Below are 57,671 nucleotides of genomic sequence, written 5' to 3' on the forward strand. Positions count from 1 at the left end.
TTGTACCCCTATCTTTTGCAGTCTTTGCCTTCTTTGCTCGTCAGGTACAGGTGGTATTGGCAGAGCTAGATGGCGGTGTCATCGAGGCAGCTCAAGCTAGCGGAGCTACTTTCTGGGACATCGTAGGTGTTTACCTATCGGAAGGTCTACCAGACTTGATCCGTGTGACAACTGTAACCTTGATTTCCCTTGTCGGTGAAACAGCTATGGCGGGAGCGGTCGGAGCAGGTGGTATCGGTAACGTAGCTATCGCCTATGGATTTAACCGTTTCAATCATGATGTAACAGTCCTTGCGACGCTCATCATTATCCTGATTATCTTTACAATTCAGTTCTTGGGCGACTTCTTGACCAAGAAATTAAGTCATAAATAAAAAAAGAGCTAAGTGGCTCTCAGATTGAAGAAAAAGTCAATTTTGGACAATTTTCTTCAATCTTTTTCTATTATTAGAGAAAATAAAAAACTCTTAATACTCTTCGAAAATCAATTTCAAACCACGTCAACGTCGCCTTGCCGTACTCAAGTACAGCCTGCGGCTAGTTTCCTAGTTTGCTCTTTGATTTTCATTGAGTATAAAAAGAGCATAGAACAGCAATTCTAAGAGTTTTCACTATATGGTAACCAACCTCTATAGGGGCAATTTTTAATTATGGATAGGGGTTGACTACTTTTGAAGAGCCGTGTGGCTCTTTTTATAAACTATATTTGTTATTCAAGTGGAATAAACTTTTGGAAGTATGGTATAATGAGAAAGCATATTTCGATATGACTAAGGTAGTGATCTATCTGTAGAGAATTATGAAATGATAAAGGAGTTCGGCTAGTATGAATTATTTTGAGGGGAATGAGTTTTTCCTTCTATTGTTTGTAGTTTTACTGATTGGCTTTGTTTTAAACTACTTTGGCAAGCGTAAGGATTATTATATTTTAAGTCTGTCAATTTTATTTGCAGGAGCCATCTATGGTAAGAGTAAAGCCATGGTTGTTTATTTACTGGCATTCATCATTTACCAGTATTTTCTGGTTTTCATAGCACAAAGAATGGATTCAAAACGGTTGAAGCCACTGGTTATGTTATCCATTTTACCTTTAGTAGTCAATAAAGTCTTTGCCTTAACCCAGCTACATTTGTTGGCTTTTATTGGGATTTCTTATATGTCCTTTAAAACTATCCAAATCATGCTGGAAATATCGGATGGTTTAATCAAAGAAAAAATCAGTGTAAAAGATTATCTTCAGTTTCTACTCTTTTTCCCTACAGTTAGTTCGGGACCAATCGATCGTAGCAGAAGATTTCTAAAAGAGATCAATGAAGTCATGCCTAGAAAAGACTACCTAGAGTTAGCAGGTGATGGTATTTATCGCATTGTTCTAGGCCTTCTCTACAAGGTGGTTCTATCAACCTATATTTACCAGATGCTGCTTGCTCTAAGCAATACTGGTACAGTTGTCTACTCAATCAAATATATGTATTTGTATACACTCTATCTGTTCTTTGACTTTGCGGGTTATAGTTTGATGGCTGTTGGGAGCAGTAATATTTTGGGCATTCAGACACCGATGAATTTCAATAAGCCTTTCTTGAGTATTGATATCAAGGATTTCTGGACTAGATGGCACATCACCTTGTCAACTTGGTTGAGAGATTTTGTATTTTCAAGAGTTTTGATGCAGGTTATCAGAAAAAAATGGTTTAAGAATAGATTGCACAATGCAGCCTATGCCTATATGGTCAATATGCTAGTCATGGGATTTTGGCATGGAATTAGTGTCAGCTATATCGCTTATGGATTTTACCATGGCGTTCTGATGTCTGGATTTGAAATTTATCAAAAGAAAAGCACTTTTTATAAGAAACATAAGAATAAAACTTGGTACAAACTAATGAGTTGGTTTGTGACCATGAATTTAGTTATGGTTGGTTTCTTTATCTTTTCAGGAGAACCTTATAAGATAATCAGGACAATTTTAAGTAGATAAAGAAATTTAAAGAAATCTGCTAAATCAAGGAGATTGGACAAAACAAGATGATTAAGTTAAAAGCATTTTTACTATCGCTTGTGCTCGTAATTGCGACACTTGCCCTTTTAAATGTGACATATGTCAAGAAGGTTGATGATTATTATAAAGTCAAGGACAATAGTATTCGCTACAGCACTTCTTATGAAAAGTATAAAAGTAGAGATATTCTAACAAATAATATCACACCCAACACACTAGTTCTACTGGGTTCCTCAGAGTTAGTTGCGACGGTAAAGGAAGATTACCATCCTAATAAAATTTTTAACTACAATGATTTTAATATCATGCAGATAGGAACCAGTTATTCTCAAAATATCATTCAAGCTACAACCTTGGGCTCGATTGAAGGAGCTATGAGTAAGCGAAAAGTAGCCATCGTAGAGTCTGTTCAATGGTTCGAAAAGGATGGAACCCATCAAGATGCTTTTTTAAATAAGGCTTCTCAGGAACACATTTTTCACATGCTAGATAACGAGAAAATCAGTAAGGAAACCAAAGAAAAACTGATCAATCGCATTATTGAGATTACCAAAGGGAATAAACAACAGAACGATATCTATAAAAAGTATAAAAGCTACTTTATAGAAGGAAAAGGAACCATTGTTGATAAAAAACTATTGGAGTTAGATAACACGATTTATTCCTTTAAGCTTAAACAAAAATTCTATGAAAATCATGCCAAATCAGATTATCCTTCATTAGGGGATAAAACACCGGACTATAATTGGGAGCAGCTGACAGATCAGTTTGTAGCAGAAGTTAAAAAGAAAACAGACAATAATGATTATGCTGTAGATAACAACTACTACAATACTTATTTGAAAGATCGCTATGCTTCATTAAAAGATTCTAATAAAGATTTGAGCTACCTGGAGTCACCAGAGTATTCAGATATGGAACTCTTCTTGACAGTTGCTAAGGAATTGGGAATTGAAGTTGAAGTTATTATACTCCCAGTAAATGGTAAGTGGAATGATTACACAGGTGTTTCACGAGAAATGCGTGAAGAAACTTACAAAAAAATAGAAAATGTTGCCAAAAGCCATGGTGCTACTGTGTTAAACTATGGAAATAAAGAGTATGAAGATTACTTTTTATTTGACGTGATGCACGTTGGGGTGAAAGGATGGATGGAAGTTGAAAAAGAACTTTACAAATTTGCAAATGAAACTAACTGACACACAACGTTTACTATTGTGGACCTTGTTTTTCTACACGGTTATTTTAAGCATCGTGATTTATTCTCTTGTCACAGATTTTTCAAACATCCAAGAATTTATTTACAGTGAATTTTAAATATTTCATTAAAAAAGCCCCTTGTCTCAAATAAATATTAGAGACAAGGAGCTTTTTTGTTACTGTTTATGTGTTAATTTCTTACTAAGCGCTTGTCCAATAAGGGCGCCAAGTAAAGCACCGATAAGGACGCTTGCTACAAAGAGAAGGATAGTACAAGGGTTAGGCGCGACCATGATGCGGTCAATATAGTCCTGAGATTTTCCACGAGCGACTAGAGTTGCGATATAGGCTTGAGGGGTCAACCACATGAGTAGGATGGGACCAGTAGTACCAAAGGCAAAAACTAGGAAGGAAAGAAGGTTTTTAACCTTATCTTTGTAGTGGCCAAGATGAGCGATGCCATCTGCTGCAAGACCGCAGATAATTCCTGGCAGAAAGGCTCCAGCACCATGCTTGCTCCCGAGGAAAAATAGAGAGATTACAAGTCCAATCGTAGTAATCGCTCCAAAACGAGGAACCTTTGCTAAAAGGATCATATAGACGCTACCACCCACAAGAGCAGAAAAGGCAGGGGCGTAAAACATATTTCCAGTGTGGTCGACAAGGTTTCCTAGTAGAACACCCACTCCGATACAGAGAAAGTAGACAAGGGCAGCTACAAGGGTCGTCAAGATATTCTTTTTCATAAGTTCTCCTTCGTATATCTGATGTTATTCATTGTATCATGCCTGTGGCAGATTGTAAATGCTGGTTTGGAACTAGTATTTATTAGGAAATGTGGTAAAATAGGAAAAAATAAAAGACGAGTGGTAAGAGGATGAAGAATTTAGGAAAAGTTTTTAAAGAGTTACGAGAATCAAGAAAAATTTCCTTGAGAAAAGCAACAGGTGGACGCTTTTCAGCATCCTTATTGTCGCGTTTTGAAAATGGTCAGAGTGAAATATCTGCTCCAAAGTTAATAACAGCTTTGGAGAATATTCATGCGAGTATGGAAGAATTGTTATTTTTGGCGAGAGGTTTTCATCAAGATGCCTATTCTGAATTTAGAAACAGAATAGTTGAGGCTATTGACCCTCAAGATTTGACATCCTTGCGCACTCTCTACCAGAGAGAGTATCAACAACTTCCTTTTTCAAAAGATAGACAGCAACATATTCTCAATGCTATTTTAATAAAATCCTATATGAAAGCCATTGATGAGACGGTTACATTGACCGCTGAGGAAGAAAGAGTCCTACATGATTATCTATTTTCTGTCGAAATTTGGGGACACTATGAATTGTTGTTCTTTTCTTCCTGCTCTCCGCTTTTATCAGTCCAGCTTTTTACAAAGTACTCTCGAGAAATGTTGCGGAAGTCAGATTTCTTGCAAGGAGTTGGGAAAAATCGAAATATAATGCATACCTTGCTCCTCAATGCTTTTATGGCCTGTATTGAAATTGATGATTTTACCAATGCCCTCTATTTTAAAAAACAAATTGAAAAGAACTTTTTTGAAGAAAATGAAACCTATTTTCGAATAGTCTACCTCTGGGCAGAAGGTTTGCTTGATAGTAAGCAAGGAAGAGCAGAGGAAGGGCAGAGAAAGATGGAGGACGCTATTCGTATTTTCGAGATGATTGGTTGTAGCAGATCTGCTGACTATTATAGAAGCACCATGGAGTGTTGAATATCTGCAACTAGATAAAATAACTTGAAACGATAGGACTGTGAAGATACTTATTAGCATTAGACAAATTCTATCGTTTTCGTTATCAGTTTAGTCTGTTGCATATATTCAAAAATGTCTTCTCGTAAGATTCTTGATGCTATACTAGAGCTACCATAAAAGTAGTATGTGAGAAAGAGAGGAATCTATATGAAACTATTACTAAGAAATCAAGCATACAGAGTTTTGAGTTTATCACGATTTTTCAATGCTTTTGGAGCTTCCATTTTTAATTTAGTGTTTGTGGTCTATGCCTCGACTTTGCCAGAGGCTTCTGTTGCCGTTGCCATGGCGAATGTTGTGATGATGCTTCCAACTCTTTTTACAGTTTTTGTGGGGATTCGGGCAGATTATACCAAGGACAAGGTCAAATGGATGACCTATGTCGGTTTATTTCAGGCGGTTTTATTTTTTCTAGCAGCCCTAGTTGTTCAGCAAGCTAGTTTCTTTGCCTTTTCGACCCTTTGCCTCATCAATGTCATTAGTGATGTAGCCAGTGATTTTGCGGGTGGCTTGCGAATGCCTCTCGTTAAAGAAAAGGTAGCAGAGTCAGATCTGATGGAGGCCTATTCCTTTTCTCAGTTTATTACCTACATCTCTGCGATTGGCGGCCAAGCTTTTGGAGTTTGGCTATTAGGGGTGTCAACACAGAACTTTTCGCTCGTAGCGGTAATCAATGCCATATTTTTCCTAGTGTCAGCTCTCGTTCTCTTTTTAGGAAGGGCTGAATTAGGCTTATCAACTCCACTTGTTGATAGTAAATCACTGAAAAATGAGAAACTTTCTATCAAAGATCAATTTTTAACGATTTACCGAAACTTACGCCTCGTTTTTCTTAAAAGTGGACAGAAAAACTTTGGTTTTATGCTCTTTGCTATCTTGATTATCAATGCTTTGGGTGGTGCCTTAGGTGGTATCTATAACATCTTCCTTTTAAATCATTCCTTACTGAATTTTTCCTACAAGGATGCCTTGTTTATCTTACAATTGATTACCTTATTAGCAGTTATCATCAGTAGCCTTACTGGCAATGATTATTTTGGGAAGCAATCTCTACCTAGATTGATGATGTGGGTTACATTAGGAGCCAGTCTAGTTGGTCTATCTAATTTGTTAAACCAAGTCTTGCTCGGGATGCTTTTCGTCTTTTTTACCATGTATGTTTCTGGGAAAATTTCTCCAAAGATTAGTGCTCTGCTCATGAAAAATCTTGCTCCAGAGGTTCTCTCTCGTACCAGTAATTTTTTAGGTTTGTTGTTTACTCTATCTATACCAGTGGGGACAGCCTGTTTTTCACTGGTGGCAGTATGGGATATACAGTTAACATGGGCTCTGTTTGTTGGGCTTTCCTTGCTTGCGATTCTCCTAGCTAGTCTTAATCTCAAACATGAAATTTAGGTGTTAGTCTTCTTTTCACACTGTCCCAATCCCCTCATTTATGGTAAAATAGGACTATTAAGTTATAAAGAGGATTCCCTATGAAATTACAAAAACCAAAAGGAACGCAGGATATTTTACCTGCTGAGTCTGCCAAATGGCAGTACGTTGAAGGCTTTGCGCGTGAAATCTTCAAACGCTACAACTACGCAGAAGTGCGTACTCCTATTTTTGAGCACTACGAAGTCATCAGTCGTTCTGTTGGAGACACAACTGATATCGTAACCAAGGAAATGTATGACTTTTACGACAAGGGAGACCGTCATATTACCCTCCGTCCAGAAGGAACTGCTCCAGTCGTTCGTTCTTATGTGGAAAACAAACTCTTCGCACCAGAAGTTCAAAAACCAAGTAAGTTCTACTACATGGGGCCAATGTTCCGCTATGAGCGTCCACAAGCAGGTCGTTTGCGCCAATTCCACCAGATTGGTGTGGAGTGCTTTGGCTCTAGCAATCCAGCTACCGATGTGGAAACTATCGCTATGGCAGCCCACTTCTTGAAAGAAATTGGCATACAAGGTGTTAAATTGCACCTCAACACTCTTGGAAATCCTGAGAGCCGTGCGGCTTACCGTCAGGCCTTGATTGACTACTTAACACCGCTCAAGGAAACCTTGTCTAAGGATAGCCAACGTCGCTTGGAGGAAAATCCTCTCCGTGTCTTGGACTCTAAGGAAAAAGAAGATAAGGTAGCAGTAGAGAATGCGCCTTCTATTTTGGATTTCCTTGATGAAGAAAGCCAAGCTCATTTTGATGCTGTGCGTCAGATGTTGGAGAATCTGGGTGTAGACTACATCATCGATACCAATATGGTGCGTGGTCTAGACTACTACAACCACACTATTTTCGAGTTTATCACTGAGATTGAGGGCAATGACCTGACAGTCTGTGCGGGTGGTCGTTACGATGGTTTGGTTGCTTACTTTGGTGGCCCTGAAACTGCTGGATTTGGTTTTGGACTTGGTGTAGAGCGCCTGCTTCTCATCCTTGAAAAGCAAGGTGTGGCCCTCCCTATCGAAAACGCCCTAGATGTCTATATCGCAGTCTTGGGTCAAGGGGCAAATGTCAAGGCTTTGGAATTGGTACAAGCCCTTCGCCAACAAGGTTTCAAAGCAGAGCGTGATTACCTCAATCGTAAACTCAAAGCTCAGTTCAAGTCAGCCGATGTCTTTGCGGCTAAGACCCTCATCACTCTAGGTGAGAGCGAAGTCGAAAGCGGACAAGTAACGGTCAAGAACAATCAAACCCGAGAAGAAGTGCAAGTGTCGCTTGAGACAATCAGCCAAAACTTCTCAGAAATCTTTGAAAAACTAGGGTTTTAATGATAGATAAACTGGTCAGGATTTTATTCCTGACCTTTTTCTTTTGCAAAATGACAAAAATCTTAAACTTTTTGACAAAGATAATTGTCAAAAATAAAAAGATATGTTACAATGAAATCAAGTTAAGAAATAAAGAACTAGGAGGGGGCCACATGTGGGTATGGATTTTTTTTCCTTTTCTCGTCTTGATTTATAGTAGTCAATCTAAAAAAATCAAGCGGTTAGAGAAAAGGTTAAAGGTAATCGAAAGAAAAGAGAAAGGAAATATAGATATGTCAAGATTATTGCAAGAATTAATTGGGAAAAAACCAACAATCGTTGGACAAGTGTTTGGAACAAATTTATGGGAAGTTGTGGATGTTGATGAGGAATGGGTCAAACTACGTCATGTTGATAAAAATGGGAAAGAAAAATTCAAGTTGCAACGTATTGAGGATATCCAAGCCGTTGAATTTGATGGAGAGTAGGTGTGTAACATGCAACTAAAAAACCGTCTAAAAGAGCTTCGGGCTCGCGATGGCCTGAATCAAACCGAGCTGGCCAAACTAGCTGGCGTGTCCAGGCAAACCATCAGTTTGCTAGAGCGGGATGAGTACACGCCCTCCATCGTCATTGCTCTGAAGATTGCTCAGATCTTCAATGAGCCAGTCGAGTCAGTTTTTCGCTTAGAGGAGGATGAGTGATGAACAAGTATAAAGTGATTTATTATCTCTGTATCGTTGTGTTTATCGTGAATCTTTTGGCTATGATTGGAAGCCTATTTGGTTGGTTTACAATCGTTGAAAGTAAGTATCTCTTCTGGATAAATTTAGTGCTACTATTAGTCTTTAGATGGGTAGAGAGAAAGATAAAATTCAAAGAGCTCGTAAAAGGAGAAAAGTTATGAAAGAATTTTTAGCAGGTTTTCAAGTCGATACTGAAGACAAAGCACTTGCAGGTGTTTGTGCAGGTTTAGGAAATTATTTTAACATCCAAACCAACATCGTTCGTTTGGTGACGCTCTTCTTGTTTCTCTCTTCGACGGAGATTGGTATTTTAACAGTTACAGCCTATGCTTATCTAGCAGGTTGGCTTGGCAATGAGCCCTTGGGAGATAGAGCGAAAAAAGCAAGAAATCAAGCTATTCTCTTATTTGTTGTTTGTTTGCTTTTGGTGTCGCTTGGAGCAGAAGGTTTGACAGCTATTTTTGAATCAGGTAAAGCCTTTGGTCAATGGTTGGCTGGATTAGTTTAGAGGGAGGATGAAAATGAAAAAGAAACGAATCTTATACTTCTTAGCGATTGGTGTTTTAGGCTATTTTACAGGTATGCTTGCAGGTCGTGCTTGGGCATTGGGCACAAGTTTTAATTTGAATACTCTAGTTCCATGGATTTCAGCATCTTGTTTATTGATAGCTTTGATTAGCATTTTTTTAACTATCTATTTCTTAAAAAAGAGTCGGAAATTCCATGCTTTATATCAAATGGAAATAGATGACGATGTGAATGAAACTTATTATGTACAAATGTATCGAAATCTCGAGTTTGGTACGATTGCTTTTAACATTGTGTCAGTTATGACTATATTAGCTTTATTCATCTCTATGAATGAAGTGGTGATACTCCGTACAAGTTTTATCGTTCTAGGACTTTCTGTTCCAGCTCTTATTTTAGCTGCAGTACTTCAAAAATATCTTTTCAAGACGATTTCGATTGTTCGTCAGTTTGATTTGGCATTTTTCTCTATTCCAAAGGATGTGTTAGATTATGTAAATTCTTACGATGAAGGAGAACGACAAGCTAATTTGGAACAGAGTTTTCGAATTTTATTTCAATTAAACCAATATGTTTTACCAGGTTTGTATATTTTGATTGATATCGTTTCTGTACTTACGGGAGAAATTCAGTTATTAGGTCTTTTAGCTGTAGCTGTAGTCCATATTTATATCAATATAATGCAGATACCTATGGTGAAACGTTATTTTAAATAGAAAAGATCACTTAAACTATTTAAGGTTATTGGCTAGTTTAGATAGAGGTCAGAAAATGAAAAATAATCGTAGATGGTTGAGAGTAGTAGTGTGTATGTTAAGTGCTTTTGTAGGAGCCTTTGCTTACACTCTTAGAGGTATAGCTGAACAGATTCAAATGTCACAAGTCTTACACACTGTTTATGGATTCGCTCTCGTTATTGGAGGAATTTCCTTCATCTTAGCCCTGTATTATCTTGGCAAAAGTCGAGAAGTTTATACTCTTTATCAAAGGGGGACAGAGGAAGAAGATAGTGATCAGACCTATGTAAGAGCCTATCGTTACTTAGATTATGGTTCGGTTTCTTCAAATGTTTTGATGATAGCAATGATGACCAGTGGGATCATACTGATTTCTCCGATATTTAAGAATACCTTGCTAATTCTTCCTGCTCTTATTCTATTATGCTTATACATTATTGTTGCCAATTACTTGTTGCGAACTATTTTTATCGTTCGACACTATAAACTGTCTGTTTATTACACTCCAAAAGATATTTTAGCATATCTTAACAGTTATGATGAGGGAGAAAAGCAGGCAGAGATGGAAAGTGCCTATTTAACTCTGTTTAGGTTGAATCAGATTTTACTGCCATCACTCTATTTTTTATTGATAGTATTATCAGTTGTTTTACGAGAAATACAAGTGGTTGCCTTAGTTCTTTTAGTCGTCATTCATTTTTATATAACTATCGCACAATTAAGAAAAACAAAACGTTATTTTAAATAGGAGTCTTTTATGAAAACACTTAAAAACATTGGCTGGTTTGTTCTTGCTTTCTTATCATTTTTGTTTATCTACGGTTTTATTCAGACTTTACCTCTGATTGCTCTTGGTTCAGGTGCACCTATAGTCGGTGTTCTTCCGCTTTATATTCTATTAGCAGGAGCTTTTACCTTCTTAACATACAAGTGGTATAAGACAGGAACTGTTACGATAGAAAAAACGGGCCTTAACAAATACATCTGGTTGCCTGCCTTGGTATGGGTCCTTATCATTGTTGTACAAAATTTCTTACCAAATGATCCATCTGTCAGTCAACAGACGGCAGAACAATTGACTCATAATCAACCTCTCTTCTCTTTCTTCATGATTGTTGTCTTTGCACCCCTGACAGAAGAGTTGACCTTTAGAGGTCTGTTAGCTCGTTATGTCTTCCCTCAGCAGGATAACGTCAAGCAGACAGTACTCTTTCTTCTTGTAAGTACTATCATTTTTGCCCTTGTTCATTTCCCTGGCACTCCTCAACAATTCCTAGTGTATGGTTCCCTCGGTTTGAGCTTGGGCTTGGCATATATCAGCAAAGGTGGTTTGGCATACAGCATTGCTTTACATGCTTTAAATAATTTAATCGGATTTTTAATGATTCTCATGCTATAATAGACTCAGGAGGAAGTCATGAAACGAGTGATATTATTAGCAGTGATTCAGGCAGTTGTACTCTTCTTCATTATTGGAGCGCTTGCCTATGCTTTTAAAGGGGATTTCTTTTATAACCATCTAGCAGTTATCTTTGCACCAATCGCAGGTATTATGCGATTTGCGACAGCCTATGCAACGGAGATTGTTCTCCCTAAAAAGGCTGCAGAGATTGCTGAAAAGCGAAAAAAATAAAGAAATACCAAGTAAAATAAGGTCCAGCGAATGATTTTGCTGGATTTTTTCATTTATAGCAGGATTCTTCTCAACTTTTCTGATGATTTTCATGAAGAGCCTGCGCTTTTATGGTAAAATAGTAACAGAATAAAAGAGGAGAGAAAACATGAAACGTAGTATGTATGCTGGTCGTGTTCGTGAGGAACACATCGGACAAGAAATTACCTTGAAAGGATGGGTAGCCCGTCGTCGTGACCTTGGTGGTTTGATCTTTATCGATCTTCGTGACCGTGAAGGAATCATGCAGTTGGTTATCAACCCAGAAAAAGTATCTGCAGAGGTGATGGCAACAGCTGAAAGCCTTCGTAGTGAATTTGTCATCGAGGTGACTGGTCAAGTTGCTGCACGTGAGCAAGCCAATGATAAGTTGGCGACTGGTGCAGTTGAATTGAATGTAACAGCTCTTTCTGTACTTAACACAGCCAAAACAACACCATTTGAAATCAAGGATGGCATTGAAGCGAACGATGATACGCGTCTACGTTACCGTTATCTTGACCTTCGTCGTCCAGAAATGTTGGAAAATCTTAAACTTCGTGCCAAAGTAACACATTCTATCCGCAACTACTTGGATGAGTTGGAATTTATTGATGTGGAAACGCCATTCCTTTCTAAGTCAACACCAGAGGGGGCGCGTGACTATTTGGTGCCTTCTCGTGTCAATAAGGGTCATTTCTATGCCCTTCCTCAAAGTCCGCAGATTACAAAACAGTTGTTAATGAATGCGGGATTTGACCGTTACTACCAAATCGTCAAATGTTTCCGCGATGAAGATTTACGTGGAGACCGTCAACCTGAGTTTACACAGGTCGACTTGGAAACTTCATTCCTTACTGAGCAAGAAATTCAAGATATCACAGAAGGTTTGATTGCGCGCGTGATGAAGGAAACAAAAGGCATCGAAGTAACACTGCCATTCCCTCGTATGAAGTATGATGATGCCATGGCTCTTTATGGTTCTGACAAGCCTGATACTCGTTTTGAGATGTTGCTTCAGGACTTGACAGAAGTGGTCAAAGGTGTTGACTTTAAAGTCTTTTCAGAAGCACCTGCTGTAAAAGCCATTGTGGTCAAAGGAGCTGCGGACAACTATTCACGTAAAGATATCGACAAGATGACCGAAGTAGCCAAACAGTACGGTGCCAAAGGTCTTGCTTGGGTCAAGGTTGTTGATGGAGAATTAAACGGACCAGTTGCGAAATTCTTGACTGGTATCCAAGCAGAATTGACTGCAGCACTTGGTCTTGAAGATAAGGATTTGGTTCTCTTTGTGGCTGATACGCTTGAAGTAGCCAATGCAACACTTGGTGCCCTTCGTGGACGTATTGCTAAAGAACTAGGCTTGATTGATCAGGATAAATTTAACTTCCTTTGGGTTGTTGACTGGCCAATGTTTGAATGGTCTGAAGAAGAAGGGCGTTATATGAGTGCCCACCATCCATTTACCCTTCCTCAAGCAGAAACTGCTCATGAGCTTGAAGGTGATTTGGCTAAGGTTCGTGCCATTGCCTATGATATCGTCTTGAACGGTTATGAGCTTGGTGGTGGTAGTCTTCGTATCAACCAAAAAGAACTCCAAGAACGCATGTTCAAAGCTCTTGGTTTCTCAGCTGAAGAAGCCAATGACCAGTTTGGTTTCCTTTTGGAAGCTATGGACTATGGTTTCCCACCACACGGTGGTTTGGCTATCGGTCTTGACCGTTTTGTCATGTTGCTCGCTGGAGAGGAAAATATCCGCGAAGTCATCGCCTTTCCTAAGAACAATAAGGCAACTGACCCAATGACGCAAGCACCATCAACAGTAGCTCTTAAACAACTAGAGGAACTTAATCTACAAGTAGAACAAGATGAAACAAACGAAACTAACTAAAAAGTGGTACCATTATCTTCGCCGCTTTGCTTATCGAGTAAGGATTTTGCGTGTTTTACAGAGTATCTCCCGAGAAAAATACGATGAAAAAATCTCAGCTTCTCTGGTATATGGTTTTCTATCAGCAGTAGCCGTCAATTTCTTTTTCCAACCAGGGCACGTTTATTCAAGTGGTGCGACAGGTTTAGCTCAGATTATATCTGCCCTTAGTAACCACTGGTTTGGTTTTCATTTCCCGATTTCAGTAGCCTTTTATGCCATCAATATTCCTCTCATGATTTTGGCCTGGTATCAAATTGGGCATAAGTTCACGATTTTTACCTTTATCACGGTATCCATGAGCTCGCTCTTTATCCAGTTTGTGCCTGTGGTGGTCTTAACAGAGGATCCCATCATCAATGCCCTTTTTGGGGGTGTTGTCATGGGATTGGGGATCGGCTTTGCTTTACGTCATAACATCTCCAGTGGAGGAACAGACATTGTCAGCTTAACCATTCGTAAGAAGACTGGTCGTAACGTCGGAAGTATCTCTTTCTTGGTTAATGGTACAATCATGTTGATTGCAGGAGTGACCTTTGGTTGGAAATATGCCCTTTATTCCATGATTACCATCTTTGTCTCAAGTCGTGTGACAGATGCAGTTTTCACCAAGCAAAAACGCATGCAGGCCATGATTGTTACTAGCAATCCAGATGCCGTCATTGAGAAAATCCATAATAAATTGCACCGTGGAGCAACCATGATCCATGATGCTGAAGGAACTTATAATCACCAGCGTAAGGCTGTTTTGATTACGGTTATCACTCGTGCAGAGTTCAATGATTTTAAATTAATCATGAAGCAAGTTGATCCAACAGCATTTGTTTCTGTTTCAGAAAATGTTCATATCCTAGGCCGATTTGTCGAAGTCGAAAACTAAAGATTTCAGGACATCTTCAAATTCCATTAGTGATACCTTGCTCTAGTTTACTAATAGTTATTTATAACAATGAATAGAACGAAAAAACCAACTCTTGAACATATTGTCAGAGTTGGGCTTTTTTATTTTTCAACGATTTTGTGGGCAATCAACTGGCGGTAACAAATTTGTTTGTTGTTTTTAGCATCATTGATGATCTGGAGAATAGTTTCAAAGGAAACACGACCAAGCTCCAAACTATTGATATCGACATAGGCCGCCAAGTTGAGCTTGGGATTGACTGAGTCGAAGCTGAGGACAGGGACATCCAGTTGGTGTTTTGCGATGTAATCACAGACCCCTGCAGCAAGGAGACTATCAATGGTAATAATAGCGTCAATATTTGGATTGTGTTTGAAGAGAAGTCTACTAAAGCGATAACCATTATCTTCAAGAAATTCAGTAGCAAAGTAAGTCAGATTAGTATCGAGAGGAAGTTGGTGTTGTTTTAGAGCTAGCTCGTAACCTGTCAGACGGTCTAGTGTTACGAAGAGTCGCTTAGTACCTCCGATAAAGGCAATTCGCTTGCATCCTTTTTTGATGAAATACTCTGTCGCATCAAAACCAGCTTGGACATTGTCATTATCGACAAGTGGAATGAAGGGAGATAGAGATTTACCTAAGATAAGGAAAGGAAATTGCTCGTCTACTACTAACTTAACCAAAGGGTCCTCTTCTTGGGCATAGAGGAAAATCAAACCGTCTACACGCTTACCATAGACCATCTGAGAAATAGCTTTAAGACGCTCTTTGGCATCTTTACCTGTCGCAATCTGAATGGCGTAGTGGTTTTCAGAGGCGACTTGGGCGATACCACGGAGGACAGATGGGAAGAAAGGATTTTGATAGAAGGCATCTGAGTCGTCAGGAAGCACCAAGCCAATAACTTGGGTATAACTGCTTACCAAGCTACGAGCGTTGAGGTTGGGGTGGTAATTGAGCTCCTTCATAGCCTTGCGAACGCGTTTTTTTGTTTCATCGCTAATGGTTGATTTATTTTGAATAACACGGGTTACGGTTGAAGGTGAAACACCAGCAGCCTTGGCCACGTCTTTAATCGTAACAGGCATAATAATCTCCTACTTATGGTAGTCTGGATCACGGAAATGCGTTTTGTAAAAGATAGTGACCAGGTATAGAACAAATAAAATATTTTGAACAGTAATTAAAGTGGCCATATTTTGGCCTAGGAGACCTAGAATCATAGCAAGTAAGGTTGGTAATCCTAAACAGTTCAAAATGAAATGATAGCACTCTTTGTAGCTTTTAAATGAAAAGAGACGCGATTTTTTCGTGAAGTAGAGCAAGAGGCTAGCACCTAAAGCAACAATAAAAAAATTAAGTCCAAAGAGGAAGCTAGAACCTAGCACAAGAAAGAGACTAATATAGGCGCGATTCTGTTGATACCAGTCTTTAGAAATGGCTTGTGTTAAGCTTTCCTTGCTTTGGAAGCTCTCAGTCGTTATCGCGTGATAGCGAATGCTGGTCAATTCTTTTCCTTGCTTACTGATGATGAGTTTCTCAGGTTCAAAGTTCAGAAGTAATTCCTCAGGGAAGTTTGAACTAGAAGGGTCTCCGATTTGGATAGAAGCTTGATGAGGAGATGAACCTGCATAGCTCAACTTACCATCTACAATCTTTGCATTGGCAGCCAAATCCTGAACCACACTATCCGTCAAAGGAGTGTAGACATCATCGATGAAAGTTTCTAAAGGATAAGTTTCCTGAGAACTGTTTTGGATAGCAATAGGGATCATCGACAAGCTAATCAAGAAGATACTGGTAAAAATCAGTTGGAACCAGTTGAGACCAAAACGTTGAGATAGGGGCTTACGGAATCCCCAGATACTATTAAAATAAGAAAATGGATATGGCAACATAATTCTCTTTCTAAGGCATTTTTCTATATGAGTATTATATAGAGAAATGTGTTTAATTTCAAGTGGGTCAGGTACAATGCTGGTTGAAAGTAGGCTTTTGCTTTAAATTGTTCATAAACAAGAAGCATTACCTTAAACTTTTATTTCTCATCAGATTATCTAAGTAAGGACAAGTTTCAAAATGAAAAAGGGTGGCGGGGGTATATTACCCCTTGTCGCCACCGCTTGTAAGTCCTGAAACGAAGTTCTTTTGCAAGAAGAAGAAAAGTGTACAGATTGGAAGAGCGATGAGGATAGCACCTGCTGAGAAGTAGGCAATCTTCAAGTTCTTCGCATTGCTAACGAAGGTTTGTAGACCAACGGCAACTGTAAAGTATTCTTTCTCACGAAGCAAGAAACTAGAGAGGATGTAGTCTCCGAAAGGTCCCATGAAGGCCCAGAGTGCTTGTACCGCCACCATTGGGCGAACAAGAGGGAGAACGATTTGCCAGAAGCGGCGGAAGTGTCCTGCACCATCAAGTTTTGCAGATTCATCAAGAGACATTGGCACGGTGTCAAAGTAACCTTTCATGAGCCAAGCATTCATCGGAATACCTCCACCAACATAAAGGAAGATGAGGAACCAGCTATGGTTAAGGGCGTTCAACATGAGGGCCATAACGAAGAAGGCAGTCAAAGCAGCCATTGTAGGCACCATTTGGATAATCAAGAAGAAGACCAAACTTTGCTTACGAGCCAAGAAATTGTAACGGCTATAAGCATAACCAGCAAGTACGATAATACTTGTTTGAACAGCCATGGTAATCAAGGCGATAATCAAAGTGTTGAGGTACCAAGTACCGTACAAGGTTTCAGTGAAGAGGCCTTTAAAGTTATCAAAATTGAGGTCGATGTTAGTATCTAGTTTAAAGGCTGAGACGTTACCTGCTTTAAAGGCTGACATGATGGTAATCAAAAGTGGATAGATAATCACGATTGATAGGCCAATTAAGTAGAGGTAAGTAAGGGTTTGAGTCAGTCTACGTTTGAGTTTAATTGAGTTATTCATCTTAGACGTCCTCCATATCAAATGCGTGTAGTTTCTTGAAGGCAATCATAGAAATAGAGATGACAATGATTGAAATAATCAAGGTAACGGCAGCTGCCATAGAGTATTGGGGAGCTGTACCTGTTGTCAAACGGTAAATCCATGAGATCAAGATATCGGTTGAACCAGCTCCACCACCGACACTACCAGGACCACCGCCATTGAAGAGGTACATGATAGAGAAGTTGTTGAAGTTGAAGGTGTATTGGCTGATTAAAGTAGGCGCTGCAACAGCCAAAATCATTGGGAAAGTGATGCTGCGGAATTTTTGCCAAGCGTTTGCACCGTCGATATAAGCTGCTTCATACAAGTCGTTTGGAATAGACTGTAGAATACCGAGAGTTAGGACATAGATATAAGGGAATCCAAGCCAACCTTGCATCATAATCAAGGCAACCTTAGTCCAAGTAGGGTCTGTTTTCCAAGGAATGAGTGCTCCATCGAGGAATGGAAGAACCTTAGCAAAGAGAGGGATTACTTGAGTATTGATAGCACCAACACTATCGTTGAACATGTTTGAGAATGTCAAGATAGTGATAAAGGCTGGAACTGCCCAAGGTAGAAGGAAGATGACACCAAAGATACGTTTCCCCTTGATGAATGGTTGGTTAGCAATAATAGCTGTAAAGATACCGAGTACGATTTGCAAAGTCGATGCAGATAAAGCCCAGATAATAGTCCAAGAAAGAACAGAACCGAAGGCTGAACGGAAGGTACTCAAGCTCCATATATTTGTAAAGTTAGTCAATCCAACCCAATCCAACAATTTATTTGGTGGTAAATGTTGGAAATCGTAGTTAGTAAAGGCAATCATCAAGGTTACAATAACCGGGAAGATGATTGCAAATGTCATGGCAACGTAAGATGGAATGATAAGCAAGTAAGGGAATCCATTTTCATAGATACCTTTAATCATATCCTTAAGTGTCAATGGGACAGGGATGCCATTATTGATACGTTTTGCAATAGTGTGAGCGTCTTTAATATTGAGAATATAAAAGGCTAGATAAACAATTACAAAAATAGAGTGGAATGCACCACGAATCAACATGAAGAGAGAGTTGTCACGGCCAGGTTTTTCACCAAGCGTGATTAAGTTGCTCAATTCAGGTGCTGCAAGTACTATAAAATAGAGGACAAAAGCTAATGTTACAGCAAGGAAGATAAAACCTTTGGCTTTTTGTTTGTTATAGATTTGCCCCAACCCAGGAATCAATGAAAGCAAGGCTGCTTTTCTTGGTTGTTGTTCCATGAGTGCTCCTTTCATAAGATGTGAACGTCAAGCTGAGTTCTGTTAATATCTAAAAATCAAGGGGGATAAGTTTTAAATCCCCCTTGAATCAATCAATTAGTTACCAAATTTTTGTTGGATTGTTTCTTTGATCAATGTTACAGCATCATTTGCAGCTGTTTTAGCATCTTTCTTACCGCTTACAGCGTCAAAGAGCATTGTTTTAGCTGGGTCCCAAACTGTTGACATTTGAGAGATGTTTGGCATTGGTTGAGCATTTTGGAACTGTTTGATAACAGCAGTAGTCAACTCATCATTTTTACCTTCAGCGTAAGTACGAGCTTCAGTGTTAGCTGGGATTTCGTTTGTTGCATCGTAGAATGCTTTTTGTTGGTCAGTTGAAACAAGGAAGTCTACGAATTTTTGAGCTCCTTCAAGGTTCTTAGTGCTTGATGGGATGATCCAAGCTTTACCACCACCAAAGGCTGCGTAGTTTTTACCGTTTGGAAGAGTTGGGATAGTTGCAACACCGTAGTTTACTTTAGCATCTTTGAATGCTTGAGCTTTCCAAGGTCCATCAATGATAGCAGCTGTTTTACCTTCTTGGAATTGAGTTTGGATCAAGTTTCCAGCACCTTCAGTATCTTGCATACCTTTAGGCCATTTGTCATACCAAGTTTTAGCATAGTTGATACCTGCAATAGCACCATCGTTAGCAAGACCAATATCTTTAGGGTCTTTACCGTTTTGTCCAAACACGTAGGCACCATTACCAGCAAGAAGTCCATATGCGTAGTAGAAGTTAGTCCAGTCAGCTAGGAAAGCAGTAGTTTTTCCGTCTTCACCAGCGAAGGCATATTTGCTATCTTTAGCAAGTTCTTCCAAGTCAGCAAATGTTTTAGGAGCTTCTTTCACTAAGTCTTTGTTATAGTACATAACAAGTGACTCGATAACGGCTGGAGCCCCATAAACTTTACCACCAACAGTTACAAGAGATTTAGTAGTATCGTCTGTTTTAGCACCGTCACTCAAAGTTACTTCTGAAAGTTGTCCGTCAGTACCAAGGCTACCTACGCGGTCGTATGGTGCCATCATGACGTCAGCAGCTTTACCTGATTGGTTATCAAGTGAAAGATTGTCAAGTCCACCTAATTGGTCACCTGTTTTAATAGTAACTTTTACACCAGCTTCTTTTTCGTAAGCTTTGGCAGCTGATTCTGCAAAAGCTTTATATTGATCTTCAACGTAGAAAGTGATTTCTTGACTTCCTGATGCAGAAGAGTCAGCAGCTTTGTCAGAAGTTTTACTTCCGCAAGCTACCAAAAGTAAGCTAGCAAGAGTAGCAGTACCAAGTACAGCTGCGCTCTTCATGAATTTAGTTGACATAATGTATTCCTCCTAAAGAATAACAAATTTTGATTCCGAGGAAACGCAAACGTTTTCTCTTATGAACTTAGTATAGCACAAACAGAAAACGGTTGCAAGCGTTTTTTGAAAAAATTTTTAAAAAGCATGTAACTGAATAATTCCTAAATTTGGTTATATAATAGGAAGAAAAAGGTGAAATCATATAAATTTCAATTCAAAAATAATTGAAGGAAAACGATTGCATAATTTGTAGATGTTTTTGTAGATGTGAAAAAAATAAGAATATAGTTTTATAGCAAAGCTATAAAGACAAATAATTTGAAAAAGATTTTGTTGAAACGCTTGCATTTATTTTAGAAATGGGTTATACTTTAGTTAGCGCAAACGTTTGCGTTTGTAAAAATGTAATATCTAACTATAAACATATGAGGTGCTTATTATGAAAAAACGTCAAAGTGGTGTGTTGATGCACATTTCTTCTCTTCCAGGAGCATACGGAATCGGATCATTTGGTAAAAGTGCTTACGACTTCGTTGATTTCTTGGTTCGCACAAAACAACGTTACTGGCAAATCCTTCCACTAGGAACAACTAGTTACGGAGACTCTCCTTACCAATCTTTCTCAGCCTTTGCGGGAAACACTCATTTCATCGATTTGGATATCTTGGTGGAACAAGGTTTGTTGGAAGCAAGTGATCTTGAAGGAGTTGACTTTGGTAGCGATGCGTCTGAAGTTGACTATGCTAAAATCTACTATGCACGTCGTCCTCTTTTAGAAAAAGCGGTAAAACGTTTCTTGGAAGTTGGAGATGTCCAAGATTTTGAAAAATTTGCTCAAGAGAACCAATCATGGCTTGAACTTTTTGCAGATTATATGGCTATCAAAGAGCATTTTGATAATCTCGCTTGGACAGAGTGGCCAGATGCAGATATTCGTGTGCGTAAAGCTTCTGCTCTTGAAAGCTACCGTGAACAATTGGCAGACAAACTTGTTTTCCACCGAGTAACCCAATATCTCTTCTTCCAACAATGGTTGAAATTGAAAGCATACGCTAACGAAAACCACATCGAAATTGTGGGGGATATGCCAATTTATGTTGCTGAAGATTCAAGCGATATGTGGGCAAATCCACACCTCTTTAAAACAGATGAAAACGGGAAAGCAACTTGCATCGCAGGATGCCCACCAGATGAGTTTTCTGAGACTGGTCAGCTTTGGGGTAACCCAATCTATGACTGGGAAGCAATGGATCGCGATGGTTATAAATGGTGGATTGAACGCTTGCGTGAAAGCTTTAAGATTTACGACATCGTGCGTATCGACCACTTCCGTGGATTTGAGTCTTATTGGGAAATTCCAGCTGGTTCTGAAACAGCAGCACCTGGTAAATGGGTGAAAGGGCCTGACTACAAACTCTTTGCAGCTGTTAAAGAAGAACTTGGTGACTTGAACATCATCGCAGAGGACCTTGGATTTATGACTGATGAAGTCATCGAGCTTCGTGAGCGCACTGGATTCCCAGGAATGAAAGTCCTTCAATTTGCCTTCAACCCAGAGCACGAAAGTATCGACAGTCCACACTTGGCACCAGCCAACTCAGTTATGTATACAGGAACACACGATAACAACACTGTTCTTGGTTGGTATCGTGATGAGATTGATGATCCAACTCGTGAGTACATGGCTCGTTACACAAACCGTAAAGAGTACGAAACAGTGGTGCATGCTATGCTTCGTACAGCTTTCGCATCAGTAAGTTTCATGACGATTGCTACTATGCAAGATTTGCTAGAGTTGGATGGTTCAGCTCGTATGAACTTCCCATCTACTCTTGGCGGAAACTGGTCATGGCGTATGACAGAGGATCAATTGACTCCAGCTGTCGAAGAAACTTTGCTTGACTTGACTACAATTTATCGCCGTATCAATGAAAATTTGGTAGAATTAAAGAAATAAGACATTATCAGGAGACACAAAAATGTTACCATTAAAAGAATTTGTACAAAATCGTTACAATAAATCTATCGCAGAATGTAGTAACGAAGAGCTTTACCTTGCTCTTCTTAACTACAGCAAACTTGCTAGCAGCCAAAAACCAGTGAACACTGGTAAGAAAAAAGTTTACTACATCTCAGCTGAGTTCTTGATTGGTAAACTCTTGTCAAACAACTTGATTAACCTTGGTCTTTATGACGAAGTTAAGAAAGAACTTGCTGACGCAGGTAAAGAGTTGATCGAAATTGAAGAAGTAGAATTGGAACCATCACTTGGTAACGGTGGTTTGGGACGTTTGGCAGCCTGCTTTATCGACTCCATCGCTACACTTGGTTTGAATGGTGACGGTGTTGGTTTGAACTACCACTTTGGTCTTTTCCAACAAGTGCTTAAAAACAACCAACAAGAAACGATTCCTAACGCTTGGTTGACTGACCAAAACTGGTTGGTTCGTTCAAGCCGTAGCTACCAAGTGCCATTTGCACACTTTACATTGACATCTACTCTTTACGATATCGATGTACCTGGATACAAAACAGCTACTAAAAATCGTTTGCGTTTGTTTGACTTGGATTCAGTTGATTCTTCAATCATCAAAGATGGCATCAACTTTGACAAGACAGACATCGCTCGCAACTTGACTCTTTTCCTTTACCCAGATGATAGTGACCGTCAAGGTGAATTGCTCCGTATCTTCCAACAATACTTCATGGTTTCAAACGGTGCGCAATTGATCATCGACGAAGCAATCGAAAAAGGAAGCAACTTGCATGACCTTGCTGACTATGCAGTTGTCCAAATCAACGACACTCACCCATCAATGGTTATCCCTGAATTGATCCGTCTGTTGACAGCACGTGGTATCGAGCTTGACGAAGCAATCTCAATCGTTCGTAGCATGACTGCTTACACAAACCACACAATCCTTGCTGAAGCCCTTGAAAAATGGCCTCTTGAATTCTTGGAAGAAGTGGTTCCTCACTTGGTACCAATCATCAAAGAATTGGACCGTCGCGTGAAAGCAGAATACAAAGATCCAGCTGTTCAAATTATCGATGAGAGCGGACGTGTTCACATGGCTCACATGGATATCCACTACGGATACAGTGTTAACGGGGTAGCGGCACTTCATACTGAAATTTTGAAAAATTCTGAGTTGAAAGCCTTCTACGACCTTTACCCAGAAAAATTCAACAACAAAACAAACGGTATTACTTTCCGTCGTTGGCTCATGCATGCTAACCCAAGATTGTCTCACTACTTGGATGAGATTCTTGGAGAAGGTTGGCACCATGAAGCAGATGAGCTTGAAAAACTTTTGTCTTATGAAGACAAAGCAGCTGTCAAAGAAAAATTGGAAAGCATCAAGGCTCACAACAAACGTAAATTGGCTCGTCACTTGAAAGAGCACCAAGGTGTGGAAATCAATACAAACTCTATCTTTGATATCCAAATCAAACGTCTTCACGAGTACAAACGTCAACAAATGAACGCTTTGTATGTCATCCACAAATACTTGGACATCAAGGCTGGTAACATCCCTGCTCGTCCAATCACAGTATTCTTTGGTGGTAAAGCAGCTCCTGCCTACACTATCGCTCAAGACATCATCCACTTGATCCTTTGCTTGTCAGAAGTCATTGCCAACGATCCAGCAGTAGCTCCACACTTGCAAGTGGTAATGGTTGAAAACTACAACGTTACTGCAGCAAGCTTCTTAATTCCAGCGTGTGATATCTCTGAACAAATCTCACTTGCTTCTAAAGAAGCTTCAGGTACTGGTAACATGAAATTCATGTTGAACGGAGCTTTGACTCTTGGTACTATGGACGGGGCTAACGTGGAAATCGCTGAGTTGGTTGGAGACGAAAACATCTACATCTTTGGTGAAGATTCAGAAACTGTTATCGACCTTTACGCAAAATCAGCTTACAAATCAAGCGAATTCTACGCTCGTAAAGCGATCAAACCATTGGTTGACTTTATCGTGAGCGACGCTGTTCTTGCAGTTGGTAAGATTGAACGTTTGGAACGTCTTTATAACGAATTAATCAACAAAGACTGGTTCATGACTCTTCTTGACTTGGAAGACTACATCAAAGTGAAAGAGCAAATGCTTGCTGACTACGAAGACCGTGATGCATGGTTGGATAAAGTCATCGTTAACATTTCTAAAGCAGGATTCTTCTCATCTGACCGTACAATCGCTCAGTACAACGAAGATATCTGGCACTTGAACTAATACTCTTCGAAAATCAAATTCAAACCGCGTCAACGTCGCCTTGCCGTACTCAAGTACAGCCTGCGGCTAGTTTCCTAGTTTGCTCTTTGATTTTCATTGAGTATAAGATATGAAATTTAATAGTTATTACACTATCTAGCAAAAAAGCGAGTTTCAATTGAAATTCGCTTTTTTTGAATGTTGTGGATTTGAGGTTGACTGGTCTCAAAAGAAAAAATAATTTGTCAATAATTTCTAGACTTAAAAATCAGACCTAGAGAACACTAAGAAGGCTGGTTGTATTACCTTTAAACCTCAGGTTCTTCTTAACTGTTACCTCAAATTTCTTGTATTCGTTTACAAACAGTATTATAATAGTATTATAGTAAAGAAAGAAGGTGTTCTTATGTGGAAAAAATATTTTTCAAAATATAAATGGACTGATTTATTTTGGATTCTTTTAGTAATTTGGTCATGCCTTTATATGGGCAATAGCACTTCCTTTCCACTGACTCATCAAGAAATCTCTTTTCATGGATGCTGTTATGGAGCATCACTTGCCTTATATCACTTGCTATTTATTGATAAATTTGTCATTTCAAATCGAAAATAAATGGAGAGGTCATAATTTTTATACTTTTCGGAAAGACAGTGAAAAATCGTGTTTTAAACCCGCATCTCAAGAAGAGGTGCGGGCTTGGTTTTATCTTATAAACTAGTTTACAGGGCTTTTCCGACTAGAATCTCTGCTTCGATAGTAATCTCAGTTAACTGGCTCCAATCAATCTTGCTCTGGTCGACATGAAAAAGCAGGGGCGTCATGCTGAGCAAGGCTTGGCGTTGCTCTACGGTGATAGACTTGGTCAGGGAAGCAATCTGACTAGATTGGATGCTGAAGTGTTCTTGGAAGTGTTCCTTAATATCTTGATTAGAATAATCCTTCTTTGTCAGCTGGTCCTGTACCCTTTGACGGATTTCCTTGAGGTGGTTTTCAGTAGGAATGACCTTGATTAAGATGCCGTCCTTTGATAAGACTCGTCGGAATTCTCCGTAGTTGGCAGGTGAGAAAATATCAAGTAGGATATCCATGCTGGCGTCTTTTATAGGAAGGCGAGCTAAGTCACCAACAAACCAATTGACTGCCCAGTTGGGTTCACTCTTGGCGGCGATTTGGACCGAGTCTTTTGAAATGTCAAAGGCATAAAAGGTTTTTTCAGGGTGCACTTCTTGGAGTTTACGAGAGTAGAAGCCTTCGCCACAACCGATATCCAAGACTATTTTGGCGGATGGTTTAGTCGCTAGTAAGTCGGAGATACCTTCTAAAATAGCCTGATAAAATCCAGCTTCTAGGATTTGCTGGCGATTTTGGAAATTTTCCTTGTCATAGTTGGCAGATTGCTTGATTTGAGGAGCCAGGTTGACATAGCCGAATTTTGCAAGGTCAAAAGAATGTCGATTGCTGCACTTGAGACTAGACTCTGCCAAGGTCAGGTTTTCTTGACAGATAGGACAGGCAAAGGAACTAGCAGATGCAAAACGTTGAAGTTTGGGTTTGAGATTTGTATTCATAGTTTAAGTGTATCAAAAGAGGCAAATGAAAGCAACTTTAGGAATAAGTAGATGGGAGATTCAGTAGAAATAAAACTAATCCTCCAATTTATAGAATAAAATTGCTTTTATATCGAAATTTCTATATAATAATGATAAGGAGGAAATAAGTATGTTAAAAGAAGTATTAACCGTTGCAAAAGTTGCGAAAAAATCATCACTCTTTTTGGGTGGTGTCGCATTTGGTACCCTTGGCTTGAAAATCTTAGCAAGTAAGGAAGCTAAAAAAGGTTATTCTAAAGCTTTGGCTAAGGCTTACAAGTTGAAAGACGGGCTAGATGCATCTGTTTCTGTTGTGAAACAACATGGAGACGATGTCTTGCAAGATGCCAAATATTTGTACGAGCAAGAGAAAAAAGAAGAGCAATTAGATAGCCTTATAGGAGAATAATATGTCTTTTAAAGTGCTACATAGAGGATACCAACATATCCGACTATCATCTTCTTTTTCACTCACCTTGGATATTCAAGACTATCTTCGTTCCTTGGCGAGAGATGAAAAGGGGATTGAGTCTATCCAGTTTTACATGGATCAACAGCACTTTACTCTACGTATAAAAGAAGGCTTTTCTGTATTAGATAATGCAGAAGCCTTTTTAAAAAGAATTGATAAAGGGAAAGTTTCTGAGTTGATGACTCTTCCCATTCGTAGAGAAGAGAGTGCTTATTCTATTGTTTCAGGTGCAGCGATTAAGCGTATACTTTTTCGTAGTTTTGTGCCGTATCCTATTCGCTATATATGGACTTGTTATCAGGCTTTGGGTTATATCAGAGAAGCCTATCAAACACTAGCGCGTAAGGAACTAACGATGGAGGTCTTGGACTGTTCGGCGATTTTATTGTCCTTGTTTATGAACCAATCCAAGACAGCTAGCAATATCATGTTTATGCTTGATTTGGGGAATCATTTAGATCAGTGGTCCTTGAAAAAAACTGCAACAGATTTAGAACAAAGCCTTCTTGCAAAAGAGAGCGATGTATTCTTAGTACAGGGCGATACGGTTGTTAGTATCAAGAGTTCCGATGTTCAAATAGGAGATGTCTTGGTCCTATCTCAAGGAAATGAAATTCTGTTTGATGGACAAGTAGTTTCAGGTTTAGGTATGGTCAACGAAAGTTCCTTGACGGGAGAGAGTTTTCCAGTTGAAAAAAGAGAGTCTGATTTAGTTTGTGCAAATACAGTATTAGAAACTGGAGAGTTACGCATTCGTGTAACCGATAATCAGATGAACAGCCGGATTTTACAACTGATTGAGTTGATGAAGAAATCTGAAGAAAACAAGAAAACGAAACAACGCTATTTCATCAAGATGGCGGATAAGGTCGTCAAATATAATTTCTTGGGGGCTGGGCTGACTTACCTATTGACAGGTTCTTTTTCTAAGGCTATTTCTTTCCTATTGGTCGATTTCTCCTGCGCTTTGAAAATCTCTACTCCTGTAGCTTATTTGACAGCTATCAAGGAGGGGTTGAATCGTGAAATGGTGATTAAGGATGGAGATGTTCTGGAGAAATACCTGGAAGTTGATACTTTCTTGTTTGATAAGACGGGAACAATCACAACTAGTTATCCTATAGTTGAAAAGGTGTTACCTTTTGGGGACTATAGTGAGGAAGATATTCTCAGAATCAGTGCCTGTCTTGAGGAACACATTTATCATCCTATTGCTAATGCTATCGTCAAGCAAGCTGAGATAGAGGGAATTGAACATGAGGAAATGCATGGGAAACTCCAATATATCGCAAGTAAGGGGATCAAATCTCATATAGATGGCCAACCAGTTCTTATTGGGAATTATGTCTTGATGCAGGATGAGCAGATTCATATCAGTTCAGAACAAAATGCTTTAATTGAAGAGTACAAGAGTCACTACAATCTCTTATTCTTAGCCTACCAGAATGAATTGATTGGAATGTTCTGTATTCATACTCCTTTGAGAAAAGAAGCAAAAGCAGCCTTGGAGAAACTTAAGGCACAAGGGAAAAAATTGATTCTGGCAACAGGGGATACCTTGGTTAGAACAGAGGAATTAGTCAAAGATTTGCCCTTTGATCATGTCTATACAGACTTGAAACCTGATGGGAAATTTGAGTTAGTAGAGGAACTGCAGAAAGCAGGTCACACTATTTTGATGGTTGGAGATGGATTGAATGACTCAGCGGCTCTAACCCTATCAGATATCGGTGTGGTGATGAATGAGAGTGCAGATATTTCTAAGCAGATGAGTGATATCTTATTGTTAGATAATCGCTTGGATTTCTTTCAAGAGTTGGATTCGCTATCATCATCTTTGCAAACACTCATCAAGAAGAATATTCAAGATACCGTTGTCGTAAATAGTAGTTTGATTGGCTTTGGCTTGTTTAATTGGCTCAGTCCTTCAAATCTCTCTATCTTACATAATCTAACAACCTTACGCATTGTACTGCGTAGCCTGTCTATTAAGGGATAGGTGGGGGACTATTCACAGCAAAAAGGAGTTACCTTTCTCGAGGGTAACTCCTTTGTTTATAGGTAAATGTTGAACAATTTAGTAAGTCAATACAAAGTATTTCTTCTTCCCACGGCGGATAACAGTGAGTTCGTTCTCTAACTTATCTGCATCTCCTAAGACATAGTCAAGGTCTTGGATACGGTCGCCGTTGACGTAGATAGCACCGTTTTGAACATCTTCACGGGCTTGGCGTTTTGAGTTAACCACGCCAGAAGATACGAGAAGTTCAACAATGTTGTGATTTTCGTCTGCTTGTACTTGGTAGTTTGGCACGCCACGAAGTCCTTGTTTGAGTTCTTTGACAGAAAGGTTTTTGATATTTCCTGCAAAGAGTTGTTCAGTGATGTTAAGGGCTTCTTTGTAGGCTTCTTCTCCGTGGACAAGAGTCACGACTTCACGAGCGAGGACTTTTTGAGCCAAGCGTTCGTGTGGTGCTGCTTCGAATTGTTTACGGATGTCTTCAATCTCGTCTAATGACAAGAAAGTAAAAATCTTCAAGAAGCGAACAGCGTCAGCATCCATGACGTTCATCCAGAATTGGTACATTTCGTATGGAGAAGTCTTTTCAGGGTTGAGCCAAACAGCATTCCCTTCTGATTTACCAAATTTCTTACCGGTTGCGTCTGTGATGAGTGGGACAGTAATTACGTGACCAGTCTTGTCAGCCTTACGACGAAGCAACTCAGTGCCAGCTGTCATGTTTCCCCATTGGTCAGAACCACCGATTTGAAGGGTTACATTGTGTTCTTGGTTGAGGACAAAGAAGTCGTAACCTTGCATGATTTGGTAGGCAAACTCAGTGTAAGAAATCCCTGTTTCAATCCGTTTCTTCACAGACTCCTTGCTCATCATGTAGTTGACAGTGAAGTATTTTCCGATATCACGGAGGAAGTCAATGAAGCTGATGCTGCCAAACCAGTCGTAGTTGTTGACCATGACAGCTTTATTTTCACCATTTTCAAAGTCGAGAAAGCGAGAAAGTTGTCCTTGGATAGACTTGACCCAGCCATCTACTGTGTCTTTTGTTTGGAGACTACGTTCAGCATCTTTGAAGGACGGATCTCCGATGAGACCTGTAGCACCGCCAACGAGCGCATATGGTTTGTGACCTGCTAACTGCAAACGACGACTTGTCAAGATTGCGACAAGGTGACCTAGGTGAAGGCTGTCAGCAGTTGGATCGTAGCCAGTATAATAAGAAACTTGACCTTCTTCTAGGGCTTTACGCAAAGCTTCTTCATCAGTCGTTTGAAAAATCAAACCACGCTCTTTTAGCTCATCAAAAATGTGCATGTGTCTTTTCTCCTTTTAAAATATTGTTTCTACCTATTTTACCACAAACTTGGCAAATAACCTAGTAAAATCGGGAAGAAAGTTGCTACTCGGACTTTTTTGGAAACGAGTGAAATATGGTATAATAGCACTAGCTTATACTCAATGAAAATCAAAGAGCAAACTAGGAAGCTAGCCGAAGGTTGCTCAAACCACCGTTTTGAGGTTGTGGATAGAACTGACGAAGTCAGTAACACATATACGGCAAGACGAGACTGACGTGGTTTGAAGAGATTTTTGAAGAGTATTGTTTTCAGAGAAATAGATAAAAATAGTTAAGAAAGGGGCTGAAAAATGTCTCATATTATTGAATTGCCAGAAGTCTTGGCCAATCAAATCGCGGCAGGAGAAGTTATCGAACGCCCTGCTAGTGTAGTCAAGGAGCTAGTTGAAAACGCCATCGATGCTGGCTCAAGCCAGATTATCGTTGAGATTGAAGAAGCTGGTCTTAAGAAAATCCAAATCACAGATAATGGTCACGGGATTGCCCACGATGAGGTCGAGTTAGCCCTCCGTCGTCATGCCACTAGTAAGATAAAAAATCAGGCAGATCTCTTTCGGATTCGGACCCTCGGTTTTCGTGGTGAAGCTCTGCCTTCTATTGCTTCTGTCAGTGTTTTGACTCTTTTAACAGCGGTGGATGGTACAAGTCACGGGACCAAGCTAGTGGCTCGTGGGGGAGAAGTTGAGGAAATCATTCCAGCGACCAGTCCTGTGGGGACTAAGGTTTGTGTGGAAGATCTATTTTTCAACACACCAGCTCGTCTCAAGTATATGAAGAGTCAGCAGGCGGAGTTGTCTCACATCATTGATATTGTCAATCGTCTGGGGCTAGCCCATCCGGAGATTTCTTTTAGCCTGATTAGCGATGGCAAGGAAATGACACGAACAGCTGGTACGGGTCAACTGCGTCAAGCCATTGCTGGAATTTATGGTTTAGCCAGTGCTAAAAAGATGGTTGAGATTGAGAATTCTGACCTAGACTTTGAAATTTCAGGCTTTGTCTCATTGCCGGAATTGACGAGGGCTAATCGCAACTATATCAGTCTTTTTATCAATGGCCGTTATATCAAAAACTTCCTACTCAATCGTGCCATTTTAGATGGTTACGGTAGCAAGCTCATGGTGGGGCGTTTTCCGCTAGCTGTTATTCACATCCATATCGATCCTTATCTAGCAGATGTCAATGTGCATCCAACCAAGCAAGAGGTACGGATTTCCAAGGAAAGAGAACTAATGGCGCTGGTTTCAGAAGCTATTGCAAAGAGTCTCAAGGAACAGACCTTGATTCCAGATGCCTTGGAAAATCTGGCAAAATCTACTGTTCGCAATCGTGAAAAGGTAGAGCAAACCATTCTCCCACTTAAAGAAAATAATCTCTACTACGAGCAAACGGAGCTGACAAGACCGCCTCAAGCTGAGGTGGCAGACCATCAGGTGAATCTGACGGAAGAAAGACAGGATTTGACCTTGTTTGCCAAGGAAACCTTGGACCAGCTGACCAAGCCTGCTAAACTGCATTTTGCAGAGAGAAAGCCTATCAGCTACGACCAACTGGATCATCCTGAGTTAGATATGGCTAGTTTGGATAAGGCTTATGACAAGCTAGAGCGAGAAGAAACGTCAAGCTTCCCAGAGTTGGAATTTTTTGGGCAAATGCACGGGACTTATCTCTTTGCCCAAGGTAGAGATGGGCTTTACATCATAGACCAACACGCAGCCCAGGAGCGGGTTAAGTATGAGGAGTATCGCGAAAGTATTGGCAATGTTGACCAGAGCCAGCAGCAACTCCTAGTTCCCTATATCTTTGAATTTCCTGCGGATGATGCCCTTCGTCTCAAGGAAAGAATGCCACTTTTAGAGGAAGTTGGTGTCTTTCTAGCAGAGTACGGGGAGAATCAATTTATCCTACGCGAACATCCCATTTGGATGGCAGAGGAGGAAATCGAGTCTGGTATCTATGAGATGTGTGACATGCTCCTTTTGACCAAGGAAGTTTCAATCAAGAAATACCGAGCAGAGCTAGCCATTATGATGTCCTGCAAGCGGTCCATCAAGGCCAACCATCGTATTGATGCCCACTCGGCTAGACAACTCCTCTATCAGCTCTCTCAATGTGATAACCCCTATAACTGTCCACACGGACGTCCTGTTTTGGTTCACTTTACCAAGTCGGACATGGAAAAGATGTTCCGTCGCATTCAGGAAAATCATACTAGCCTCAGAGAGCTAGGAAAATACTAATACTCTTCGAAAATCTCTCTAAACTGCGTCAGCCTTACCTTCCCTAACTCAAGTTATGCCTACGGTTAGCTTCCTAGTTTAGATTTGATTTTCATTAAGTATAAATTGAAGGGAAAACTATGTACGAATATCTAAAGGGTATCATTACCAAAATTACTGCTAAATACATCGTTCTAGAAGCAAACGGAATCGGCTATATCCTACACGTAGCTAACCCCTATGCCTACTCAGGACAAGTCAATCAAGAAGCACAAATCTATGTGCATCAAGTCGTTCGCGAAGATGCTCATCTACTTTACGGTTTTCGTTCAGAAGATGAGAAGAAACTCTTTCTCAGCTTGATCTCTGTGTCAGGCATTGGTCCTGTTTCCGCTCTTGCCATCATCGCAGCTGATGACAATGCAGGCCTCGTTCAAGCTATTGAGACTAAGAACATCACCTACTTGACTAAATTCCCTAAAATCGGTAAGAAAACAGCCCAGCAGATGGTGCTGGACTTGGAAGGCAAGGTAGTAGTTGCAGGAGATGCCCTTCCTGCTAAGGTGCCAGTACAAACCAGCGCTGAAAACCAAGAATTGGAAGAAGCTATGGAAGCTATGTTGGCACTGGGCTACAAGGCAACTGAGCTTAAGAAAATCAAGAAATTCTTTGAAGGAACGACAGATACAGCTGAGAACTATATCAAGTCTGCCCTCAAGATGTTGGTGAAATAGGAGATTTCTATGCCAAAACGTTGTGGCTGGGTTAAAATGAACAACCCTCTATATGTAGCCTACCACGATGAAGAGTGGGGCCAGCCCCTTCATGATGACCAGGCTCTTTTTGAGTTGCTCTGCATGGAGACCTATCAGGCTGTGCTGAGAGCTTTCTTCTATACTAATAGACGAAAGGGTGTGAAAATGATTTTTAAATGATACTGTGGAACGGAACAGTAGCCCTAGTATTGACTACTGTCGTTTCTATTCATATTGGCTATTCTAGGACTGAGATGAAAAAATCTATAAATGCTCAGAATAAAATTGAACCCGCAAATCTCCCCAAAACAATGGTGAGTCATGTACTTGTATTATTCCGAAAAAATACACCTCTGGTGCAGTGAGACAAATTGGTGTATCTTATAGTGGCTTCGTAGATGAAAGCTATACTCTACTATCACTCTTTGATGATGTAGAACAAATTGAAAAAGATAATAGACTTCAGACAGCTATTGATGTTGTCAGAGAACAGTTTGGTTTTTTAGCCATACAAAAAGGAACCGTCCTAACTGAAGGTTCCAGAAATATTGAACGCAGTAAACTTATCGGTGGTCATTCCGCGGGTGGATTGGAGGGATTAAAATGAAACAAGAAAAAAATACAGTACAATTTTCAGAAATCCGTAGCAAAGGATGTAATGATATTGAAATGCTTGAAAGATTTTTACATGGAATCGTTGAAACAGCAACTTCAAAACTTCGTCAGAGAAAACTCAAAACAACTGAAATATCGATACGACTAGTACATGCTAAATCTGAAAACCGATTACCATTGGAATTTACATTTAGCATTAAGCCAACAAGCTCATCTGTGATAATCTATACTGAGGTAATCAATCGCTTTAAAGAATGTTACACAGGTGGGGGAATTCAAGGTTTTACGATTCAATTTGATAAAAATACCCTTGCCTCTGCATAGAAAGGATTTGATATGATTGACCGTTCATATTTACCATTTCAATCAGCAAGAGAGTACCAGGATACAAAGATGCAAAAATGGATGGGCTTTTTCCTATCTGAACATGCATCAGCACTCTCTGATGATACAAACAAAGTAACGTACATGTCTGACTTATCACTAGAGAAGAAATTATTACTCCTCAGTCAAGTATACGCCGGGCAGCTACGCACACGCATTCAAGTGATTGAAAAAAACAAGCGTGTTTCCTACACTGGAACAATACCAAGTCTGACCAAAGATTTCATTTTGATAAAAACTACAACAGGTCACATCAATTTGAAATTAAAAGACATTATTAGTATTGAACTTGTCGAGGAGGTGCTCTATGAATCAGCTTGAGTTTCAGCGTAATCACCTACAAATGGACTATTATAGCGAGAGCTACCAAGATTTTGAACGTGACTTCTACCGCTACTCTAACATGAATATTCCATTGACCTTCCTAACTGATGATATCCTAAAAACAATGGCGACTTCACGTAAGAATTACTTTGTCCTCAATAAGGAAAAGTCCAGAGATAACCGCGATCACTTCTTCATATTTGAAGTAAGTACCGTAGATGAGAATCCGCTAATCTATCATTATACATATAAGAAAACTACAATATATTTAGCAGAAAAATAGGAGCAGTTCAATTGACTGTTCCTATTTTTAATATTCATAAAATCTAAAGTCTTTATACTCTTTAACAATGGAGTCGCCAACCAGAACAGACTATACTGACCAGCGACTACCTTAAATTTAATGTTTCAGATTTATTTTCTTATCTCTAATTTCATAAACTACATCTGCTACATTTTCGAGTAATCGTTTATCGTGGGTGATAAACACGATAGTTCCGGTGTACTCCTTCATTAGTATTTCCAAAGCCTCTAAACTTGGTATGTCAAGGAAGTTACTGGGTTCATCCATTATTAGGATGTTATATCTACCCATGAGCATTTTAGCAAGCAACAATTTTATAATTTCTCCACCGCTTAAAACAGATAAACTTTTTCCAATATCGTTCTGTTTGAACCCCATAGATGCTAGCACTGAACGAATTTCTGATATATTGTAGTCACAATCCTTCTGCATAAACTCCATAACATTCTGATTACTGTTGTACTTGTAACCATTCTGTGCAAAGTAACCTATTTTTGCCTTAGGCGAAATAGAAATTCCTTCTTCATGGTTTAAGATCATTTGGATTAAAGTTGTTTTTCCGATTCCATTACCACCAGTTAACGCCACTTTTGCTCCTAACGGAATTTGAAAAGATGCATTTTCAAACAGAGCCTTATCCCCAAATACTTTATTAATTTCTGCACCGACTATAGGGTATGGATTATGGAGCTCCAATGCTTTACTTTGCCTGAAACGAATTCTGCGAATGCCTTCCGGAGCTTCTACTTTTCCTAAGGCCGCAATCCTGTGCTCTAGGGTTTTAGCAGCATTATACATCTTTTTTTCCTTACTTCCTATTGATTTTTGATGAGCTAAACGCCCTCCGTCTTCAGTACTTTTTTTCTTTGAAGAACCTTTTGCCTTCTGTTCTATTTTACGAGCCTGTTTTCGCTTTTCCTCCGCAGCCCTTTCCAATCGGGCACGTTCCGCAATAAATTGTTCGTATTCTGCAGCTTGGCTCTTACGTTCTTCCTCTTTCTGACGAAGATAATCAGAATAGTTTCCCCAATACTCAGTGATTTTGCCATCTTTCAGTTCCCATATTTTATCTACTATTTCATCAAGAAAATAGCGGTCATGGCTAATAACTAACAGTGCACCTGTAAAATATTTTAGCTGTCCTATTAGAAAATCAATTCCTTCACGGTCTAAATGGCTCGTAGGTTCATCCGCTAAAATACCATGAACCTGTGCCGATAAGGCCTGTGCTATTTTAAGCCTTGTTTCTTCACCACCGCTCATAGTCTGTATATTTAATTGCTCAACACCTAGCTTGCCTACAAGTGCAAAATCTTTTTCCTCCTGCAGAGTTACTTCGTCCAACTGGGGAATATAGGCAAGTTCACCCAGACGATTCATTTTACATCCTGGGGGAGTTAATTCTCCTAAAAGTACCCTGAGTAAAGTGCTTTTTCCAGCACCATTTGCTCCTACTAAACCAATACGGTCATAATCATATACTTCTAATTCATTTATATCTAAAACATCGCGTCCTTTGAATTCCACACGAATGTCTTTTGCTTTTAATATTAATTCCATAACATTTCCTCCTGTCTATAATCGCATGCTTTCATTTGCTTGTATGCAGGGAAAACCCTGCGATTTTAGCAGGAAGAGTTACATGAAAATAAGATACATAAATATTCCTCCAATATTGTTTATTTTAAATCTAATTTTCTAACCTCAGTTATCATTTGGCAAACTATAGCAATGCCAATAATTAAAATACCTGATAGTAAAAACCAATGATTTACACCGATTTTATCAGCAAAGAATCCAGAAAGAATTAACCCAATTGGCATAGCAAGTGACATGATACTTCCGATCAAAGAAAATACACGTCCTAAATATTCAGGCTTAATTTTCTCCTGAAAAAGAGCTGTTTGCACACCGCTATAAAATGGCACCGAAAGCCCCATTATTGCACAGCAAACTACGAATATTACAAATCCATTTGGAGGAAGTATTCCCGAAACGGCTAAACTGGTCCCCATTATAAAAAATGAACTTGTTATTAGTAATACATGCTTTTCGAAGCCCCCTAATCTTCCTAATAATAAGCCTCCTGCTAGCATCCCAAATGCAAAGGAAATTTCCGTAATAGAAATATGCACAGGTGTTCCATTAAAGTGTTCCATGCTTATTAAAGGAAATAGTGCATTGATTGGCATATAAACAAAAGTATATAGTGTTCCTAAGAGTAATAAGGCAAACAATCCTTTGTTTTGTCTCAGAACCACAACTCCTTCTTTCATCTCCCTTATGAAATTTGGTTCTAAACTTTGCACTTGATTACCCAGCTTAGGTATACGTACAATTGCTACCGTAATAGATGCAATCACAGCACCCAATACGTCGATGGCAATAATAGCATTTAAATCCCAAACGGAGTATAAGAGTGCTGCAACTGCCGGACTAACAATATAGCTTATAGACTGCAAAGACTGACTATAGCCTGCGCATTTCGTTAGCTGTTCTTCTGGTACTAAAAGTGGTGTAACCGCATTGAGTGCTGGGGTATGAAAAGCTGTTCCAATGCTACGGATAAACAATACTATCATAATCATCCAGACAGGTAGCTCCATACAGAATGCAACAATAGCAAGCACTGCACCAGCTGCTGCGATAATTAAATCGGCACCAATCATTATCTTCTTCCTATCATGACGATCCACTAGCACACCAATGGCAGGTCCCAAAATCGCATAGGGTAAAAAACCTACTAATGAAGCCATAGACAAGACCATCGCAGATCCTGTTTTTTCTGTAAGGTAAAAAATAATCGCCATTTGCAGGATGGCACTAGTGATTAATGATACTGCTTGCCCTGCCCATATTGCATAAAATTTTCGTTTCCAATTGTTGTATTTTTCCATTTATATTATCTCCTGCATATTATTTTGCTTGAATTTCTATTTTGAATAGCATTCTAGGCAATAAAAAATGCAGGCCAAACCCCACAATGTGGCTTTTGGTCTGCATACATACAATTTGGAAACATTCATATTAAAGACATAGTTAAATAAAGGTATAGTTAAATAACCAATATCCTCACCGTAACTAATGAATGCTCAATATCGTATAAATAAGCACAACAAAAAAGCCTATCATCGGGTATAGATTCTGCTTTTTTTATTGCCAGCTTATCTTAAACGCATTGAGGCTGTCATAGTTTCGGTTCCTCCTACATCTTTGTTTATATCAATTTATAGTATAACACAACAAGATGATATGTTCAATATAAAAGTTATGGAATGAGACTCATACTTCCAATTCGATGCCAGATTTAAAGGATATGACGAAGTTTTCTTCATAGACTGTAACGCTCTGGATTATCTTCCTTAGTAGCAAGCGATTAGCTTTCACAAAATCTTCTGTTTGTAGTTTTAAAAATTCATCAGGATTTTCTAACTCAACCTCAAAATATTTCATTTTACATTCCCTCATTTCATTTATTGATAAATTGAGTTTGCAAAAAAGAGTGGACAATTTTTGTCTACTCTTAACCTTTAAAATAGTTTTTTTTAATCGATTTGAAGTTGCCTAAATTATTACTTATTCGGTAAAATGAAGTATTGCTTTCAACAGATTTCCTTCAACTACACTTCACTTGATTCAAACAAGGTGGGTACATTTCTATTCCCACAAACTCCTTGTCAATGGAAACAAACACGTACCCACAGGGTAAATGGAAATAGAAACTGATAATTTCTAGCTATCACTTCTACTCATTCCAAAAATTTTCTCACTCTGATACTTACCCACCATAAAGCAAAAAGCCTTGCAATCAAGGCTTTCATTATCCCTTTCGTTCAAAGGTTTCTAAGCTTTTACGAGCAGAGCGACACACTCAGCGGTTCGCTATCTCCGTTCTGTCTGCGTGCTAGCACTTGTCAATCACGGACAGCTATCGCATGGGCGGAAGTAAATGCTAATCTTCGTCGTTTTACTCCTTGACTAGCAAACTTACCGCCTCAACATGGTCTGTCTTGGGAAACGGTGCTCAATAAACGCCAAGCTTTTCGTCAAGCTTTTCATGACTATCAAGTTCAAGGTGTTGCGGACATGACTGATGAAGAATTGGAAGCTTTGATGGATAATCCAGCTATCATCCGCAATCGTGCCAAGATATTTGCGACGCGGGCCAACGCTCAGGCCTTTCTACAAGTTCAGGCAGAATTCGGAACTTTTGATGTTTATATTTGGTCTTTTGTCGGTGGGAAGACGATTGTGAATGATGTACCTGACTACAGCCAGGCGCCTGCCAAAACAGCTCTATCTGAGAAATTATCCAAAGATCTCAAAAAACGAGGCTTTAAGTTCACTGGGCCAGTTGCTGTCTTGTCTTTTCTACAAGCAGCAGGGCTAGTTGATGACCATGAGAATGATTGTGAATGGAAGGGTCTTAAATGATGTCTAACAAAAATAAGGGAATTCTGATTTTTTCGATACTCTATACAGTTCTCTTTGTTTTTGATGGTATACGAGTATTTGATGCTCCATTGCCTTCTTCTGCAGGGACTTATTTGGTCTATACCATCATGTTTGTGTATGGTTGCTTCTTATTTAAGTCCCTATTGCTCCAAAAGTGGGAAGAGGTTAGAAATTCTAAAAGGAAATTTATCTTTGGCGTCTTAACAGGGTGGATTTTTCTCTTTCTGATGACTGTTGTCTTTGGCTTTGTATCAGAGATGTTGAGGCAGTTTTTTGGGCTGGTCGGACAAGGTCTAAACCAGTCGAATATTCAAAGTACCTTTCAAGAGCAACCACTACTGATAGCCGTTTTCGCCTGCATCATAGGACCTATAGTGGAAGAGCTCTTTTTCCGTCAAATTTTATTGAGATATTTGAGGAAAAATCTGCCAACTTGGCTGAGTGTCTTTTTGGTCGGCCTTGCCTTTGCGCTTACTCATATGCACAGTTTGTCTTTATCAGAGTGGGTCGGTGCAGTCGGTTACCTAGGTGGTGGTCTTGCCTTTTCAATTATTTATGTGAAAGAAAAGGAGAATATCTACTATCCCCTACTTGTTCACATGTTAAGCAACAGTCTTTCCTTGATCATTTTAGCTATCAGTAGTATGTGATGAAAATACTAGTAATGATAATGAGAAAAAGCTGAGAAATTCATCTCAGCTTTCTTTGTTATAGTCAAAGCGAATGACTTGCTCCATTGCGTCTACATGGGCGTGGACTCCGAAGGGGACAATTGCTCTTGGAGTTGCATGACCAACATTTAGATTATAGACAATCGGGATATTGCTATCAATGATATCCAATAGTGCCTCTTTATAGTCGTCATAGAAAGTTTCATCCATAGGTTTCCCGACCAAGAGTCCTCTGATGACCTCGAATATACCAGTTTCCTTTAAAGTCCGCAACATCTTTTTGAAGTCGTCAGGTTCAGGCTTTTCTTCACTTGTTTCTAGCAATAAAATCTTTCCTTCCCAGTCGGATAAGTCAGGGAAAAGTTTGTATTTTTGGCAGAGGTCTGTGCTATCTGCGTATCGAGAGTTGTCAAAGATATCATAAAGAGATTCAAGACAACCGCCGAGAATTTCTCCCTCAAACTGAGCACTTCCTTGCAACAAGTCAAAACCAGTATTTGTATGACTGATACGAGGTGTTCCCAAGGCTTTGGGACTAAAATCAGTCCGTTCCTCATACCAAACGTTACTGGGGCGAATTTCTGAGATTTTTCCAGTCTCAATCAATTCTTTAAAGTAGTGGCAGCTATATGGCAACATTTCTTTGTCTAACTCACAAATGTCTGCTAGAAATGATTGGCCGTAAAAAGTCTTGATTCCTAGTTTATGCAACATGAGATGGTTCATGGTTGTATCTGAGAAGCCAAGAAAAATCTTTTGCTTGATAACCTTTTGAAGTTGGTCGTTTTCAAAAAGATAAGGTAGCAAACGATAGGTATCGTCTCCACCAATGGCGCATAGGATCATGTCGATACTATCATCAGAAAAGGCCTGAATCAAATCCTCTGCACGCGCTTCAGGATGGTCCTTGATAAAGTCTAAGCCTTTTAACGAATGGGGTAAAAAGATAGGATTGAGTCTCAGGTCCTTGAGACGTTGGACACCCAAGTCCACTTCGTGTTTGACAAAGTCTTCTCCGATAATGCCACTAGACAAACTAACAATACCAATAGTAGAAACCATATCTCATCCTCCTAGAAATGAATTGATGCTATTGTATCACAAAAGAAGAGGGGAAACAACAAGAATTAGAATCAGAAAAAGGCTTTTAAATCAAGAAAGTAAGCAAAAAAGCAACCGCTCGATGTGGTTGCTATTATAGTAGTTAATTTCTTATAGAGCAGTAAGGAAGGTCAGTCCGCCAAGGACAACCCCAGCCGAGTTTGGAATGATTAGAATCCAGTCTTTCTTAGGCTCTTTTGTCCATCCATAAATGACCCAGATTAAGCAAGAGACTGCTGCTGATAAAGGTTGAAATGGTTGAGCTTTATTTCCTTGTAAATTGGCAAAAATTTGGGGGATGTAGGCTATAAATACAATAATCCCGATAAAGGCACCAATTGAACCAACAATTTGATTAATTCTCTGTTTAGTCATATATATTTCTCCTTATTGCTTTATTAGTATAACAGAAAAACAGCTTGGATTCAAGGATAAAACCTTGGGATTCTAAGGGAAGCCTTTACATTAGAACGTTTTTAGAAAATGTAGCTACTTTTCTTTGGAGAATCAAAAAATACTTTGGAGCCATAATAAAAGTAGTCTGTCTACAAAACACACTACTTTTTTTGTTTATCTTAATATCTAGCTGGTCCTGCACTTGCGCTCTTGATGTTGAACCGTTTTTTGAGGTAGAAACGTAGGGCAAGGAGAGCTCCTCCAATCACCAATAAAACAAGTGGTGGGAGACTGATGTTGATGGCTTGTGGAAGGAAGTTACTCAAGAAGAGGATGAAGACCCAGGCAAACATGGTTGCTAGCATGACCAAAAGTGATTTCCAGAATGGTGGGCGTTGGCTACGGTCAGTATCTGGTCCGTAGTAGCGGTAGATGAAGTGGTAGAGAAGGTAAAAGGCAACTCCACCAAAGGCCCCTACACTGATAAGTGTTACCAACCCGTAGGCCACAGGTTGGTTTGAGAAGAAGCTCATCAAGGCGCTAACTACTGCAAATAATCCTGTGATGAAAAGGGCTGAATCCAACATCATCAATTTTGGATCGTCGTTTTCTTTTGGATGTTCTTTTTCGTACTGCTCTTTTTCGCTGAAACTATGAGCCCAGTGAGTTGGTGCTCCGTAGATAGAACGAGCTGTCACTCCCTTTGGTTGTTCTTCAAGGATATGAGGAATGACTTCTTCAAGGATAGCCTTGATTTCAGCATCTGTTTTTCCGTCCTTGAGAAATTGCTGGGTTGCAATATGGATAAATTCCTGGTTTTTCTTTGTTAATTCTTTTAAATCAATCTGTGACATAATAACTCCTGTTTAGAACCATTTTTTATGGATGAGGTAAAGAGTGAGAGAAACACTCATAGCAAAGGCGATAAAGACGATGAGCCAGAAAGCATGCGGTTCTCCGTTTAAAGGGATTTCATTATCCTTAAAGTTCATTCCGTAAGCAGAGAAAATCATAGTCGGCACAGACATAACGATGGTCACGAGGGCCAAGGTTTTCATGATATTGTTCTGGTTGTTTGAAATGATAGAGGCAAAGGTCTCTGTCATAGAGTGAAGGACGTTTCCATAGATATCCGCCATCTCGATGGCCTGTTGCGTTTCAATCAAGGTATCTTCCAGTAGATCTTCGTCTTCAAGGTATTTCTTGATATTGCTAGTTGCGCTGGTCAACTTTTTAATCACGCGCTCGTTTGTCTTAAGAGAGGCTTTGAAGTAGACGATGGTCTTTTCCAACTCCATGAGTTCAATCAATTCTTCATTTCGAGTAGATTTGTGAAGTTGGCTTTCGATTTGCTCACTCTTACGTTCGATAGAACGGAGGGCTGTCAAGTATATCTCTGCATTGCGATAGAGGATTTGGAAGATGAAGCGCGAACGCATGAAGGTATAGAAATTTCGAAGCCTACGATTGATGAAGATATCTAGAAGTGGTAGAGGTTCCAAACAAGTGGTGATGATAGCCTCCTCTGTGATGATAATCCCCAAGGGAATGGTCACATAGTAGGTACGGTTATTTCTCTCCTCGGTAATGGGAACGTCTACGATGATCAGAGTGTACTCATCTTCGATAGTAATACGAGACATCTCTTCCGCATCGAGTGGTGCACGGAGGTCAGCTATATCAATATCAAAGGCCGAGGCGATTTCCATCGATTCGCTTTGTGTAGGATTGACGAGATTGATCCAAGTGCCCGGCTGGAGCGTATCGATCTCTTTAAATTCAGTTGTTGTTGAGAGAAAGACTTGTTTCATATCTCCTATCCTTTCCTAATCTATTCTGTGTTTCAGTGATTTTTGACACCATACTATTATACTACAAAATCAGCTTTTTTGGTAATAGAATTTCACTTTTTTTGGTATAATGGAAAGCAACAATGGACTAGAAAGAAGTAACATGCAAGATAAGATTGTCATCCATGGGGCACGCGCCCATAATTTAAAAAATATTGACGTGGAAATTCCACGAGACAAGCTAGTTGTGGTGACGGGGCTGTCGGGTTCGGGCAAATCCAGTCTTGCCTTTGATACCCTTTATGCAGAAGGGCAACGTCGCTACGTTGAGAGTCTGTCAGCCTATGCTCGTCAGTTCTTGGGCAATATGGAAAAGCCAGATGTGGATTCTATCGATGGTCTCAGCCCTGCCATTTCCATTGACCAGAAAACGACCAGTAAAAATCCTCGTTCGACGGTTGGAACAACGACGGAAATCAACGATTATCTACGTCTTCTCTATGCTCGTGTAGGAATACCCTACTGTATCAATGGACATGGGGCTATCAAAGCTTCGTCTGTCGAACAGATCGTAGACAAGGTTTTGGAATTGCCAGAGCGCCAGCGTCTGCAGATTTTGGCTCCTGTTATTCGTAAGAAAAAAGGCCAACATAAGAGTGTTATTGAGAAGGTTCAGAAAGACGGTTATGTTCGTGTCCGTGTGGATGGGGAAGTCTATGATGTGACCGAAGTGCCTGAGCTGTCTAAGAGTAAGCAACACAATATCGATGTCGTGGTTGACCGTATTGTTATCAAGGAGGGCATTCGTAGTCGTCTCTTTGATTCCATTGAGGCTGCCCTTCGTATCGCAGAAGGTTATGTGGTTATCGATACTATGGATGATTCGGAGTTACTCTTTTCAGAACATTATGCCTGCCCAGTCTGTGGTTTTACAGTTTCAGAACTAGAACCTCGTCTTTTCTCCTTCAATGCTCCTTTTGGTTCTTGTAGTGAGTGTGACGGTTTGGGCATCAAGCTGGAAGTGGATACTGATTTGGTAGTACCAGATGCCAGCAAAACCTTACGTGAGGGAGCGCTAGCACCTTGGAATCCTATCTCATCTAACTACTATCCAAATATGCTAGATCAGGCCATGACAGCCTTTGGAGTGGATATGGATAAGCCTTTTGAGGACTTGTCAGAAGAAGATAAGAACTTGATTCTCTATGGGTCTGATGGCAAGGAATTCCATTTCCACTATGAGAATGAATTTGGTGGTGTGCGCGATATTGACATTCCGTTTGAAGGAGTTGTCAATAATATCAAACGTCGCTACCATGAAACTAATAGTGACTACACTCGCACCCAGATGCGCCTCTACATGAATGAGCTGACCTGCGGAACTTGTCATGGTTATCGCCTCAATGACCAGGCTTTGTCTGTCCGTGTTGGTGGTGAGAAAGGACCACATATCGGAGAAATTTCAGACCTGTCTATCGCAGACCACTTGGACTTGGTGAGCCAGTTAACCTTGTCTGAAAATGAAGCTATTATTGCTCGGCCTATTCTCAAGGAAATCAAGGACCGTTTGACCTTCCTTAATAACGTGGGTCTTAACTATCTGACCCTGTCACGTTCGGCAGGAACCCTTTCAGGTGGGGAAAGTCAGCGTATTCGTTTGGCAACCCAGATTGGTTCTAACCTATCTGGAGTCCTTTATATCCTAGATGAGCCGTCCATAGGTCTCCACCAGAGGGACAATGATCGTCTGATTGCCAGTCTCAAAAAGATGCGGGATTTAGGAAATACTCTCATCGTGGTAGAACACGATGAAGATACCATGCGAGAGGCTGATTATCTGATCGACGTCGGTCCTGGTGCAGGGGTCTTTGGTGGAGAGATTGTTGCTGCAGGAACGCCCAAGCAAGTGGCTCGCAACAGCAAGTCTATTACAGGTCAGTACTTGTCAGGCAAACGTGCCATTCCAGTGCCAGAAGAGCGACGTGTCGGAAATGGTCGTTTTATCGAAGTGACAGGAGCGCGTGAGAACAACTTGCAAAATGTTACTGCCCGCTTCCCGTTAGGAAAGTTTATCGCGGTGACAGGTGTATCAGGTTCAGGGAAATCGACCTTAATCAACAGTATCCTCAAAAAAGCCATTGCTCAAAAACTCAACCGCAATTCAGACAAGCCTGGTAAATTCAAGACCATAACAGGGATTGAGCATGTAGACCGCTTGATTGATATTGACCAGAGCCCTATCGGACGAACGCCAAGGTCTAACCCTGCTACCTATACGGGAGTTTTTGACGATATACGTGACCTTTTTGCTCAGACAAATGAAGCCAAGATTCGAGGCTACAAGAAGGGTCGTTTCAGTTTCAACGTTAAGGGTGGTCGCTGTGAAGCCTGCTCAGGTGACGGGATTATCAAGATTGAGATGCACTTCTTGCCAGATGTTTACGTGGCTTGTGAAGTCTGCCACGGAACCCGTTATAACAGTGAGACCCTAGAAGTTCATTATAAAGAAAAAAATATCTCGCAAGTTTTAGATATGACCGTCAACGATGCGGTAGAATTTTTCAAACACATTCCAAAGATTCAACGCAAACTCCAGACTATCAAAGATGTTGGTCTAGGCTATGTGACCTTGGGACAACCAGCCACGACACTTTCTGGTGGAGAAGCTCAGCGTATGAAGTTGGCTAGTGAACTCCACAAACGCTCGACAGGAAAATCTTTCTACATTCTGGATGAACCGACAACTGGTTTGCATACTGAGGACATCGCTCGTCTACTCACCGTTTTGTCCCGCTTTGTCGATGATGGCAATACAGTTCTCGTCATTGAGCACAATCTGGATGTTATCAAAACAGCAGACCATATTATCGACCTAGGCCCAGAAGGAGGTGTCGGCGGTGGAACCATCATCGCAACAGGAACTCCAGAAGAAGTAGCGGCCAACGAAGCCAGCTACACAGGACACTATTTGAAAGGAAAGTTACATCATGAATAAACGTGTACAAGCATTTCTAGCTAAAATGCAAGAAAAAGAATTAGATGGCATCATCATCAATAACCTTAAAAATGTCTATTACCTGACTGGTTTTTGGGGTTCAAACGGAACAGTCTTTATCAGCCGTGACCGTCAGGTCTTGGTGACAGACTCTCGCTATATCATTGCAGCCAAGCAAGAAACCAGTGGTTTTGAGATTGTGGCTGACCGTGATGAATTGGCTGTCATTGCTGGCATTGTTAAGGACATGGGCTTGTCTCGAATCGGTTTTGAGGACGAGATTTCAGTGTCTTATTATCACCGTATGCAGGCAGCTTTTGCGGGTTTGGACTTGCTTCCACAAACTCAGTTTGTTGAAGGTCTTCGCATGATTAAAGATGAGACGGAGATTGCAGCGATTCGCAAGGCTTGTTCTATCTCAGACCAAGCTTTCCGCGATGCTCTTGACTTTATCAAGCCAGGGAAGACAGAAATTGAAATTGCCAACTTCCTTGACTTCCGCATGCGTGAGTTGGGAGCATCTGGCTTGTCTTTTGATACCATTCTAGCGAGCGGTATTAACTCTTCTAAACCCCATGCTCACCCAATGCACAAGCCAGTAGAACTAGGCGAAGCTATCACTATGGACTTTGGGTGCCTTTACGAGCATTATGTGAGTGATATGACTCGGACCATCTACCTCGGTCATGTCAGTGACGAGCAGGCAGAGATTTACAATACAGTTCTAAAAGCCAACCAAGCATTGATTGACCAAGCTAAGGCTGGTTTAGGTTTCCGTGACTTTGATAAGATTCCTCGTGACATTATTGTGGAAGCAGGCTATGGAGAATATTTTACACACGGTATCGGGCACGGGATTGGACTTGATATCCACGAAGAACCTTACTTTAGCCAAACTTCCAAAGAAGTTATCAAAACTGGTATGGTCTTGACTGATGAACCGGGTATTTATATTGAAGGTAAATACGGGGTTCGTATTGAAGATGACATCCTGATTACAGATACCGGTTGTGAGTTATTAACCCTTGCTCCAAAAGAATTAATCGTAATCTAAGAAAAATGAGATAAATCGTTGACTTTTACTAGTTAAAGGTTTATACTGAAAGGCGAAAACGGTAGGTGAGGCTACCATAGGGATACGGATGACTACCGCAAAGCAGTGGAGACACTACTCGTTGGTCAACAGTCATGGTCGCGAAGGTCAAGACTAAGCTCATTACATCGCCCTATGGAGTTAAAGCTTGAACGAAAACAGATAATAAGTTTTTTAGTCCTGCCATTTTATGGTAGGATTTTCTGCTGTTTTAGAACAAAGAAAGGAGACAAACGATGCAAATTGACGATCATCCAGAACCGCACATACACAGCCAATCGCTGATTTGTGTCGTTCTGTCCTTATAAAGTGATTGGTCCCCGTGTATGAAATCACCATTCATACAGATAGGAGAAACCAATGAAAACTACAAAAGAAAGACTAGCAGCAGCTATTCAAACTCCATTAAAAGATAGTCTAGCTTTTTACCATACAAGTCTAAAAGGCTTAGACCAAGAACAAGTCGAAGAAAACCGTGACCTATATGGTGAAAACACCATCACAAAAGGTCAAGAGGATTCCATCTTTAAAAAGATTTACGAGTCCATCATCAATCCTTTCACAATCATTTTGCTTGTGATTGCCTTTATCTCTCTCGTTACAAATGTCTGGCTTGCCAAACCTGGTCAAGAAGATCCAACGACCTCTATTATTATCGTTGTCTTGGTTTTGATTTCAGGAGGTATCCGTTTTGTCCAAGAATTGCGGAGCGACAAGGCAACAACCAATCTTTCAAAAATGATTGTCAACACTGCAACTGTTATTCGTGATGGTCTTGAACAAGAGTTACCCATCGATGAGTTGGTTGTAGGAGATCTCGTGAAATTGAGTGCGGGAGATATGATTCCTGCAGATGTTATCTTGTTTGAATCCCGCGACTTTTTCGTTCAACAGTCAGGTTTGACTGGAGAAAGCGATGCAGTTGAAAAACTTGCTTTAAATAAAGCCACCAATCAAAATGTAGATAGCCTCTTAGAAGCAGAATCTTTGGCCTTCATGGGGACAAATGTTATCTCAGGAAGTGCTACAGCTATGGTTTTGGCTGTTGGTGATGACACCATGATGGGAGCCATCGAGCAGACTCTCAACACCTACGATGAATCAACTTCTTTTGAACGTGAAATGAACAGCATTTCCTGGCTCTTGATCCGTTTGATGCTTGTCATGGTTCCAATCGTGTTTTTCGCAAATGGATTGACCGATGGAGACTGGCTAGAAGCTGGAGTTTTTGCCTTGAGCGTGGGTGTCGGACTGACACCAGAAATGCTTCCGATGATTATTACAGCCAGCTTAGCAAAAGGTTCCATTATCATGGCCAAGGAAAAGGTAGTCATCAAAAAACTCAATGCTATCCAAGACTTAGGAGCAATCGATATCTTATGTACGGATAAAACTGGAACTCTAACGCAAGATGAGATTGTCTTAGAATATCCCTTGGATATCCATGGTGATTTGGATATGGCAGTCTTAAGAAGAGCTTATCTAAATTCACATTTCCAAACAGGTTTGAAAAACTTGATGGACCGTGCCATTATCAGTAGAACTGAAAAAGAAGCCAAAGAACACGCTATCCTACAAAATCTAGATACCAGTTTTCAAAAAATTGACGAACTTCCTTTTGACTTTGAGCGTAGACGCATGAGTGTTATCGTCAAAGATGACAGCAATGTTGTTAGTATGGTGACCAAAGGCGCTTTAGAAGAAATGTTGACCATTTCGACACATGTGGAATATCGTGGAGAAATAATCCCTATTACGGAAGGTATTCGCCAAGAAGTACTGGCAGAAGTTGGTCAATTAAACCGTCAAGGCTTGCGTGTCTTAGGTGTTGGCTACAAATCAGGTCTACGTGAAGACTATGCCTATGCTGTGGATGATGAAAGTGATATGATCCTTACGGGTTACCTTGCCTTCTTGGATCCACCAAAACCATCTGCAGCACCCGCTATCCAAGCTTTGCTTGAGCATGGTGTCAGAACAAAGATTTTAACTGGGGATAATGAAAAAGTAACCCAAGCCATCTGTGAAAAGGTTGGTTTGGATGTTGAGCAGATGCTTTTGGGAGCTGATATCGACCAAATGACAGACCAAGAATTGGCAGAAGCGGTTGAAAAAGTAACAGTCTTTGCTAAATTGTCACCTGACCAAAAAGCCCGCATCATTCTACAGTTAAAGAAAAATGGTCACGGTGTTGGTTATATGGGGGACGGTATTAATGACGCTCCATCCATGAAGGTGGCAGATGTCGGTATTTCTGTAGATACAGCAGTCGATATCGCCAAGGAAACAGCGGGTGTTATCTTGCTAGACAAGGATCTCATGGTTCTTGAAACTGGTATTGTTGAGGGCCGTAAGGTCTACGCCAACATGACCAAGTACATCAAGATGACCGTTAGTTCGAACTTTGGAAATATCTTCTCACTACTGGTTGCGAGTATCTTCTTGCCATTTTTACCAATGGCTCCTGTTCATCTTATTGTCCTAAACCTAGTCTACGATTTATCTTGTGTGGCATTGCCATTTGATAATGTGGATCAAGACTTCCTCAAACAACCCCATACATGGGAAGCAAAATCCATTACGCGATTTATGGTTTGGATGGGTCCAATCTCATCTATCTTTGATATTTTGACCTTTATCTTCCTCTACTTTATCATTGTTCCTTTGGTGACTGGCCATCATTATGTTCATGGGTCAGAATCTGCCCTTCAGTTTATTATCTTGTTCCAAACAGGATGGTTCATCGAATCTATGTGGTCTCAAACCATGGTCATCCATATGCTTCGTACAGCAAAAGTTCCTTTTGTACAAAGCAGACCAGCTTGGCTTGTGATTTTGACAACTTTGGTTGCAGCCTTTTTCGTAACCAGTCTACCTTATGGACCACTGGTAAATATCCTTCGTCTAGCACCCTTAGGACTTCCTTACTTCTTGTTCTTAATCTGTATTATTTTCTTGTATATGTTTAGCGTCACAGTTATTAAGAAATTTTACATTAAGAAATATAAAGAATGGTTATAGTTCGTGTTTTGTCAAGAAAAAAGTTCAAAAATTGCCAAAAAAGTTAAAATTTTTTAAAAATAGGTCGCAAGTCCGATGTTTTTTATGGTATAATAGTTTAAACTGATAGTAACATGTAGCGAAAGGGGTAGGTACATGATCAAAATTTATACAGTCTCAAGTTGTACTAGCTGTAAAAAAGCGAAGACCTGGCTCAATGCCCACCAGTTAAGTTATAAAGAACAAAACCTCGGTAAGGAAGGAATCACGAGAGAAGAACTGCTTGATATTTTGACAAAAACAGACAATGGAATTGCAAGTATCGTATCATCGAAAAATCGTTATGCAAAGGCCCTTGGTGTTGATATCGAAGATTTGAGTGTCAATGAAGTGCTCAACCTAATCATGGAAACACCACGTATCTTGAAAAGTCCGATTCTTGTAGATGAGAAACGCCTACAAGTCGGCTATAAAGAAGACGATATCCGTGCCTTTTTGCCACGCTCTGTCCGTAATGTGGAAAATGCAGAAGCGCGTTTACGTGCGGCTCTATAAAACATCAAGGCTGGGAGTGACTCCTGGCCTTCTCTAATATTTAAATTGGATAACATGTGAGGATTTATGAAAAAGTTAGTCATTGGAACATTCGCAGCACTATTTTTGCTCGTTGGATGTGGTCAGAAAAAAGAAACAGCAGCTTCAACTACTGAGAGTTCTCAAGAAGCTCTACAGTCTACTTTGCCTGTATTAGAAAATGCAAGCAAGAATACAGTTGTTACCAAGACCTTGGTTTTGCCAGCTGATGAGAGTGGAGCACAGCAAACTCAAATCATTACCTACAAAGGCAATCAATTTTTAAGCTTGATCATTCAGCAGAAACGTCCTGTATCAGAAGACTTAAAAAATTATATTTCTGAACGTGGATTAGATGAAGCTAAAAAAGCTCTTAAAGAAGCTGAGGATAAGGATGAGTCTGTGCAAGCAGCTCGAAAAATTTCAGGCTTTACCATCGAAACGACTCTTTTAAATGAGAAAGAAATGGAAACCAAGACTAGCTATGATTTCCAAACGATGGATATTAAAAAAGCCAGTGAAAACGAATACTTGAAGAATGTTGGACTGGAAAATCTATTGAAAAACGAACCAGAGGACTATATTGCTAATCGTGTTGCAATTGGGGCAACAGTCCAGTAAAAAGTCACAGAAAATCAGCAGAATCAGACTGTGTGATTTGTAGAACGACCGCGAATGTGCTATAATAGTACTATTCTAAGGAAAGAGGGTGTTAGAATGGGATTTACTGAAGAAACCGTACGTTTTAAATTGGACGATTCCAATAAAAAAGAAATCAGTGAAACATTGACAGATGTCTATGCTTCTTTGAATGAAAAGGGCTATAACCCTATTAACCAGATCGTGGGCTATGTTCTCAGTGGAGACCCAGCTTACGTTCCTCGTTATAACAATGCACGAAATCAAATCCGTAAGTATGAGCGAGATGAAATCGTTGAAGAACTGGTTCGCTACTACCTTAAAGGACAAGGAGTCGATCTATAATCTATGAGAATTATGGGATTGGACGTTGGTTCAAAAACGGTAGGGGTAGCGATTAGTGATCCACTTGGGTTTACGGCTCAAGGGCTTGAAATCATCCAAATCAATGAAGAACAAGGTCAGTTTGGTTTTGAACGTCTCAAAGAATTGGTTGAAGCCTATAAAGTGGAGCAGTTTGTTGTCGGTTTGCCTAAAAACATGAACAACACAAGTGGCCCACGGGTGGAAGCTAGCCAGGCATATGGCGAGAAGTTGGTAGAGCTCTTTGGCTTACCGGTAGATTATCAAGATGAACGCTTGACTACGGTTGCCGCTGAGCGTATGTTGATTGAGCAAGCAGATATTAGTCGCAATAAGCGTAAAAAAGTTATTGATAAATTAGCAGCTCAATTGATTTTGCAAAATTATTTAGATAGAAAATTTTAAGACAGAGGAGAAACTATGTCACACGATCACAACCACGATCACGAAGAACGTGAACTTATTACACTTGTAGATGAGCAAGGAAACGAAACTTTATTTGAAATTCTTTTGACTATTGACGGAAAAGAAGAATTTGGTAAAAACTATGTCCTTCTTGTACCAGTTAACGCAGAAGAAGATGAAAACGGCGAAGTTGAAATCCAAGCTTACTCATTCATCGAAAACGAAGATGGAACAGAAGGCGAATTGCAACCAATCCCTGAAGATTCAGAAGATGAATGGAACATGATTGAAGAAGTCTTCAACAGCTTTATGGAGGAGTGATACAGTCTGGTAGACTGTATCAGCCCAGTTCCTTGAAATAAGAGAGAACTGGTGAGACTGGGGGACGTTTTTAGCCCAACTCCTAGAAACTAGAAAGAGTTGGAACATCTGGGGGATGTTTTTAGCCCAGCTCCTTGAATTAAAAGAGAGCTGGTAAGTCTGGTAGACTGTATCAGCCCTGCTTCTAGAAAGAAGAAAAAGCAGGAACGTTTTTACCCCAACTTCTAGAAACTAGAGAGAGTTGGAACGTCCGGAGGATATTTTTCTCCCATACTAGAATTAAATACTAGCTAATGAAGTAAAAAGCGAAGAGAATCTTCGCTTTTTTGTTAAGGAGATAAGCATGATTGAAGTAGAAAAATGGCTTCATAGTCGGATTGGATTGAATTTTAGATCAGGTTTGGGGCGTATGCAGAAGGCAGTGGATTTGTTGGGAAATCCTGAGCAAACCTATCCAATTATCCATGTGACAGGGACAAATGGCAAGGGGTCAACCATTGCCTTTATGAGGGAACTCTTTGTTTCTCATGGCAAGAAAGTTGGAACCTTTACTTCGCCCCACATTGTTAGCATCCATGATCGGATTTGTATCAATGGTCAACCGATATCGGCCCCAGACTTTATCCGTTTAGCAGATCAAGTTAAGACGATGGAGCAAAGACTTCTAGAAACTCATGACCAATTGTCTTTTTTTGAGTTGTTAACCGTGATTGCTTTGCTTCATTTTAAAGAACAAGAGGTGGACCTAGTTCTATTGGAAGTTGGAATTGGTGGCTTGCTTGACACGACCAATGTGGTGACTGGAGAGATCGCAGTTATTACATCAATCGGCCTAGATCATCAGGAGACCTTGGGCAATAGTCTGGAAGAAATCGCAGAACAGAAGGCAGGGATTTTTAAGCCAGGAAAGGTATCAGTGATTGCAAACTTAGCTCCTGAAGCCCAGCTCGTTTGTCAAAAGATAGCAGAAGATTTAGATGTCACTCTCTATCAAGCTGACCGAGATTTTTCTTTCAAATCAGGACATTTTTCTTCTTCTTCTCTAGCGGATTTGACCCGACTAAAACTGGGTTTGGAAGGAGCTTATCAAGAGGAGAATGCTGCTTTAGCTTTGCAGGCATTTCTGTTGTTTATGGCAGCGAGAGGTGAAAAGATCAATGAGGAAGTTGTCCGGTGTGCTTTGAAAACAACCAGATGGGCTGGGCGTCTAGAAGCTGTTACGGAGCACATTTATCTAGATGGTGCCCATAATCTACCGGCATTAGAACGATTGGTTGAATTTATCCAGGAAAAAATTCAGCAAGGTTATCATCCCCAAATCCTTTTTGGAGCTTTAAAGCGTAAAGATTACAGTGGCATGCTTGCTTATCTGACAGATCATTTACCTGATACAGCTCTCTATGTGACGAGTTTTGACTATCAGGGATCTTTGGAGGAGCAGGATTTGAGCGGCTATCATAGAGTTGCTTCCTATCGAGACTTTATAGATGATTTTGAAAAGTCTGCAGGGGAGAAAGACATACTGTTTGTTACAGGTTCCCTCTATTTTATATCTGAAGTTCGTGCCTACCTTATAAAAACATAGTTGCTTGATAGACCTTGTTTCCTTTATTTGATATAGTATAAGTAGAATAGTTCTGCAGTTTTTCTGCCTTTATCTCCTGAAAGAAAGGAGACATTATGTCACTAAAAATATTTACACTTTCTCTTGCTACTGTAGCAAGTCTTAGTCTTTTAGTTGCTTGCTCGTCAACAACTAAGTCGACACCTTCATCCCAAGCAAGCACTAGCTCTGAAGCGAGCACTAGTCAAGTATCAGAAACCAGTGCTTCTAGTTCTACTACTAGTGCAAAGACTGACACAACTACTAATATAGATGGGACCTACAAGGGGCAAGACGAGGGTGATAGCATTACTCTTATAGTCACTGGAAATACCGGAACGTGGACAGAAGTTGAAGCGGACGGAGATCAAGAGGTTAAGAAGGTGACCTTCGAACCAGAAAATCAGAGAGTCTTTATTGGAGACGATATCAAGATTTATGTGGCAGAAGAGAACCAGATTATTATCGATGACATGGACCGCGATGTTTCTGATCGTATCGTTTTAAAGAAATAGACATCATTTGTTGGGATTTGGATCTGGCTAAAACAGGTGCAAATCCTTTTTCGTTGACTTTGAGCTCAAAAAAATTCCATACTTTTAAGATAGCTAATGTCTACCACAAAAGTATAGAATGAGTGAAATTAAAGAAATCGTTCTTGTAAAAACTGAGCGACGCCATCTTCTTCGTTGGTTAATGGTAATTGTTCGTCTGCGAAAGGTAACAGAGCAGGATTTGCGTTTTTCATGGCATAGCCTTTACCTGCAAAAGAAAGCATCTCTTGGTCATTATGTTCGTCACCAAAGGCAATTAAATTCTGTTTGTCTATATTCATGACATTGAGAAGATATTCAAGGGCAAAGGCCTTGTGAACTCCTTTGGGAGTGCATTCGAGAATGTTCAAAGGGCCACCCCAAGTGTTAATATTGAGTTGGTGCTTGTAGAAGCTGTTCATCTCTTCTGCTAGTGCATATTTATCGTCTGCCCTAGTTTGTAATAGAATACAGTTAGGCCCCTTGGTTACTAAATCAGACTGGAATTGATTTTCAGGGCGAAAGTTTTCAACACCAAATAATTTAGGGTCGGCAATTTCTTTGTTCGGGGCTGTAATGTAAAACTTTTTACGGTATTCGCCTGCGATAAAGTCTGCCTCAATATCCTCTTTTCGTTTCACTATATCCAAGAGGTATTTTTTGTCCACAGTCAGACACTTTTCATGTTTCCAAGTCTTACCTGGCAGATGAGTAAGTGAACCGTTGAAGTTGATCATAGGGGTTTCAAGTTCAAGTTGATCATAAAAATCTTTGGCCATACGGTAAGGGCGACCAGTTGCGATAACGATTTGGTGGCCTTTTTTTGAGATTTTCTTAATCGTTTCAATAGTAAAATCAGAAAGTTTGCTTTCAGAGTTGAGCAAGGTTCCGTCCAAATCGACGGCAATCATTTTTTTAGTCATAAAATCCTCCCGAATCTAGTTTCAGATAAGATGTTTTCTATTATATCAGAAAGTGACTAGAAAAGCTGATAATAAGCGAAAATAGAGAGAATAATATCTCATAAGAATTTTTAAAATTAGAAAAACATCTTGAAAATATGAATGATTAGTGATATAATAGCAGTATTGTTCGTAAAATGATAAAGGAGATTAAAAATGGACAAACTATTTAAACTAAAAGAGCACGGGACAGATGTCCGTACAGAGGTTCTTGCTGGTTTAACAACTTTCTTTGCAATGAGTTATATTCTCTTTGTAAACCCTCAAATGCTTTCACAAACAGGAATGCCTGTTCAGGGTGTATTCTTGGCGACAATTATCGGTTCTGTTGTGGGAACTTTGATGATGGCTTTCTATGCTAACTTGCCATATGCGCAAGCTCCAGGTATGGGACTAAATGCCTTCTTCACATTTACCGTCGTATTTGGGATGGGTTATAAATGGCAAGAAGCCCTTGGGATGGTCTTCATCTGTGGGATTATTTCATTGATTATTACATTGACCAATGTTCGTAAAATGATCATCGAATCTATTCCTACAACTCTTCGTTCAGCGATTTCAGCTGGTATTGGGGTTTTCCTTGCTTATGTTGGGATTAAGAATGCTGGTCTCTTGAAATTCTCGATTGACCCAGGTACTTATACAGTAGCAGGTGAAGGAGCAGATAAGGCTCAAGCAGCACTTACTGCAAACTCAGCAGCTGTTCCAGGATTGGTAGACTTCAATACACCAGCTGTCTTGGTAGCTCTTGCAGGTATTGCCATTACTATCTTCTTCGTTGTTAAGGGGATCAAAGGTGGTATCATCCTTTCTATTTTGACAACGACAGTTCTTGCCATTGCTGTTGGTCTTGTTGATTTGTCTAGCATTGATTTTGCAAGCAATAATCTTTCATCAGCCGTTAACGACCTAGGAACTTTGTTTGGTGCTGCTCTTGGTTCAGAAGGATTGGGATCTCTGATTTCAAACACTTCTCGTTTGCCAGAAACCTTGATGGCCATTCTTGCTTTCTCATTGACAGATATTTTTGATACTATCGGTACTCTTATCGGTACTGGTGAAAAAGTTGGTATCATTGCGACAAGTGGTGAAAACCATGAGTCAGCTAAATTGGATAAAGCTCTTTATTCTGACTTGGTGGCAACTTCAGTAGGTGCCATTGCAGGTACTTCAAACGTTACGACTTATGTTGAGTCTGCAGCAGGTATCGGTGCAGGAGGACGTACTGGTTTGACAGCTTTGGTTGTTGCCATCTGTTTTGCCCTATCAAGCTTCTTTAGCCCACTTCTAGCAATCGTTCCAACAGCTGCAACTGCACCAATTTTGATTATTGTCGGAATTATGATGCTCTCTAACTTGAAAAATATTCCTTGGGATGATATGGCTGAAGCTGTTCCAGCTTTCTTCACATCTATCTTTATGGGATTCAGCTACTCAATTACACAAGGGATTGCCGTTGGTTTCTTAACTTATACTTTGACGAAGGTTGTCAAAGGTCAAGTGAAAGATGTGCATGTCATGATTTGGATTTTGGATGCCTTGTTTATCTTGAACTACATCAGTATGGCTCTTAACTAATGACAAAAACTAAAAAAAGAGGGAGTCTCCTCTTTTTTTTGTTGATGGAAATATCACAAAATAAAACTTTTTGGTATAATAAGTACATGTACACAAAAAATGAAGATGAGTTGATTGCACTTGGGGAAAAGCTAGGGCATTTGTTAGAAAAAAATGATGTGTTGATTTTGACTGGTGAATTAGGTGCTGGGAAAACAACGCTAACAAAGGGTCTGGCTAAGGGATTAGGCATTCATCAAATGATTAAGAGTCCTACTTATACCATTGTTAGAGAATATGAAGGACGTCTACCCTTGTATCACTTAGATGTTTATCGCATCGAAGGGGATGCAGATTCTATCGACTTGGATGAATTTCTTTTTGGTTCAGGTGTAACGGTTATTGAGTGGGGACATCTATTGGGGGAAAATCTTCCATCAGATTATCTGGAGTTAGAAATCCTTAAAAAAGATGAGGGCCGAAAAATCGTCTTTCATGCTCATGGCCAAAGAGCGACAGAACTTTTGAAAGGATTGACGGATGGAGTATGATCTTTTAATCCGTGAAGCGGAAATCCAGGATGCTTCAGCGGTCATTGCTCTCTTGGATCAGATTGGTCAAGAGTCTAATTTTACCAGTCTGGATGAAAATGGGATTGCAATGACTGAGTCTGAGATGCAACATTTTTTGGATAAGCAGGCCCAGTCGGATAATCAAATTACCCTACTCGCTTTTTTGAATGATGAGTTAGTAGGAATCATCAATATAACAGCTGATCAACGTCCGCGAGTTCGTCATATTGGAGATGTCTTTTTAGGAATAAAAAAAGCTTACTGGGGAAATGGTCTCGGTAGTATCTTGATGGAAGAAACTATTGAATGGGCCAGATCAAGTGGTAGTATTCGACGGTTACAATTGACAGTTCAAAAAAGAAATCTTGCTGCGGTGCATCTGTATGAAAAAATGGGCTTTAACATAGAAGGATTACAGGAACGTGGTGCTTGTATAGAAGGAGGAGAGTTTCTGGATGTTTACCTAATGGGTCAACTGATAGACGAATAAGAGTATGGTAAAAAAAATAATTGGAATGTTTTTGGGTTTGGTCCTTGTGACTGTGCTAGGTGTAGGTGCTTATGCCTATACAATTTATCAGCAAAGTACGCAAACTT

58 protein-coding genes, 2 pseudogenes and 1 riboswitch (2 of these 61 cut by a window edge) are annotated in these 57,671 nt (G+C 40.0%); of the genes and pseudogenes, 44 read left to right on the forward strand and 16 right to left on the reverse strand.

Going from position 1 to position 57,671, the window contains the following annotated elements:
- From RRU92_RS02590 to dltD, 3 genes are all read left to right on the forward strand, one after another.
- Positions 1-374, forward strand: the 3' portion of a protein-coding gene (locus RRU92_RS02590) for a methionine ABC transporter permease (RefSeq protein ID WP_004250431.1). 319 nt of this gene lie to the left of the window's left edge; 374 of the gene's 693 nt are visible here — the last part of the coding sequence; its start codon lies beyond the left edge, outside the window; the stop codon is at positions 372-374.
- Between the two features lie 452 nt (positions 375-826).
- Positions 827-1,981 (forward strand): D-alanyl-lipoteichoic acid biosynthesis protein DltB, encoded by a 1,155-nt coding sequence (gene dltB / locus RRU92_RS02595; RefSeq protein ID WP_315640293.1) that lies wholly within the window; start codon positions 827-829, stop codon positions 1,979-1,981.
- Positions 1,982-2,028: 47 nt separating this feature from the next.
- Positions 2,029-3,201, forward strand: a complete 1,173-nt coding sequence (dltD, locus tag RRU92_RS02600; protein ID WP_315640294.1) for a D-alanyl-lipoteichoic acid biosynthesis protein DltD — start codon at positions 2,029-2,031, stop codon at positions 3,199-3,201.
- A 177-nt stretch (positions 3,202-3,378) separates the two neighbouring features.
- On the opposite strand, the gene RRU92_RS02605 is transcribed toward dltD, so the two are convergent.
- A complete protein-coding gene (locus tag RRU92_RS02605) occupies positions 3,379-3,948 on the reverse strand; it encodes an MptD family putative ECF transporter S component (RefSeq protein ID WP_315640295.1) in 570 nt (189 codons plus the stop codon).
- 131 nt (positions 3,949-4,079) lie between these two features.
- Here RRU92_RS02605 and RRU92_RS02610 point away from each other — a divergent pair, with 131 nt between their 5' ends.
- The 13 genes from RRU92_RS02610 (at position 4,080) to RRU92_RS02670 (ending at position 14,183) form a co-directional block, all read left to right on the forward strand.
- Entirely contained in the window at positions 4,080-4,931 is an 852-nt protein-coding gene (locus tag RRU92_RS02610) for an Rgg/GadR/MutR family transcriptional regulator (RefSeq protein ID WP_281335249.1), read from the forward strand.
- 189 nt (positions 4,932-5,120) lie between these two features.
- Positions 5,121-6,368: a transporter gene (locus RRU92_RS02615; RefSeq protein WP_315640296.1), complete on the forward strand. Its 1,248-nt coding sequence runs from the start codon at positions 5,121-5,123 to the stop codon at positions 6,366-6,368.
- A gap of 80 nt (positions 6,369-6,448) precedes the next feature.
- Positions 6,449-7,729, forward strand: coding sequence for a histidine--tRNA ligase (gene hisS / locus RRU92_RS02620; RefSeq protein WP_153224590.1), 1,281 nt, complete (start codon positions 6,449-6,451; stop codon positions 7,727-7,729).
- Positions 7,729-8,196: a hypothetical protein gene (locus RRU92_RS02625; RefSeq protein WP_194251809.1), complete on the forward strand. Its 468-nt coding sequence runs from the start codon at positions 7,729-7,731 to the stop codon at positions 8,194-8,196. Before hisS ends, RRU92_RS02625 begins: the two co-directional genes overlap by 1 nt.
- A 9-nt stretch (positions 8,197-8,205) precedes the next feature.
- Entirely contained in the window at positions 8,206-8,412 is a 207-nt protein-coding gene (locus RRU92_RS02630) for a helix-turn-helix transcriptional regulator (protein WP_001176235.1), read from the forward strand.
- On the forward strand, positions 8,412-8,615 hold the full coding sequence (locus RRU92_RS02635; RefSeq protein ID WP_153224588.1) for a hypothetical protein: 204 nt from the start codon (positions 8,412-8,414) through the stop codon (positions 8,613-8,615). Before RRU92_RS02630 ends, RRU92_RS02635 begins: the two co-directional genes overlap by 1 nt.
- Positions 8,612-8,962, forward strand: a complete 351-nt coding sequence (locus tag RRU92_RS02640) for a PspC domain-containing protein (protein WP_153224587.1) — start codon at positions 8,612-8,614, stop codon at positions 8,960-8,962. Before RRU92_RS02635 ends, RRU92_RS02640 begins: the two co-directional genes overlap by 4 nt.
- 13 nt (positions 8,963-8,975) lie before the next feature.
- Positions 8,976-9,698, forward strand: coding sequence for a DUF3169 family protein (locus RRU92_RS02645; protein WP_315640299.1), 723 nt, complete (start codon positions 8,976-8,978; stop codon positions 9,696-9,698).
- Positions 9,699-9,753: 55 nt separating this feature from the next.
- Positions 9,754-10,467 (forward strand): DUF3169 family protein, encoded by a 714-nt coding sequence (locus RRU92_RS02650; protein WP_315640300.1) that lies wholly within the window; start codon positions 9,754-9,756, stop codon positions 10,465-10,467.
- A 9-nt stretch (positions 10,468-10,476) separates the two neighbouring features.
- Positions 10,477-11,118, forward strand: coding sequence for a CPBP family intramembrane glutamic endopeptidase (locus RRU92_RS02655; protein WP_153224585.1), 642 nt, complete (start codon positions 10,477-10,479; stop codon positions 11,116-11,118).
- Positions 11,119-11,136: 18 nt separating this feature from the next.
- On the forward strand, positions 11,137-11,352 hold the full coding sequence (locus RRU92_RS02660) for a hypothetical protein (protein ID WP_060955102.1): 216 nt from the start codon (positions 11,137-11,139) through the stop codon (positions 11,350-11,352).
- Positions 11,353-11,500: 148 nt separating this feature from the next.
- Positions 11,501-13,264 (forward strand): aspartate--tRNA ligase, encoded by a 1,764-nt coding sequence (gene aspS, locus RRU92_RS02665; RefSeq protein ID WP_153224584.1) that lies wholly within the window; start codon positions 11,501-11,503, stop codon positions 13,262-13,264.
- Positions 13,242-14,183: a YitT family protein gene (locus tag RRU92_RS02670; RefSeq protein ID WP_315640302.1), complete on the forward strand. Its 942-nt coding sequence runs from the start codon at positions 13,242-13,244 to the stop codon at positions 14,181-14,183. Before aspS ends, RRU92_RS02670 begins: the two co-directional genes overlap by 23 nt.
- Positions 14,184-14,305: 122 nt before the next feature.
- Here the strand turns inward: RRU92_RS02670 and RRU92_RS02675 are convergent, their stop codons facing one another.
- The 5 genes from RRU92_RS02675 to RRU92_RS02695 all read right to left on the reverse strand — a co-directional run bounded on the left by RRU92_RS02675 (position 14,306) and on the right by RRU92_RS02695 (position 19,806).
- Positions 14,306-15,292, reverse strand: coding sequence for a LacI family DNA-binding transcriptional regulator (locus RRU92_RS02675; protein WP_311522485.1), 987 nt, complete (start codon positions 15,290-15,292; stop codon positions 14,306-14,308).
- Positions 15,293-15,301: 9 nt separating this feature from the next.
- Entirely contained in the window at positions 15,302-16,102 is an 801-nt protein-coding gene (locus RRU92_RS02680) for a DUF1189 family protein (protein WP_315640304.1), read from the reverse strand.
- A 205-nt stretch (positions 16,103-16,307) separates the two neighbouring features.
- Positions 16,308-17,150: a sugar ABC transporter permease gene (locus tag RRU92_RS02685; RefSeq protein WP_315640306.1), complete on the reverse strand. Its 843-nt coding sequence runs from the start codon at positions 17,148-17,150 to the stop codon at positions 16,308-16,310.
- A 1-nt stretch (position 17,151) separates the two neighbouring features.
- Positions 17,152-18,441, reverse strand: a complete 1,290-nt coding sequence (locus RRU92_RS02690; RefSeq protein WP_315640308.1) for a carbohydrate ABC transporter permease — start codon at positions 18,439-18,441, stop codon at positions 17,152-17,154.
- A gap of 96 nt (positions 18,442-18,537) precedes the next feature.
- Entirely contained in the window at positions 18,538-19,806 is a 1,269-nt protein-coding gene (locus RRU92_RS02695; RefSeq protein WP_153224582.1) for an extracellular solute-binding protein, read from the reverse strand.
- Positions 19,807-20,227: 421 nt separating this feature from the next.
- Between RRU92_RS02695 and malQ the strand changes: the two genes are divergently transcribed.
- The 3 genes from malQ (at position 20,228) to RRU92_RS02710 (ending at position 24,618) form a co-directional block, all read left to right on the forward strand.
- Positions 20,228-21,745: a 4-alpha-glucanotransferase gene (gene malQ, locus RRU92_RS02700; RefSeq protein WP_315640311.1), complete on the forward strand. Its 1,518-nt coding sequence runs from the start codon at positions 20,228-20,230 to the stop codon at positions 21,743-21,745.
- Positions 21,746-21,767: 22 nt separating this feature from the next.
- On the forward strand, positions 21,768-24,026 hold the full coding sequence (gene glgP / locus RRU92_RS02705) for a glycogen/starch/alpha-glucan family phosphorylase (protein ID WP_315640312.1): 2,259 nt from the start codon (positions 21,768-21,770) through the stop codon (positions 24,024-24,026).
- Positions 24,027-24,411: 385 nt separating this feature from the next.
- Positions 24,412-24,618 (forward strand): hypothetical protein, encoded by a 207-nt coding sequence (locus RRU92_RS02710; RefSeq protein WP_315640313.1) that lies wholly within the window; start codon positions 24,412-24,414, stop codon positions 24,616-24,618.
- A gap of 107 nt (positions 24,619-24,725) precedes the next feature.
- On the opposite strand, the gene RRU92_RS02715 is transcribed toward RRU92_RS02710, so the two are convergent.
- Positions 24,726-25,574, reverse strand: a complete 849-nt coding sequence (locus RRU92_RS02715) for a putative RNA methyltransferase (protein WP_315640314.1) — start codon at positions 25,572-25,574, stop codon at positions 24,726-24,728.
- Positions 25,575-25,725: 151 nt separating this feature from the next.
- On the opposite strand from RRU92_RS02715, the gene RRU92_RS02720 reads away from it, so the two are divergent.
- Entirely contained in the window at positions 25,726-26,004 is a 279-nt protein-coding gene (locus RRU92_RS02720) for a DUF6110 family protein (RefSeq protein ID WP_000910910.1), read from the forward strand.
- A gap of 1 nt (position 26,005) precedes the next feature.
- Positions 26,006-28,066 carry a heavy metal translocating P-type ATPase gene (locus RRU92_RS02725; RefSeq protein WP_315640315.1) on the forward strand — a complete coding sequence of 687 codons (2,061 nt, stop codon included), beginning with the start codon at positions 26,006-26,008 and terminating at the stop codon, positions 28,064-28,066.
- Positions 28,067-28,144: 78 nt separating this feature from the next.
- Here RRU92_RS02725 and tyrS read toward each other — a convergent pair whose 3' ends face one another.
- Positions 28,145-29,401 carry a tyrosine--tRNA ligase gene (gene tyrS / locus RRU92_RS02730; protein ID WP_315640316.1) on the reverse strand — a complete coding sequence of 419 codons (1,257 nt, stop codon included), beginning with the start codon at positions 29,399-29,401 and terminating at the stop codon, positions 28,145-28,147.
- A gap of 333 nt (positions 29,402-29,734) precedes the next feature.
- Between tyrS and mutL the strand changes: the two genes are divergently transcribed.
- The 7 genes and pseudogenes from mutL (at position 29,735) to RRU92_RS02765 (ending at position 34,024) form a co-directional block, all read left to right on the forward strand.
- A complete protein-coding gene (gene mutL / locus RRU92_RS02735; RefSeq protein ID WP_315640317.1) occupies positions 29,735-31,684 on the forward strand; it encodes a DNA mismatch repair endonuclease MutL in 1,950 nt (649 codons plus the stop codon).
- Positions 31,685-31,803: 119 nt separating this feature from the next.
- Positions 31,804-32,397, forward strand: coding sequence for a Holliday junction branch migration protein RuvA (ruvA, locus tag RRU92_RS02740; protein WP_049549155.1), 594 nt, complete (start codon positions 31,804-31,806; stop codon positions 32,395-32,397).
- Between the two features lie 9 nt (positions 32,398-32,406).
- Positions 32,407-32,592, forward strand: a pseudogene (locus tag RRU92_RS02745) (DNA-3-methyladenine glycosylase I); the annotation flags it as partial.
- Between the two features lie 187 nt (positions 32,593-32,779).
- Positions 32,780-33,025, forward strand: a complete 246-nt coding sequence (locus RRU92_RS02750) for a hypothetical protein (protein ID WP_001813542.1) — start codon at positions 32,780-32,782, stop codon at positions 33,023-33,025.
- Positions 33,022-33,357, forward strand: coding sequence for a hypothetical protein (locus RRU92_RS02755; RefSeq protein WP_000806926.1), 336 nt, complete (start codon positions 33,022-33,024; stop codon positions 33,355-33,357). Before RRU92_RS02750 ends, RRU92_RS02755 begins: the two co-directional genes overlap by 4 nt.
- Positions 33,358-33,369: 12 nt before the next feature.
- Entirely contained in the window at positions 33,370-33,738 is a 369-nt protein-coding gene (locus RRU92_RS02760; RefSeq protein ID WP_000567222.1) for a hypothetical protein, read from the forward strand.
- On the forward strand, positions 33,725-34,024 hold the full coding sequence (locus RRU92_RS02765; protein WP_001072467.1) for a DUF5960 family protein: 300 nt from the start codon (positions 33,725-33,727) through the stop codon (positions 34,022-34,024). The genes RRU92_RS02760 and RRU92_RS02765 overlap by 14 nt, the downstream gene beginning before the upstream one ends.
- A 117-nt stretch (positions 34,025-34,141) precedes the next feature.
- Here RRU92_RS02765 and msr(D) read toward each other — a convergent pair whose 3' ends face one another.
- From msr(D) to RRU92_RS02780, 3 genes are all read right to left on the reverse strand, one after another.
- Positions 34,142-35,605, reverse strand: a complete 1,464-nt coding sequence (gene msr(D) / locus RRU92_RS02770) for an ABC-F type ribosomal protection protein Msr(D) (protein WP_000420313.1) — start codon at positions 35,603-35,605, stop codon at positions 34,142-34,144.
- 119 nt (positions 35,606-35,724) lie between these two features.
- Entirely contained in the window at positions 35,725-36,942 is a 1,218-nt protein-coding gene (mef(A), locus tag RRU92_RS02775) for a macrolide efflux MFS transporter Mef(A) (protein ID WP_000417519.1), read from the reverse strand.
- Between the two features lie 385 nt (positions 36,943-37,327).
- Positions 37,328-37,498: a hypothetical protein gene (locus RRU92_RS02780; RefSeq protein ID WP_000873143.1), complete on the reverse strand. Its 171-nt coding sequence runs from the start codon at positions 37,496-37,498 to the stop codon at positions 37,328-37,330.
- 543 nt (positions 37,499-38,041) lie between these two features.
- Between RRU92_RS02780 and RRU92_RS02785 the strand changes: the two are divergent.
- Positions 38,042-38,479 (forward strand): annotated as a pseudogene (locus RRU92_RS02785) (DNA-3-methyladenine glycosylase I); the annotation flags it as partial.
- Positions 38,476-39,150 carry a type II CAAX endopeptidase family protein gene (locus tag RRU92_RS02790; RefSeq protein ID WP_315640322.1) on the forward strand — a complete coding sequence of 225 codons (675 nt, stop codon included), beginning with the start codon at positions 38,476-38,478 and terminating at the stop codon, positions 39,148-39,150. The pseudogene RRU92_RS02785 and the gene RRU92_RS02790, both read left to right, overlap by 4 nt.
- Before the next feature lie 45 nt (positions 39,151-39,195).
- Here RRU92_RS02790 and RRU92_RS02795 read toward each other — a convergent pair whose 3' ends face one another.
- The 4 genes from RRU92_RS02795 to RRU92_RS02810 form a co-directional block, all read right to left on the reverse strand.
- On the reverse strand, positions 39,196-40,233 hold the full coding sequence (locus RRU92_RS02795) for an LD-carboxypeptidase (RefSeq protein ID WP_315640323.1): 1,038 nt from the start codon (positions 40,231-40,233) through the stop codon (positions 39,196-39,198).
- A gap of 150 nt (positions 40,234-40,383) precedes the next feature.
- A complete protein-coding gene (locus RRU92_RS02800; RefSeq protein WP_049496815.1) occupies positions 40,384-40,647 on the reverse strand; it encodes a SemiSWEET family transporter in 264 nt (87 codons plus the stop codon).
- Between the two features lie 200 nt (positions 40,648-40,847).
- The gene (locus RRU92_RS02805; RefSeq protein ID WP_006146142.1) at positions 40,848-41,522 is read right to left on the reverse strand and encodes a DUF1129 domain-containing protein; all 675 of its coding nucleotides are present in this window, start codon (positions 41,520-41,522) and stop codon (positions 40,848-40,850) included.
- Positions 41,523-41,534: 12 nt separating this feature from the next.
- Positions 41,535-42,479 carry a magnesium transporter CorA family protein gene (locus RRU92_RS02810; protein WP_315640324.1) on the reverse strand — a complete coding sequence of 315 codons (945 nt, stop codon included), beginning with the start codon at positions 42,477-42,479 and terminating at the stop codon, positions 41,535-41,537.
- Positions 42,480-42,621: 142 nt separating this feature from the next.
- Between RRU92_RS02810 and uvrA the strand changes: the two genes are divergently transcribed.
- The 10 genes from uvrA to RRU92_RS02860 all read left to right on the forward strand — a co-directional run bounded on the left by uvrA (position 42,622) and on the right by RRU92_RS02860 (position 53,965).
- Complete coding sequence (uvrA, locus tag RRU92_RS02815; protein WP_315640325.1) at positions 42,622-45,453, forward strand: excinuclease ABC subunit UvrA; 2,832 nt, start codon at positions 42,622-42,624, stop codon at positions 45,451-45,453.
- Positions 45,446-46,507: a M24 family metallopeptidase gene (locus RRU92_RS02820; RefSeq protein ID WP_248034450.1), complete on the forward strand. Its 1,062-nt coding sequence runs from the start codon at positions 45,446-45,448 to the stop codon at positions 46,505-46,507. Before uvrA ends, RRU92_RS02820 begins: the two co-directional genes overlap by 8 nt.
- A gap of 53 nt (positions 46,508-46,560) precedes the next feature.
- Positions 46,561-46,714: riboswitch (M-box (ykoK) riboswitch) on the forward strand.
- A 192-nt stretch (positions 46,715-46,906) separates the two neighbouring features.
- Positions 46,907-49,567, forward strand: a complete 2,661-nt coding sequence (mgtA, locus tag RRU92_RS02825; RefSeq protein WP_315640326.1) for a magnesium-translocating P-type ATPase — start codon at positions 46,907-46,909, stop codon at positions 49,565-49,567.
- 135 nt (positions 49,568-49,702) lie between these two features.
- Positions 49,703-50,101, forward strand: coding sequence for a transcriptional regulator Spx (gene spx / locus RRU92_RS02830; RefSeq protein WP_000591165.1), 399 nt, complete (start codon positions 49,703-49,705; stop codon positions 50,099-50,101).
- A 66-nt stretch (positions 50,102-50,167) separates the two neighbouring features.
- A complete protein-coding gene (locus RRU92_RS02835; protein WP_315640330.1) occupies positions 50,168-50,740 on the forward strand; it encodes an SP0191 family lipoprotein in 573 nt (190 codons plus the stop codon).
- Positions 50,741-50,836: 96 nt separating this feature from the next.
- Positions 50,837-51,103 carry an IreB family regulatory phosphoprotein gene (locus tag RRU92_RS02840; protein ID WP_000507060.1) on the forward strand — a complete coding sequence of 89 codons (267 nt, stop codon included), beginning with the start codon at positions 50,837-50,839 and terminating at the stop codon, positions 51,101-51,103.
- A gap of 3 nt (positions 51,104-51,106) precedes the next feature.
- A complete protein-coding gene (gene ruvX / locus RRU92_RS02845; protein ID WP_311522501.1) occupies positions 51,107-51,526 on the forward strand; it encodes a Holliday junction resolvase RuvX in 420 nt (139 codons plus the stop codon).
- Between the two features lie 15 nt (positions 51,527-51,541).
- Entirely contained in the window at positions 51,542-51,847 is a 306-nt protein-coding gene (locus tag RRU92_RS02850) for a DUF1292 domain-containing protein (RefSeq protein WP_000017624.1), read from the forward strand.
- 343 nt (positions 51,848-52,190) lie between these two features.
- Entirely contained in the window at positions 52,191-53,432 is a 1,242-nt protein-coding gene (locus RRU92_RS02855; RefSeq protein ID WP_315640331.1) for a folylpolyglutamate synthase/dihydrofolate synthase family protein, read from the forward strand.
- A 95-nt stretch (positions 53,433-53,527) separates the two neighbouring features.
- A complete protein-coding gene (locus RRU92_RS02860; protein ID WP_315640332.1) occupies positions 53,528-53,965 on the forward strand; it encodes an SP_0198 family lipoprotein in 438 nt (145 codons plus the stop codon).
- Between the two features lie 128 nt (positions 53,966-54,093).
- On the opposite strand, the gene RRU92_RS02865 is transcribed toward RRU92_RS02860, so the two are convergent.
- Positions 54,094-54,906, reverse strand: coding sequence for a Cof-type HAD-IIB family hydrolase (locus RRU92_RS02865; RefSeq protein ID WP_315640333.1), 813 nt, complete (start codon positions 54,904-54,906; stop codon positions 54,094-54,096).
- Positions 54,907-55,101: 195 nt separating this feature from the next.
- On the opposite strand from RRU92_RS02865, the gene RRU92_RS02870 reads away from it, so the two are divergent.
- From RRU92_RS02870 to brpA, 4 genes are all read left to right on the forward strand, one after another.
- A complete protein-coding gene (locus RRU92_RS02870) occupies positions 55,102-56,523 on the forward strand; it encodes an NCS2 family permease (protein ID WP_315640334.1) in 1,422 nt (473 codons plus the stop codon).
- 86 nt (positions 56,524-56,609) lie between these two features.
- Positions 56,610-57,053 (forward strand): tRNA (adenosine(37)-N6)-threonylcarbamoyltransferase complex ATPase subunit type 1 TsaE, encoded by a 444-nt coding sequence (tsaE, locus tag RRU92_RS02875; RefSeq protein ID WP_315640335.1) that lies wholly within the window; start codon positions 56,610-56,612, stop codon positions 57,051-57,053.
- Positions 57,043-57,564 carry a GNAT family N-acetyltransferase gene (locus RRU92_RS02880; RefSeq protein ID WP_315640336.1) on the forward strand — a complete coding sequence of 174 codons (522 nt, stop codon included), beginning with the start codon at positions 57,043-57,045 and terminating at the stop codon, positions 57,562-57,564. Before tsaE ends, RRU92_RS02880 begins: the two co-directional genes overlap by 11 nt.
- 4 nt (positions 57,565-57,568) lie before the next feature.
- Positions 57,569-57,671 carry the start of a biofilm formation/cell division transcriptional regulator BrpA gene (brpA, locus tag RRU92_RS02885; RefSeq protein ID WP_315640337.1) on the forward strand. Its footprint extends 917 nt past the window's final position, so the window shows 103 of its 1,020 coding nt (coding positions 1-103); its start codon is at positions 57,569-57,571; its stop codon lies off the right edge, out of view.

Source organism: Streptococcus sp. DTU_2020_1001019_1_SI_AUS_MUR_006 (assembly GCF_032340315.1).
Lineage (GTDB): Bacteria > Bacillota > Bacilli > Lactobacillales > Streptococcaceae > Streptococcus.

Excerpts from the sequence above, each read along its gene's own strand:
- RRU92_RS02850 (WP_000017624.1), top strand. The coding sequence starts at position 51,542 with ATGTCACACGATCACAACCACGATCACGAAGAACGTGAACTTATTACA.
- uvrA (WP_315640325.1), top strand. The coding sequence starts at position 42,622 with ATGCAAGATAAGATTGTCATCCATGGGGCACGCGCCCATAATTTAAAA.
- RRU92_RS02820 (WP_248034450.1), top strand. The coding sequence starts at position 45,446 with ATGAATAAACGTGTACAAGCATTTCTAGCTAAAATGCAAGAAAAAGAA.
- hisS (WP_153224590.1), top strand. The coding sequence starts at position 6,449 with ATGAAATTACAAAAACCAAAAGGAACGCAGGATATTTTACCTGCTGAG.
- RRU92_RS02680 (WP_315640304.1), bottom strand. The coding sequence starts at position 16,102 with ATGTTGCCATATCCATTTTCTTATTTTAATAGTATCTGGGGATTCCGT.
- spx (WP_000591165.1), top strand. The coding sequence starts at position 49,703 with ATGATCAAAATTTATACAGTCTCAAGTTGTACTAGCTGTAAAAAAGCG.
- RRU92_RS02670 (WP_315640302.1), top strand. The coding sequence starts at position 13,242 with ATGAAACAAACGAAACTAACTAAAAAGTGGTACCATTATCTTCGCCGC.
- RRU92_RS02720 (WP_000910910.1), top strand. The coding sequence starts at position 25,726 with ATGTTAAAAGAAGTATTAACCGTTGCAAAAGTTGCGAAAAAATCATCA.
- malQ (WP_315640311.1), top strand. The coding sequence starts at position 20,228 with ATGAAAAAACGTCAAAGTGGTGTGTTGATGCACATTTCTTCTCTTCCA.
- RRU92_RS02835 (WP_315640330.1), top strand. The coding sequence starts at position 50,168 with ATGAAAAAGTTAGTCATTGGAACATTCGCAGCACTATTTTTGCTCGTT.
- dltD (WP_315640294.1), top strand. The coding sequence starts at position 2,029 with ATGATTAAGTTAAAAGCATTTTTACTATCGCTTGTGCTCGTAATTGCG.
- aspS (WP_153224584.1), top strand. The coding sequence starts at position 11,501 with ATGAAACGTAGTATGTATGCTGGTCGTGTTCGTGAGGAACACATCGGA.
- RRU92_RS02695 (WP_153224582.1), bottom strand. The coding sequence starts at position 19,806 with ATGTCAACTAAATTCATGAAGAGCGCAGCTGTACTTGGTACTGCTACT.
- RRU92_RS02685 (WP_315640306.1), bottom strand. The coding sequence starts at position 17,150 with ATGAATAACTCAATTAAACTCAAACGTAGACTGACTCAAACCCTTACT.
- RRU92_RS02605 (WP_315640295.1), bottom strand. The coding sequence starts at position 3,948 with ATGAAAAAGAATATCTTGACGACCCTTGTAGCTGCCCTTGTCTACTTT.
- RRU92_RS02865 (WP_315640333.1), bottom strand. The coding sequence starts at position 54,906 with ATGACTAAAAAAATGATTGCCGTCGATTTGGACGGAACCTTGCTCAAC.
- RRU92_RS02690 (WP_315640308.1), bottom strand. The coding sequence starts at position 18,441 with ATGGAACAACAACCAAGAAAAGCAGCCTTGCTTTCATTGATTCCTGGG.
- RRU92_RS02610 (WP_281335249.1), top strand. The coding sequence starts at position 4,080 with ATGAAGAATTTAGGAAAAGTTTTTAAAGAGTTACGAGAATCAAGAAAA.
- mutL (WP_315640317.1), top strand. The coding sequence starts at position 29,735 with ATGTCTCATATTATTGAATTGCCAGAAGTCTTGGCCAATCAAATCGCG.
- RRU92_RS02760 (WP_000567222.1), top strand. The coding sequence starts at position 33,370 with ATGATTGACCGTTCATATTTACCATTTCAATCAGCAAGAGAGTACCAG.
- RRU92_RS02725 (WP_315640315.1), top strand. The coding sequence starts at position 26,006 with ATGTCTTTTAAAGTGCTACATAGAGGATACCAACATATCCGACTATCA.
- RRU92_RS02625 (WP_194251809.1), top strand. The coding sequence starts at position 7,729 with ATGATAGATAAACTGGTCAGGATTTTATTCCTGACCTTTTTCTTTTGC.
- glgP (WP_315640312.1), top strand. The coding sequence starts at position 21,768 with ATGTTACCATTAAAAGAATTTGTACAAAATCGTTACAATAAATCTATC.
- RRU92_RS02765 (WP_001072467.1), top strand. The coding sequence starts at position 33,725 with ATGAATCAGCTTGAGTTTCAGCGTAATCACCTACAAATGGACTATTAT.
- mgtA (WP_315640326.1), top strand. The coding sequence starts at position 46,907 with ATGAAAACTACAAAAGAAAGACTAGCAGCAGCTATTCAAACTCCATTA.
- RRU92_RS02645 (WP_315640299.1), top strand. The coding sequence starts at position 8,976 with ATGAAAAAGAAACGAATCTTATACTTCTTAGCGATTGGTGTTTTAGGC.
- RRU92_RS02615 (WP_315640296.1), top strand. The coding sequence starts at position 5,121 with ATGAAACTATTACTAAGAAATCAAGCATACAGAGTTTTGAGTTTATCA.
- RRU92_RS02655 (WP_153224585.1), top strand. The coding sequence starts at position 10,477 with ATGAAAACACTTAAAAACATTGGCTGGTTTGTTCTTGCTTTCTTATCA.
- tsaE (WP_315640335.1), top strand. The coding sequence starts at position 56,610 with ATGTACACAAAAAATGAAGATGAGTTGATTGCACTTGGGGAAAAGCTA.
- RRU92_RS02810 (WP_315640324.1), bottom strand. The coding sequence starts at position 42,479 with ATGAAACAAGTCTTTCTCTCAACAACAACTGAATTTAAAGAGATCGAT.
- RRU92_RS02800 (WP_049496815.1), bottom strand. The coding sequence starts at position 40,647 with ATGACTAAACAGAGAATTAATCAAATTGTTGGTTCAATTGGTGCCTTT.
- ruvX (WP_311522501.1), top strand. The coding sequence starts at position 51,107 with ATGAGAATTATGGGATTGGACGTTGGTTCAAAAACGGTAGGGGTAGCG.
- RRU92_RS02780 (WP_000873143.1), bottom strand. The coding sequence starts at position 37,498 with ATGAAATATTTTGAGGTTGAGTTAGAAAATCCTGATGAATTTTTAAAA.
- ruvA (WP_049549155.1), top strand. The coding sequence starts at position 31,804 with ATGTACGAATATCTAAAGGGTATCATTACCAAAATTACTGCTAAATAC.
- RRU92_RS02860 (WP_315640332.1), top strand. The coding sequence starts at position 53,528 with ATGTCACTAAAAATATTTACACTTTCTCTTGCTACTGTAGCAAGTCTT.
- RRU92_RS02635 (WP_153224588.1), top strand. The coding sequence starts at position 8,412 with ATGAACAAGTATAAAGTGATTTATTATCTCTGTATCGTTGTGTTTATC.
- RRU92_RS02675 (WP_311522485.1), bottom strand. The coding sequence starts at position 15,292 with ATGCCTGTTACGATTAAAGACGTGGCCAAGGCTGCTGGTGTTTCACCT.
- RRU92_RS02710 (WP_315640313.1), top strand. The coding sequence starts at position 24,412 with ATGTGGAAAAAATATTTTTCAAAATATAAATGGACTGATTTATTTTGG.
- RRU92_RS02640 (WP_153224587.1), top strand. The coding sequence starts at position 8,612 with ATGAAAGAATTTTTAGCAGGTTTTCAAGTCGATACTGAAGACAAAGCA.
- RRU92_RS02840 (WP_000507060.1), top strand. The coding sequence starts at position 50,837 with ATGGGATTTACTGAAGAAACCGTACGTTTTAAATTGGACGATTCCAAT.
- RRU92_RS02650 (WP_315640300.1), top strand. The coding sequence starts at position 9,754 with ATGAAAAATAATCGTAGATGGTTGAGAGTAGTAGTGTGTATGTTAAGT.
- RRU92_RS02715 (WP_315640314.1), bottom strand. The coding sequence starts at position 25,574 with ATGAATACAAATCTCAAACCCAAACTTCAACGTTTTGCATCTGCTAGT.
- RRU92_RS02630 (WP_001176235.1), top strand. The coding sequence starts at position 8,206 with ATGCAACTAAAAAACCGTCTAAAAGAGCTTCGGGCTCGCGATGGCCTG.
- RRU92_RS02880 (WP_315640336.1), top strand. The coding sequence starts at position 57,043 with ATGGAGTATGATCTTTTAATCCGTGAAGCGGAAATCCAGGATGCTTCA.
- RRU92_RS02790 (WP_315640322.1), top strand. The coding sequence starts at position 38,476 with ATGATGTCTAACAAAAATAAGGGAATTCTGATTTTTTCGATACTCTAT.
- RRU92_RS02660 (WP_060955102.1), top strand. The coding sequence starts at position 11,137 with ATGAAACGAGTGATATTATTAGCAGTGATTCAGGCAGTTGTACTCTTC.
- RRU92_RS02795 (WP_315640323.1), bottom strand. The coding sequence starts at position 40,233 with ATGGTTTCTACTATTGGTATTGTTAGTTTGTCTAGTGGCATTATCGGA.
- RRU92_RS02755 (WP_000806926.1), top strand. The coding sequence starts at position 33,022 with ATGAAACAAGAAAAAAATACAGTACAATTTTCAGAAATCCGTAGCAAA.
- tyrS (WP_315640316.1), bottom strand. The coding sequence starts at position 29,401 with ATGCACATTTTTGATGAGCTAAAAGAGCGTGGTTTGATTTTTCAAACG.
- RRU92_RS02870 (WP_315640334.1), top strand. The coding sequence starts at position 55,102 with ATGGACAAACTATTTAAACTAAAAGAGCACGGGACAGATGTCCGTACA.
- dltB (WP_315640293.1), top strand. The coding sequence starts at position 827 with ATGAATTATTTTGAGGGGAATGAGTTTTTCCTTCTATTGTTTGTAGTT.
- RRU92_RS02805 (WP_006146142.1), bottom strand. The coding sequence starts at position 41,522 with ATGTCACAGATTGATTTAAAAGAATTAACAAAGAAAAACCAGGAATTT.
- RRU92_RS02855 (WP_315640331.1), top strand. The coding sequence starts at position 52,191 with ATGATTGAAGTAGAAAAATGGCTTCATAGTCGGATTGGATTGAATTTT.